This window comes from uncultured Helicobacter sp., from assembly GCF_910577135.1.
Taxonomy (GTDB): Bacteria; Campylobacterota; Campylobacteria; order Campylobacterales; family Helicobacteraceae; genus Helicobacter_C; species Helicobacter_C mastomyrinus.
The window spans coordinates 1-56108 of the sequence record NZ_CAJTLL010000014.1 but is presented as its reverse complement, the minus strand read 5'-3'; the positions used below and the strand labels follow the sequence as shown (position 1 = coordinate 56108).

General features: G+C 39.7%; 68 protein-coding genes (1 of these 68 running past the window's edge). 48 read left to right on the top strand and 20 right to left on the bottom strand.

What is annotated here, in order from left to right; genetic code table 11:
* The 10 genes from panD to QZ289_RS07955 form a co-directional block, all read left to right on the top strand.
* On the top strand, positions 1 to 215 hold the 3' portion of the coding sequence (panD, locus tag QZ289_RS08000; protein WP_295701378.1) for an aspartate 1-decarboxylase. It extends 148 nt beyond the left edge of the window; only the last 215 of its 363 coding nucleotides appear in the window; its start codon lies beyond the left edge, outside the window; the stop codon is at positions 213 to 215.
* Between the two features lie 2 nt (positions 216 to 217).
* On the top strand, positions 218 to 541 hold the full coding sequence (locus QZ289_RS07995; protein ID WP_295701377.1) for a YbaB/EbfC family nucleoid-associated protein: 324 nt from the start codon (positions 218 to 220) through the stop codon (positions 539 to 541).
* Positions 534 to 1604 (top strand): PDZ domain-containing protein, encoded by a 1071-nt coding sequence (locus tag QZ289_RS07990; RefSeq protein WP_295701376.1) that lies wholly within the window; start codon positions 534 to 536, stop codon positions 1602 to 1604. Before QZ289_RS07995 ends, QZ289_RS07990 begins: the two co-directional genes overlap by 8 nt.
* A 9-nt stretch (positions 1605 to 1613) precedes the next feature.
* Entirely contained in the window at positions 1614 to 2486 is an 873-nt protein-coding gene (locus QZ289_RS07985) for a polyprenyl synthetase family protein (protein ID WP_295701374.1), read from the top strand.
* On the top strand, positions 2483 to 3280 hold the full coding sequence (gene surE, locus QZ289_RS07980; protein ID WP_295701372.1) for a 5'/3'-nucleotidase SurE: 798 nt from the start codon (positions 2483 to 2485) through the stop codon (positions 3278 to 3280). Before QZ289_RS07985 ends, surE begins: the two co-directional genes overlap by 4 nt.
* Positions 3281 to 3347: 67 nt before the next feature.
* The gene (locus tag QZ289_RS07975) at positions 3348 to 3932 is read left to right on the top strand and encodes a ThiF family adenylyltransferase (RefSeq protein ID WP_295701370.1); all 585 of its coding nucleotides are present in this window, start codon (positions 3348 to 3350) and stop codon (positions 3930 to 3932) included.
* A gap of 12 nt (positions 3933 to 3944) precedes the next feature.
* Complete coding sequence (locus tag QZ289_RS07970) at positions 3945 to 4094, top strand: hypothetical protein (RefSeq protein ID WP_295701368.1); 150 nt, start codon at positions 3945 to 3947, stop codon at positions 4092 to 4094.
* Between the two features lie 8 nt (positions 4095 to 4102).
* Positions 4103 to 5008, top strand: coding sequence for a carbon-nitrogen hydrolase (locus QZ289_RS07965; protein ID WP_295701366.1), 906 nt, complete (start codon positions 4103 to 4105; stop codon positions 5006 to 5008).
* Positions 5009 to 5139: 131 nt separating this feature from the next.
* Complete coding sequence (locus QZ289_RS07960; protein ID WP_295701364.1) at positions 5140 to 5577, top strand: DUF3015 family protein; 438 nt, start codon at positions 5140 to 5142, stop codon at positions 5575 to 5577.
* A gap of 75 nt (positions 5578 to 5652) precedes the next feature.
* The gene (locus tag QZ289_RS07955; RefSeq protein WP_295701362.1) at positions 5653 to 7635 is read left to right on the top strand and encodes a DUF4105 domain-containing protein; all 1983 of its coding nucleotides are present in this window, start codon (positions 5653 to 5655) and stop codon (positions 7633 to 7635) included.
* 169 nt (positions 7636 to 7804) lie between these two features.
* Here QZ289_RS07955 and QZ289_RS07950 read toward each other — a convergent pair whose 3' ends face one another.
* The 3 genes from QZ289_RS07950 to lolA all read right to left on the bottom strand — a co-directional run bounded on the left by QZ289_RS07950 (position 7805) and on the right by lolA (position 11563).
* Complete coding sequence (locus QZ289_RS07950; RefSeq protein ID WP_295701360.1) at positions 7805 to 9412, bottom strand: bifunctional anthranilate synthase component II/anthranilate phosphoribosyltransferase; 1608 nt, start codon at positions 9410 to 9412, stop codon at positions 7805 to 7807.
* Entirely contained in the window at positions 9409 to 10917 is a 1509-nt protein-coding gene (locus QZ289_RS07945; RefSeq protein WP_295701359.1) for an anthranilate synthase component I family protein, read from the bottom strand. The genes QZ289_RS07950 and QZ289_RS07945 overlap by 4 nt, the downstream gene beginning before the upstream one ends.
* Before the next feature lie 106 nt (positions 10918 to 11023).
* Positions 11024 to 11563: a LolA-like outer membrane lipoprotein chaperone gene (gene lolA, locus QZ289_RS07940; protein WP_295701357.1), complete on the bottom strand. Its 540-nt coding sequence runs from the start codon at positions 11561 to 11563 to the stop codon at positions 11024 to 11026.
* A 101-nt stretch (positions 11564 to 11664) separates the two neighbouring features.
* Here lolA and secA point away from each other — a divergent pair, with 101 nt between their 5' ends.
* The 3 genes from secA (at position 11665) to QZ289_RS07925 (ending at position 15846) form a co-directional block, all read left to right on the top strand.
* Positions 11665 to 14214, top strand: coding sequence for a preprotein translocase subunit SecA (secA, locus tag QZ289_RS07935; RefSeq protein WP_295701355.1), 2550 nt, complete (start codon positions 11665 to 11667; stop codon positions 14212 to 14214).
* Positions 14214 to 15497, top strand: coding sequence for an ABC transporter permease (locus QZ289_RS07930; protein WP_295701353.1), 1284 nt, complete (start codon positions 14214 to 14216; stop codon positions 15495 to 15497). Before secA ends, QZ289_RS07930 begins: the two co-directional genes overlap by 1 nt.
* A 103-nt stretch (positions 15498 to 15600) precedes the next feature.
* A complete protein-coding gene (locus QZ289_RS07925; RefSeq protein ID WP_295701351.1) occupies positions 15601 to 15846 on the top strand; it encodes an RNA-binding protein in 246 nt (81 codons plus the stop codon).
* Positions 15847 to 16120: 274 nt separating this feature from the next.
* On the opposite strand, the gene QZ289_RS07920 is transcribed toward QZ289_RS07925, so the two are convergent.
* Positions 16121 to 16789, bottom strand: a complete 669-nt coding sequence (locus tag QZ289_RS07920; RefSeq protein ID WP_295701350.1) for a LexA family transcriptional regulator — start codon at positions 16787 to 16789, stop codon at positions 16121 to 16123.
* A gap of 297 nt (positions 16790 to 17086) precedes the next feature.
* Here QZ289_RS07920 and QZ289_RS07915 point away from each other — a divergent pair, with 297 nt between their 5' ends.
* The 14 genes from QZ289_RS07915 to QZ289_RS07850 all read left to right on the top strand — a co-directional run bounded on the left by QZ289_RS07915 (position 17087) and on the right by QZ289_RS07850 (position 25635).
* Entirely contained in the window at positions 17087 to 17275 is a 189-nt protein-coding gene (locus tag QZ289_RS07915; protein WP_295701347.1) for a hypothetical protein, read from the top strand.
* Positions 17276 to 17289: 14 nt separating this feature from the next.
* Positions 17290 to 19464: a transposase family protein gene (locus QZ289_RS07910; RefSeq protein WP_295701345.1), complete on the top strand. Its 2175-nt coding sequence runs from the start codon at positions 17290 to 17292 to the stop codon at positions 19462 to 19464.
* Between the two features lie 342 nt (positions 19465 to 19806).
* On the top strand, positions 19807 to 20685 hold the full coding sequence (locus QZ289_RS07905; protein WP_295701342.1) for an AAA family ATPase: 879 nt from the start codon (positions 19807 to 19809) through the stop codon (positions 20683 to 20685).
* Between the two features lie 9 nt (positions 20686 to 20694).
* Positions 20695 to 20901 carry a hypothetical protein gene (locus QZ289_RS07900; protein ID WP_295701339.1) on the top strand — a complete coding sequence of 69 codons (207 nt, stop codon included), beginning with the start codon at positions 20695 to 20697 and terminating at the stop codon, positions 20899 to 20901.
* On the top strand, positions 20888 to 21049 hold the full coding sequence (locus QZ289_RS07895) for a hypothetical protein (RefSeq protein ID WP_295701337.1): 162 nt from the start codon (positions 20888 to 20890) through the stop codon (positions 21047 to 21049). Before QZ289_RS07900 ends, QZ289_RS07895 begins: the two co-directional genes overlap by 14 nt.
* Positions 21049 to 21384 (top strand): DUF4406 domain-containing protein, encoded by a 336-nt coding sequence (locus tag QZ289_RS07890; protein ID WP_295701335.1) that lies wholly within the window; start codon positions 21049 to 21051, stop codon positions 21382 to 21384. Before QZ289_RS07895 ends, QZ289_RS07890 begins: the two co-directional genes overlap by 1 nt.
* Positions 21385 to 21502: 118 nt before the next feature.
* Positions 21503 to 21988, top strand: a complete 486-nt coding sequence (locus tag QZ289_RS07885) for a host-nuclease inhibitor Gam family protein (RefSeq protein ID WP_295701333.1) — start codon at positions 21503 to 21505, stop codon at positions 21986 to 21988.
* A 70-nt stretch (positions 21989 to 22058) separates the two neighbouring features.
* Complete coding sequence (locus QZ289_RS07880) at positions 22059 to 22544, top strand: hypothetical protein (protein ID WP_295701331.1); 486 nt, start codon at positions 22059 to 22061, stop codon at positions 22542 to 22544.
* Positions 22544 to 23530 carry an AAA family ATPase gene (locus tag QZ289_RS07875; protein ID WP_295701329.1) on the top strand — a complete coding sequence of 329 codons (987 nt, stop codon included), beginning with the start codon at positions 22544 to 22546 and terminating at the stop codon, positions 23528 to 23530. Before QZ289_RS07880 ends, QZ289_RS07875 begins: the two co-directional genes overlap by 1 nt.
* The gene (locus QZ289_RS07870; protein ID WP_295701326.1) at positions 23517 to 23924 is read left to right on the top strand and encodes a phage protein GemA/Gp16 family protein; all 408 of its coding nucleotides are present in this window, start codon (positions 23517 to 23519) and stop codon (positions 23922 to 23924) included. The genes QZ289_RS07875 and QZ289_RS07870 overlap by 14 nt, the downstream gene beginning before the upstream one ends.
* A complete protein-coding gene (locus QZ289_RS07865) occupies positions 23924 to 24175 on the top strand; it encodes a Mor transcription activator family protein (protein WP_295701324.1) in 252 nt (83 codons plus the stop codon). Before QZ289_RS07870 ends, QZ289_RS07865 begins: the two co-directional genes overlap by 1 nt.
* A gap of 47 nt (positions 24176 to 24222) precedes the next feature.
* A complete protein-coding gene (locus QZ289_RS07860) occupies positions 24223 to 24915 on the top strand; it encodes a hypothetical protein (RefSeq protein WP_295701321.1) in 693 nt (230 codons plus the stop codon).
* The gene (locus QZ289_RS07855; protein WP_290456756.1) at positions 24912 to 25283 is read left to right on the top strand and encodes a hypothetical protein; all 372 of its coding nucleotides are present in this window, start codon (positions 24912 to 24914) and stop codon (positions 25281 to 25283) included. Before QZ289_RS07860 ends, QZ289_RS07855 begins: the two co-directional genes overlap by 4 nt.
* The gene (locus tag QZ289_RS07850) at positions 25261 to 25635 is read left to right on the top strand and encodes an ASCH domain-containing protein (RefSeq protein WP_290456755.1); all 375 of its coding nucleotides are present in this window, start codon (positions 25261 to 25263) and stop codon (positions 25633 to 25635) included. Before QZ289_RS07855 ends, QZ289_RS07850 begins: the two co-directional genes overlap by 23 nt.
* Before the next feature lie 469 nt (positions 25636 to 26104).
* On the opposite strand, the gene QZ289_RS07845 is transcribed toward QZ289_RS07850, so the two are convergent.
* From QZ289_RS07845 to QZ289_RS07835, 3 genes are all read right to left on the bottom strand, one after another.
* Positions 26105 to 26482 (bottom strand): hypothetical protein, encoded by a 378-nt coding sequence (locus tag QZ289_RS07845; RefSeq protein WP_295701319.1) that lies wholly within the window; start codon positions 26480 to 26482, stop codon positions 26105 to 26107.
* Between the two features lie 205 nt (positions 26483 to 26687).
* Positions 26688 to 26909 (bottom strand): hypothetical protein, encoded by a 222-nt coding sequence (locus tag QZ289_RS07840; protein ID WP_295701317.1) that lies wholly within the window; start codon positions 26907 to 26909, stop codon positions 26688 to 26690.
* Entirely contained in the window at positions 26896 to 27528 is a 633-nt protein-coding gene (locus QZ289_RS07835) for a BRO family protein (protein ID WP_295701314.1), read from the bottom strand. Before QZ289_RS07835 ends, QZ289_RS07840 begins: the two co-directional genes overlap by 14 nt.
* A gap of 373 nt (positions 27529 to 27901) precedes the next feature.
* Between QZ289_RS07835 and QZ289_RS07830 the strand changes: the two genes are divergently transcribed.
* Positions 27902 to 28120 (top strand): hypothetical protein, encoded by a 219-nt coding sequence (locus QZ289_RS07830; protein WP_295701311.1) that lies wholly within the window; start codon positions 27902 to 27904, stop codon positions 28118 to 28120.
* A gap of 25 nt (positions 28121 to 28145) precedes the next feature.
* On the opposite strand, the gene QZ289_RS07825 is transcribed toward QZ289_RS07830, so the two are convergent.
* The 5 genes from QZ289_RS07825 to QZ289_RS07805 all read right to left on the bottom strand — a co-directional run bounded on the left by QZ289_RS07825 (position 28146) and on the right by QZ289_RS07805 (position 33357).
* Positions 28146 to 28700, bottom strand: a complete 555-nt coding sequence (locus tag QZ289_RS07825; protein WP_295701308.1) for a hypothetical protein — start codon at positions 28698 to 28700, stop codon at positions 28146 to 28148.
* A 9-nt stretch (positions 28701 to 28709) separates the two neighbouring features.
* Positions 28710 to 30185 (bottom strand): hypothetical protein, encoded by a 1476-nt coding sequence (locus tag QZ289_RS07820; RefSeq protein WP_295701305.1) that lies wholly within the window; start codon positions 30183 to 30185, stop codon positions 28710 to 28712.
* Between the two features lie 18 nt (positions 30186 to 30203).
* On the bottom strand, positions 30204 to 31124 hold the full coding sequence (locus QZ289_RS07815; RefSeq protein WP_295701303.1) for a hypothetical protein: 921 nt from the start codon (positions 31122 to 31124) through the stop codon (positions 30204 to 30206).
* Entirely contained in the window at positions 31125 to 32789 is a 1665-nt protein-coding gene (locus QZ289_RS07810) for a hypothetical protein (RefSeq protein WP_295701301.1), read from the bottom strand.
* 79 nt (positions 32790 to 32868) lie between these two features.
* Complete coding sequence (locus QZ289_RS07805) at positions 32869 to 33357, bottom strand: DUF1804 family protein (RefSeq protein WP_295701297.1); 489 nt, start codon at positions 33355 to 33357, stop codon at positions 32869 to 32871.
* A 208-nt stretch (positions 33358 to 33565) separates the two neighbouring features.
* Between QZ289_RS07805 and QZ289_RS07800 the strand changes: the two genes are divergently transcribed.
* The 20 genes from QZ289_RS07800 (at position 33566) to QZ289_RS07705 (ending at position 46271) form a co-directional block, all read left to right on the top strand.
* Positions 33566 to 34360, top strand: a complete 795-nt coding sequence (locus QZ289_RS07800) for a phage protease (protein WP_295701293.1) — start codon at positions 33566 to 33568, stop codon at positions 34358 to 34360.
* Between the two features lie 14 nt (positions 34361 to 34374).
* On the top strand, positions 34375 to 35250 hold the full coding sequence (locus QZ289_RS07795) for a Mu-like prophage major head subunit gpT family protein (protein WP_295701291.1): 876 nt from the start codon (positions 34375 to 34377) through the stop codon (positions 35248 to 35250).
* A 14-nt stretch (positions 35251 to 35264) separates the two neighbouring features.
* Positions 35265 to 35462, top strand: coding sequence for a hypothetical protein (locus QZ289_RS07790; RefSeq protein WP_295701288.1), 198 nt, complete (start codon positions 35265 to 35267; stop codon positions 35460 to 35462).
* Positions 35462 to 35782: a hypothetical protein gene (locus tag QZ289_RS07785; RefSeq protein ID WP_295701286.1), complete on the top strand. Its 321-nt coding sequence runs from the start codon at positions 35462 to 35464 to the stop codon at positions 35780 to 35782. The genes QZ289_RS07790 and QZ289_RS07785 overlap by 1 nt, the downstream gene beginning before the upstream one ends.
* The gene (locus QZ289_RS07780; protein ID WP_295701283.1) at positions 35776 to 36144 is read left to right on the top strand and encodes a hypothetical protein; all 369 of its coding nucleotides are present in this window, start codon (positions 35776 to 35778) and stop codon (positions 36142 to 36144) included. The genes QZ289_RS07785 and QZ289_RS07780 overlap by 7 nt, the downstream gene beginning before the upstream one ends.
* Complete coding sequence (locus QZ289_RS07775; RefSeq protein ID WP_295701280.1) at positions 36141 to 36479, top strand: hypothetical protein; 339 nt, start codon at positions 36141 to 36143, stop codon at positions 36477 to 36479. Before QZ289_RS07780 ends, QZ289_RS07775 begins: the two co-directional genes overlap by 4 nt.
* Positions 36445 to 36669: a hypothetical protein gene (locus QZ289_RS07770; protein ID WP_295701277.1), complete on the top strand. Its 225-nt coding sequence runs from the start codon at positions 36445 to 36447 to the stop codon at positions 36667 to 36669. The genes QZ289_RS07775 and QZ289_RS07770 overlap by 35 nt, the downstream gene beginning before the upstream one ends.
* On the top strand, positions 36666 to 36872 hold the full coding sequence (locus tag QZ289_RS07765; RefSeq protein WP_295701275.1) for a hypothetical protein: 207 nt from the start codon (positions 36666 to 36668) through the stop codon (positions 36870 to 36872). Before QZ289_RS07770 ends, QZ289_RS07765 begins: the two co-directional genes overlap by 4 nt.
* Entirely contained in the window at positions 36869 to 37204 is a 336-nt protein-coding gene (locus tag QZ289_RS07760) for a phage holin family protein (RefSeq protein ID WP_295701273.1), read from the top strand. Before QZ289_RS07765 ends, QZ289_RS07760 begins: the two co-directional genes overlap by 4 nt.
* Positions 37197 to 37334: a hypothetical protein gene (locus tag QZ289_RS07755; protein WP_295701271.1), complete on the top strand. Its 138-nt coding sequence runs from the start codon at positions 37197 to 37199 to the stop codon at positions 37332 to 37334. The genes QZ289_RS07760 and QZ289_RS07755 overlap by 8 nt, the downstream gene beginning before the upstream one ends.
* Positions 37335 to 37925: a DUF5675 family protein gene (locus tag QZ289_RS07750; RefSeq protein ID WP_295701268.1), complete on the top strand. Its 591-nt coding sequence runs from the start codon at positions 37335 to 37337 to the stop codon at positions 37923 to 37925.
* Between the two features lie 14 nt (positions 37926 to 37939).
* Positions 37940 to 38599 carry a hypothetical protein gene (locus tag QZ289_RS07745; RefSeq protein ID WP_295701267.1) on the top strand — a complete coding sequence of 220 codons (660 nt, stop codon included), beginning with the start codon at positions 37940 to 37942 and terminating at the stop codon, positions 38597 to 38599.
* A gap of 10 nt (positions 38600 to 38609) precedes the next feature.
* A complete protein-coding gene (locus QZ289_RS07740; RefSeq protein ID WP_289686058.1) occupies positions 38610 to 38915 on the top strand; it encodes a hypothetical protein in 306 nt (101 codons plus the stop codon).
* A gap of 47 nt (positions 38916 to 38962) precedes the next feature.
* Positions 38963 to 39169, top strand: a complete 207-nt coding sequence (locus tag QZ289_RS07735; protein WP_295701263.1) for a hypothetical protein — start codon at positions 38963 to 38965, stop codon at positions 39167 to 39169.
* Positions 39169 to 40140 carry a hypothetical protein gene (locus QZ289_RS07730; protein ID WP_295701261.1) on the top strand — a complete coding sequence of 324 codons (972 nt, stop codon included), beginning with the start codon at positions 39169 to 39171 and terminating at the stop codon, positions 40138 to 40140. Before QZ289_RS07735 ends, QZ289_RS07730 begins: the two co-directional genes overlap by 1 nt.
* 106 nt (positions 40141 to 40246) lie before the next feature.
* Positions 40247 to 42289 carry a hypothetical protein gene (locus QZ289_RS07725; protein ID WP_295701259.1) on the top strand — a complete coding sequence of 681 codons (2043 nt, stop codon included), beginning with the start codon at positions 40247 to 40249 and terminating at the stop codon, positions 42287 to 42289.
* Complete coding sequence (locus tag QZ289_RS07720; RefSeq protein ID WP_295701258.1) at positions 42286 to 43158, top strand: hypothetical protein; 873 nt, start codon at positions 42286 to 42288, stop codon at positions 43156 to 43158. Before QZ289_RS07725 ends, QZ289_RS07720 begins: the two co-directional genes overlap by 4 nt.
* Before the next feature lie 10 nt (positions 43159 to 43168).
* Entirely contained in the window at positions 43169 to 44590 is a 1422-nt protein-coding gene (locus QZ289_RS07715; protein ID WP_295701256.1) for a DUF935 family protein, read from the top strand.
* Positions 44553 to 45656 (top strand): phage minor head protein, encoded by a 1104-nt coding sequence (locus QZ289_RS07710; protein WP_295701253.1) that lies wholly within the window; start codon positions 44553 to 44555, stop codon positions 45654 to 45656. Before QZ289_RS07715 ends, QZ289_RS07710 begins: the two co-directional genes overlap by 38 nt.
* A 156-nt stretch (positions 45657 to 45812) precedes the next feature.
* A complete protein-coding gene (locus QZ289_RS07705; protein WP_295701250.1) occupies positions 45813 to 46271 on the top strand; it encodes a phage virion morphogenesis protein in 459 nt (152 codons plus the stop codon).
* Between the two features lie 42 nt (positions 46272 to 46313).
* Here the strand turns inward: QZ289_RS07705 and QZ289_RS07700 are convergent, their stop codons facing one another.
* From QZ289_RS07700 to hypF, 8 genes are all read right to left on the bottom strand, one after another.
* Entirely contained in the window at positions 46314 to 46955 is a 642-nt protein-coding gene (locus QZ289_RS07700) for a S24 family peptidase (protein WP_295701247.1), read from the bottom strand.
* A gap of 710 nt (positions 46956 to 47665) precedes the next feature.
* Complete coding sequence (hypE, locus tag QZ289_RS07695) at positions 47666 to 48682, bottom strand: hydrogenase expression/formation protein HypE (protein WP_295701244.1); 1017 nt, start codon at positions 48680 to 48682, stop codon at positions 47666 to 47668.
* Positions 48683 to 48691: 9 nt separating this feature from the next.
* Positions 48692 to 50398, bottom strand: coding sequence for an AAA domain-containing protein (locus QZ289_RS07690; protein ID WP_295701241.1), 1707 nt, complete (start codon positions 50396 to 50398; stop codon positions 48692 to 48694).
* Positions 50395 to 51522 carry a hydrogenase formation protein HypD gene (gene hypD, locus QZ289_RS07685; RefSeq protein ID WP_295701238.1) on the bottom strand — a complete coding sequence of 376 codons (1128 nt, stop codon included), beginning with the start codon at positions 51520 to 51522 and terminating at the stop codon, positions 50395 to 50397. The genes QZ289_RS07690 and hypD overlap by 4 nt, the downstream gene beginning before the upstream one ends.
* Positions 51509 to 52285 carry a glycosyltransferase family 25 protein gene (locus QZ289_RS07680; protein ID WP_295701235.1) on the bottom strand — a complete coding sequence of 259 codons (777 nt, stop codon included), beginning with the start codon at positions 52283 to 52285 and terminating at the stop codon, positions 51509 to 51511. The genes hypD and QZ289_RS07680 overlap by 14 nt, the downstream gene beginning before the upstream one ends.
* On the bottom strand, positions 52282 to 52542 hold the full coding sequence (locus QZ289_RS07675; protein ID WP_295701233.1) for a HypC/HybG/HupF family hydrogenase formation chaperone: 261 nt from the start codon (positions 52540 to 52542) through the stop codon (positions 52282 to 52284). The genes QZ289_RS07680 and QZ289_RS07675 overlap by 4 nt, the downstream gene beginning before the upstream one ends.
* Before the next feature lie 26 nt (positions 52543 to 52568).
* Positions 52569 to 53297, bottom strand: coding sequence for a hydrogenase nickel incorporation protein HypB (gene hypB / locus QZ289_RS07670; protein ID WP_295701379.1), 729 nt, complete (start codon positions 53295 to 53297; stop codon positions 52569 to 52571).
* Positions 53298 to 53319: 22 nt separating this feature from the next.
* Positions 53320 to 55647, bottom strand: coding sequence for a carbamoyltransferase HypF (gene hypF, locus QZ289_RS07665; protein WP_295701231.1), 2328 nt, complete (start codon positions 55645 to 55647; stop codon positions 53320 to 53322).
* Positions 55648 to 56108 lie beyond the last annotated feature (461 nt).

Genomic DNA, 56108 nt, shown 5'->3' with positions numbered 1-56108 from the left:
ACAACGGAGAGCGATTTAGCACCTATGTGATTTATGGCGATAAACAAGGAGAAATCTGCCTCAATGGCGCAGCTGCACGAAAAGCACAAGTGGGGGATACTATCATCATCGTTGCTTATGCGACCTATACACAAGAGGAGCTAAAATACTACAAGCCTACAATCGTGCAAGTCAATGAAAACAATCATATTCTATCTATTATAAATGAGGTGTAGTGATGTTTGACCCAAATCAATTTGGAGCGATGCTCGGCTCAATGCAAGATTCAATAAAAGAACTAGAAGAGCAAAATAAGCAGACAATCCTCACGGCTAAAAGTGGCGGTGGGCTTGTGAGTATCAGCTGCAATGGAAGCGGTGAAGTGATAGATATGAGCATTGATGATAGCTTATTGGAAGATAAAGAATCTTTGCAAATTTTGCTCATCAGCGCCTTTAATGACCTCCGCAAAAGTGTAGAGGATAATCGCCAATCAACTGCTATGAATCTCCTTAGCGGACTTGGAGGATTTAATATCTTTGGTGGCAAACCAAATGGCTAAATCACTCTTTTCAAGGCATTTATTTTTGAGAATCTTTATCGCACTTTTATGTGCTACATCTGTGTGGGCTTATGACTACTCGCATTGTATAAAGTATTTCAACGCAGCAAGCACCCCTGTGGGTTCAACATACGCCATAAGCCTTAAAAATGGCACAGGGCAGCACCATCTCCTCTACTCCCCTACTCCACCTCGTAATGTAAAGCTTCTCAAAGCTGACCCTTTCATCGGGCTATATCTCATTTCTGCTTCAAAAACTAAGCAAAGCTATGAATTGCTCCCCCTTGATGCTCGCACACTAAAAGATAAGAATCTTGCTTTTATCAGCGCTAATGCGAAAGTACATACCGGGCATATTACCAAAAGGCAGACAAACTTCCTTAACTATGCGCGATTTTCCGCCCACGCGTCAGCCAATAGTGTGTTGGGCAATATTTGCTATCAAATCTATGGCATAAGTGTAGGCAATAATCAATTTATTGAAAAAAAATATATTGATAGATTTCTCTCTCAAAAATCCCCATATTATGGTGATTTGGGCGTTCGTTTTAATTCCCCTAAAGCCATTGTAGATATGATTGACCCCTTTATTGATTCTACTTTTAGATTAAATGATGAGATTCTCTCTATCAATGGCACAAAAGTCAGCTCAAGTGATGAAGCAGAATGGCTAATCAGCAATCTTAAAAAAGATTCTCTAGCAAAAATTCTCATCAAACGCAATGGCAAAAATATGACTATTAATGTTAAAGTCGATCAACGCTATGGAGGCTTTTTGCTGAGGGAAACATTCTTAGAACGTTTTGGCATACAACTTGATGAATATATGACTATTATTTCTATCAACCCATCTCTTGCAGGGCGATTCTCACAGCTACGTGCAGGGGATAGAATTTTGTGGATTAATAAAGAGCCTATTATTACAGCAAGCACAGACAATGCTCACAAACGTTTTGAGAGGCTAAAGTTTCTCCTTTCGCAAACACGATTTGATACGCGATTTGACGATAAAATACAGCTTCTCATCGTCCGTAATGACCTTGAGATTTTTCTTAAAATGTAGGGAGATACAATGCGACAAAATATCACAGAGATTCTAAACGATTTTGAATCCTTTCTTATCGAGCAAGCGCCTAAGATTCCAAGCTTTCACACACATTATGAATCCGCTATATGGGAGATGATGAAAAATGGTGGTAAACGTTTCCGCCCTGCGCTGCTTTTTTGTATCGTTAATGCCCTCTCTCCGCAAATGATCAAAAATGCCTTTTTACCAGCCTTAAGCATTGAGTGCATTCATACTTATTCCCTTATCCACGATGATTTGCCTTGTATAGATAATGCTGCATTACGGCGGGGACACGCGACTTTACATACTAAATATGGAGAAACTCTCGCCCTGCTTGTAGGAGATGGGCTCAATACTTATGCCTTTTGGCTACTCTCTCAAGCGCGACTAGATTCCCAAATATGCTTAAAACTCATTGAATCTCTTGCAGCAAATGCCGGTATTGGCGGTATGGTGCTAGGACAAGTGCTTGATTGCGCCTTTGAAAACACAACACTTTCTCTAGGGCAGCTTAAAACTATCCATTTAAACAAAACCGCTAAACTTATCGCCACTTCATTACAATGCGGGGCGATTATCGCTAATGCCTCATTGGAGCTTACTTCATCACTCTATGATTTTGGCTTAGAACTTGGAGTGTATTTTCAGCTACGTGATGATATTATCGATACCTGCCTTAATGCGGAACAAGCAGGGAAAACAACGCAAAATGACGCACATAAAAACAGCTATGTGAATCTACTTGGCTTAGATGAGGCAAAGGCAGAGTTTCATCGTCAAAAAACGCAGATTCAACACAAACTCAAAGACTTTGGAAATGCTATTGAATACGAACTCAACACACTTTTGCAAAATTATTTTAAGGAGATTGAATGAAAAAAATCCTACTAACCAATGATGATGGGTTTAATTCAAGTGGCTTACTCGCACTCAAAGACGCATTAAGAAACCTCGCTCATATTATGGTAGTCGCCCCTGCGAGCGAAAAATCAGCCTGTGGGCACGGGCTTACACTCACGCGTCCGCTTAGCTTTGTCCGTCTTGATGATGATTTTTACAAACTTGAAGATGGTACACCTAGCGATTGCGTGTATCTCGCCCTTAATACCCTCTACAAAGAGGATTGTAAACCTGATTTAGTGATTTCTGGCATTAACCTTGGCTCGAATATGGGAGAGGACATTACCTATTCAGGCACGATTGCAGGGGCGATGGAGGCTTGTATTCAAGGTGTGCCTGCTATTGCCATATCGCAAGTTATGCCCGATATGAACCGCTCTAAACACTTTGATTTCTCCCTTGCAAAAAAATCTATCGTGGATATAGTAAAAATGATTTTTGACAAAGGTTTCCCGCTGCAAGAGCGAAAGTTTCTTAATGTCAATATCCCCTATATTCAACACGCAGAATGCAAGGGTTACAAAATCACTCAAATGGGTTATAGAATCTACGCCGATGAGGCTCATCTCCACCGCAATCCACGCGGACAGGAATATTATTGGCTAGGCTTACACCCTTTGCAATGGGAGGAGCGCAAAGATACGGATTATCCTAATGGCTCGGATTTTAAAGCAGTGTATGAAAATTATGTATCTATTAGCCCTATCAAGCTCGATATGACAAGCTATGAGGATACTCAAATACTCTCAAAATGGATTAACAATGACTGAATTATTGATAGATATACACGCTCACGTATGCTTTTGACAATGATTTTGAACGCATACGGAGTAAAAAGTGTTGATTTTTAATGTAGATGATGTAGGAGGATTCACATTGGATTGCCTCTATCGTAGTAGTTTGAAGCATATTACCATCATAGATAAAAATTGCTTTGATACAACAAATCAAAATCGCCAAATCTGTACAAAGCGGCTCAATGAGCCAAAAGTCGCCGTTTTAGCCCAAATGTATCCAAGCATTACCCCTATGCAAGAGCAAATAGATAGTGTATTTTTAAAGCGATTTAATATAATAGCATTTGGTTATATTGTCGATGCCATTGATGATATTTATGGAAAAGTCGATATTACTAGAACCACCTTACACAAACTTTTAGAGAAATTTATCGTCTCCACAGGCAGCGCGAAAAAGCTTAATCCTCTGCATATCCGCCTAGATAATATTTGGAAAACACACGGCGATAAATTTGCTCGAAAACTACTCGAATATCTTAAAAAAGCGGGTATCCGCAGGTCGTTTAAGGCAGCATTCAGCCCTGAAGTGCCAAAATGCAAAGCGTTATGGAGCTGCATATGCTGTAACAATGAGTTTTGGACTATAGCATTAGTATCAAATCATACAAAATATAAAATATATTAAAGGAGAAAAGTTATGCGAGATGAATATGATGATTATAAAGATGAAGAATACAACCAAGATGATGAGTTTGAATACTATGATGATGAGGACGAGGATAGCCTGTATAGCGGCTATGACGATGATGACTATGAGAATCCTGATAGTGAATACGATGAGGAATAGCAGTTCCTATGAAAGCTAAAGATACCGCACAAAGCATTAAACTAGCGCTTTTGCAGCAATCCTACACAGGCGATAGAGATTCAATGATACAAGCTACAAGCGCAATGATTGCAGAGGCAGCCCATAATGGTGCACAGCTTGTCGCTTTGCAAGAGCTTCACACACGAGAATACTTTTGCCAAAGTGAGAATCCTGCGTTTTTTGACTATGCAGCGGATTTTGACAAAGACATTGCTCATTTCAGTGCCTTAGCAAAACAACATCATATTGTTTTAATCACCTCCCTCTTTGAGAGACGCACAGCAGGGCTATACCACAATACCGCTATAGTTTTTGAGAACAATGGTAAAATCGCAGGAAAATACCGCAAAATGCATATTCCCGATGATCCACAATTCTATGAGAAATTTTACTTCACGCCCGGCGATATAGGTTTTGAGCCTATACACACGAGCTTAGGGACACTTGGTGTGCTTATCTGCTGGGACCAATGGTATCCCGAAGCCGCACGTATTATGGCGCTTAAAGGCGCACAAATACTTATCTATCCTACCGCTATTGGCTGGTTTGATGAGGATAATAAAGAGGAGAAAAAGCGGCAAAAAGACGCGTGGATAGCTGTGCAGAGAGGGCATAGCGTGGCTAATGGACTGCCGACATTGGCGATTAACCGCGTGGGATTTGAGAAAGATAAAAGCGGTGTGGGTAATGGCATACGCTTTTGGGGCAGTAGCTTTATCTTTGGCGCGCAAGGAGAGCTTATCGCACAGGCAAGTGAGGATAAAGAAGAGATTATATATGCGGATATTAATTTAACTAAAAGTGAGGAAGTGCGCCGTATGTGGCCATTCCTACGCGATAGGCGAATAGAATCTTATAGCGAACTACTCAAACGTTTTTGTGATACATTCTAGAGAAAAATAAAAACTTACAATAAATCCCACAAGCCATACAAATCAGCAATAAATTTAAAAAGTATTTAACGTTTTTTAAGATACAATAGCGCGTTTCACAAAGGAACAAATATCTTTTCAAAGGACAAACGATGAAAAAAATTCTTGTTAGTTTAGTACTTAGCACAGGTTTAGTAAGCGGTGCATTAGCTGCAGCAAATACAAATACAGGTTGCGGACTTGGTTCGCTCATTATTGATAAAAAAGGGATTTTATGGAACGTCCTACAAGCAACTACTAACGCTACATTTTTTAATCAAACTTTTGGTATCACTTCTGGAACTTCTGGCTGTAAAAGTGGAAAAGTCGCTATGGATAGCCGCACAGAAGAATTTGTAGCTGCGAATATGGACGCACTTTCTCAAGAAATCGCACAAGGGCGAGGCGAACACCTTGACACACTTGTAGAGCTCCTCAATGTAAGCGACAAAGAAGCTTTCAAAGTAGCACTTCAAGAAAATTATCATAAACTCTACACAAGCAAAGATGCGCAAAGTGCCGATGTGCTTGATGGAGCAGCAAATCTCTAATCTTTTTTTGCATATATGAATCTTTCATATATGCGCCTCTTTCTGCTTAAACTGCTTTGATTTTAAGGTTGTATTTTGGATTTTCACACATATATTTTCCGCCCCATTATGATGTTTTTTATACTTTGTGCTTATCTCTATGCACAAGATTCCCACAGCGCACATATTAATGAACTTATCGCTCAAGCTAAAGCTCTAAAGCTTGCCGATTCTAAGGAATGGAAAACGCTTTTGCATATCAATAAGCACAAAAGTGAGATTATCTCACCCTACTTTTTTCTCACACCTAATTTCAAATCCTCGCGCAATCTCGCACAAGATGAACTAGAAGCGACTATTATCGCTTTCTATCAAGCTCTCTCGCAAGTGGCTGTGCCTGAAGCTATCAAAGAGCGACGTATGAAGCAGATTGTAGAATTTAAAGAAAATAATATCAATCTCCCTACACGTTCTATTGAAGCAGCAGACTATCACGCTATTTGTCGCTTTCCTGCCCGTCTTGCATTCCTTTCATCGCATTTAGATTTTAAAAATCTCCCTCAACTTGAATGTGCGGAATTTAAGGCAATGTATGACTATATTGCCCCCACAAAGGCAAGTATCGTCTTTCCCACAGCACATATCAACTCTCCCGCCTCGATGTTTGGACATACATTCTTACTACTTGATTCTGTGTTTGAATCCCGTCTGCTTGCCTTTGCTATCAATTACCAAGCCGATGCCGACCCTAACCAAGTTGATGCCATTAGTTTCGCCTTTAAAGGACTTTTTGGATTCTACACGGGGAGCTACTCTATCCTGCCCTATTATGATAAAATCGAAGAATATTCCAATGTAGAAACCCGTGATATGTGGGAATATGAGCTAAATTTTACACCTGAAGAAATAAAGCGATTATACAATCACATTTGGGAGTTAAGCGATGCCTTTAGTTACTATTACTTCTTTCATCGTAACTGTTCTTATAATATCTTGTGGCTACTTGAAGTTGCGCGAAAAAGCCTCAATCTACGCAAAGAATTTATCTATCAAGTCAATCCTCCAGAGACACTTTTTGCTTTTCAAAAAGCAGGGCTTATTAACGATATAGCCTATCGCCCTAGCAAACGTAGCAAACTCCTCTCTTATGAAAAAGTGATGGATTCTCATTCTATCTCACTTGCCAAATCGCTTTCACGTGGGAAAGCCACCCCCCAAAGTGTGCTTGATGATAGCAAACTCTCCCTTCAAGATAAGCAATACACACTAGAATCTGCCCTTGAACTAAGCGAGTATTACTACCTCAATGGCAAACTAAAACACGAAGATTACACACAAATCGCCTACGACCTTGCCTCCACACGCTCAAAACTTGGTGCAAATACACCCCCTGCGCTTAATATCCATGCCAATCCACTAGAGGCAAATCAAGGCTTACGCATTACGCCACTAATCCTTGCAAACACACAAGGCATTCACCCTGCCATTGATTTTAGAATCGCCTACCACGATATTACCGATAATGACAAAGGCTATCTCAAAGGCGCACAAATCGAGTTTATGCGGATTCTAGGCTATTATGATACGAGCAAAACGCCTAAAGTTGCCTTTAGTCTCTATGAACTTAATATCCTCTCTGTCGCCTCTATCGCGCCTAGAGGTAAATTCTTTAAACCCTTTTCTTATCGGCTTGAAACAGGCTTTAATCGTAGCTTTTATGATGAGCATTTGCACTATTTTGCCGCATTTGGTGGGGGCTTGAGCCATCAAATAGGTGATGTCGCTTATACATACTATTTCCTTGAGCCGACCTTCTTTATCGATAGCTTCCGCAGGGCAGATTTCGCGCTTAATGCCGTGCTAGGCATTGTCCTGCAGGATAATAACCGCCTCAAAGCCACATTAGAATACAAGCTTAAAACATACAGCCCCACGCATTTTAGCCACCTGTTCGATACCACTTTTAGTATAAATCTCAAGCACAATCTCGCGCTTATCGCACGTATGCAAATGCTAAAAAATGACACACAGAACTTGACACAGCCTACATCAATGCTAGGCGTAAGGCTGTATTTTTAGGATTTACTCTACCTTTGCTATTAAGCTAAAACTCCGTAATGGTTTCACGCACTTAAAATAAAGCCTCTCGTGTGCGCCTATTGGTTGTAAGTATGTTCTTAAAGCGTAAAGTTTCTATTATAACTTACTGATACAATTCAAAATTAATTTGTTAGAAATTAAGAATAGCTTATTTATCTCTCTTATGGCTTAATCTCACAAATTTCTCTAGCACCTCAAAAACTCGCTTAGATGCGATAATCTCTTGTGCTAAGAAATATCCCTCTTTTATATCCTTTGCCTTCCCAGCAAGATAGAGTGCTGCGCCAGTATTGAGTGCGACAAGCTGTGTCTTAGGAGAATTAGGCGCGGTGGCATTAAAAATATCAAGGCTGATACACTTATTCTCTGCTACATCTCCACCCTTTAGCTCCGCAAAAGAAGCAAAATCTAGCCCCACCTCATTAGGATTAAACACATATGTGTGTATATTACCCCTATCAAGCTCGGTAATCTGCGTAGGCGCACAGAGTGAAATCTCATCATAGCAATCAAATCCACTTACCACCATCGCCCTTTGAATCCCCAAAATATCAAGCGCTTGTGCCATAATCTCCGTGTAAGATTTGTCAAAAACGCCAATAAATTGATGGGTAACACTCGCCGGATTTGAAAGAGGACCAATAAGATTAAATATCGTTCTAAAGCCTAGAGACGCTCTAGCCGGAGCAGCAAATCGCATAGCAGCGTGAAACTTCTGCGCAAATAAAAAAGTAATGCCTATATTATCATACACATATTTGCAAGTTTGCGCGTCCATATCGACATTCACGCCCAATGCCTGAAGTAAATCCGCCGAACCGGACTTTGATGTAACAGCTCTATTGCCGTGTTTAATAACTTTTACTCCCGCTGTGGCTAAAAGTAATGCGCTTGTGGTAGAGACATTAAAGGTTTTATTAGGACTGCTGCCCGTGCCTACCATATCTAGCCGCACTTCATCGCTTAGCGGGAGAGGAAAGGCTATCGCCTTTTTTTTGAGCACACTTGCAAACCCGGCCAATTCCTCCGCATTCACACCCTTAATCTCAAGACTTGTGAGAATGCTCCCTATCTGTGCATCGCTCATATTACCCTCTGTAATCTCATCCATCACATCACAGGCTTGTTTAAAGTTAAGATTCTCTCCCTGCATAGTGCTTTTAAGATATTGCTTTATAGGGATAATCTCACGTGTGTAATGCAAAAAGTTTAAAAGCATTTTCTCGCCCTCTATTGTGCCAATCGATTCAGGGTGAAACTGCACTCCCATAAGCTGATAGCTCTTATGCTCAATCGCCATAATCTCGCCATCTTCACTCCACGCGCTTACTTCAAAGCATTCAGGTAGCTGATGAACCTCTCCTACCAAAGAATGGTAGCGCACAATAGGTGTGAGTGGCTTAATATGACGGAAAAGCCCTTTTTGATTATGATGTAAAGGTTCGACCTTACCGTGCACGATATGCTTTGCATTAACAATATCCATACCAAAAGCCGCCATAATCGCCTGATGCCCCAAACAGATTCCCAAAATAGGATACACACCTTGCAATTCCTGCACGATTTGGATAGAAATCCCCGCTTCTTGTGGCGTTTTGGGACCAGGACCAATGATGATGTATTGCGGAGAAAGGGCACGTATCTCTTCAATGCTAATCTTATCACTCCTTACGACATTAATAGGAAATCCAAAGCGATAAAATGCCTGATAAATATTGTAGGTAAAAGAATCATAATTATCTATAAGCAAAATCATTTGTTATCCTTTGTAAGCATACTGATTTGTGAGCGGACTTTGCTTTGTGTCTCCATATACTCCGTGCTAGGGATAGAATCTTGCACAATGCCCGCGCCAGAGCGCAAATAATATATGCCATTTTGATACACTGCTGTGCGAATAGCAATGGCAAAATCCATATCCTCATCATAAGTAAAATACCCTATCGCACCACCATATATGCCACGCGAATGGCTTTCTAAAGATTCGATAGTTTTAATGGCTTGAATCTTAGGTGCTCCTGATAGTGTCCCTGCAGGAAATGCCGCCTTGAGCGCATCGCGTTTGCTAAATCGCTCTGTATCTAGCTCTCCCTGCACTGCTGAAACAATATGCATTACGTGAGAGTATCGTTCAATCTTATTTCTTGCCATTACCTCCACGCCCCCTCCTATGCTGACTTTTCCAGCGTCATTCCGCGCTAAATCAAGTAGCATTAAATGCTCTGCATTCTCTTTTTCATCATTTAAAAGCTCTTTTTCAAGCTCTAAATCCCGCGCTACGCTCTCTCCTCTAGGACGAGTGCCAGCAATAGGGCGGATAGCAAAAAGTGCGCGTCCCTCTTGAGTTTTAAGCCGTATCATAATTTCCGGACTAGCCCCCAAAACGACAAAATTTTCAAATTGATAATAAAACATATATGGGCTAGGATTGAGATGGCGGAGGTGGCGATACGCCTCTAATGGAGGCAAAGCAGAGGCGACATTCATATATTGGCTTGGCACACATTGGAGCAAATCGCCTCGATAAATCGCCTCTTTAATCGCTACAACCATTGCTTCATACTCGCTTCGTGTAGTAGCATTTTGTATCGTGTAATCCCCTGAAAATGCGCTACTATCAAATGATGTTGGAGATGGTGATAGAGATCGCAAAGTAGTAATAATCTTTTCTACCCTCTGCATAGGCTCTATCTTTTCGCACTCATTAGCATAGCCCACACTCACAATATGTAGCCTATCAAAAAGATGATCAAAAATCAAAAAATCCCGCCCAAATATAAAGGCACATTCAGGTGCTTCATAAAGCGGGGGATTGTGAAAGCTGACTTCCTCGATTTCAGCAAAAAACTCATATCCTATATACCCTGCTCCACCAAGTGGCAAGGGCAAATCGTGCGGGGTTATCCCTTGTGGATTGGGAGCTAGAGTGCGCACAAGAGCAAGAGATTCCAAAAAACCATCTTGCTTAAAGGGATTATCTGCGCTTTTATCGGGGATTTTCACCTCATATCCTGCTAGAGCCTCGCTTAAGAGCATTTTTTGATTGTTGCATACAAGTATGTATGCTCCATTTTCCTTATAAACGCAAAAAGCCTCACATAAAATCATAATGGAATATCTATCCTTGCCTGTTTCATTATAGGCAGATTCTAAAAGCATTTTTGCATTTAACGCCCCTAGCACCGCTAAAGGCGTGAGATTGTCGCACAACATTTCTTTATGTGCTATCACCGCCTTATTGGCATTTTTAAAATCAAACATCTTCACTCCTTATATTTTTATTATACCTTTGTTGTGGTGGCTTATTAAGCCGCCATATTTGCGCGAAGTGTTTGAGGATATACCCCCTTTATAGAGATTTATATCGCTAACGCATTTTAAGCTCAACAACCTCCACACCCTCTGGCGTAACAAAATCAAATACCTTATCATTTATTATAGTATTAAGCTTCACGTTGCTTAATTTCAATGTGCTTTTTGCCCCCATAGAATCTACAAAGTTAATACGTTCTGGCTTGTCATTTTTATCCACAAACAGCACATACTCCACGCCATCAACCTGCGTGTGATAGCTCCCATCATCTTGCTTTTTAGCCGATTTGATAATCGATATAAAATCACTATTTGTCCTTAAAGTCGAGTGGCTTACCTGCTCCAAACTCGGCTCATAAATAATCACCTTATTATCATTCATATAAATTTCTTTTTTAAAGGGCATTTGATAATCCCATTTTACTTTATTAGGAGATTTGCCTAGAATCTTGCCTTTATAATACACGCTCGTGCCATCATCATTTTCAATATATTGCTCAAAATCTGCCTCTATGCTTTTGAGATTCTCTCCCCACGCAAAGAGCGTCCCGCAGTAGCCTAGTAGCATTATCACACTTATGATTAATACACGCATTTACACAATCCTTCACCCTTAAATTAAAATGTGAGATTCTACCAAAGTATATTAAAGTATGTTAGAATTACGCCCAATTTCTTACCAAAAAGGCTTCATTTATGCTAAAAACACTTGTATCAACTTTTTTAGGTTCTCGTAACAATAAACTTATTAAACAATATCGCAAAGAAGTCCAAAAAATTAATGCCTTAGAATCCACTTATGAAAGCTTAAGCGATGAGGCACTCCAAAATGCGTTTAGCGAATTAAAAGAGCGGGTGCAAAATGGTGAGGATTCTTTGCAAGGAGTGCTTCACAAAAGCTTTGCCATCACACGTGAGGCAAGTAAGCGGACATTAGGTATGCGTCATTTTGATGTGCAGCTTATCGGTGGTATGGTGCTAAATAACGGACACATTGCAGAAATGAAAACGGGTGAAGGAAAAACGCTTGTAGCCACACTCGCAGTCTGTCTCAATGCCCTTTGTGGCAGGGGTGTGCATGTCGTTACCGTTAATGACTATCTCGCTCAACGCGATGCAAAGGAGCTAGAGCCCCTTTATAACTTTCTAGGATTTTCTGTTGGCATTATCACTAGCGATATCCACGATGATAACCAACGTTTGCAAGCCTATGCCTGTGATGTCGTGTATGGCACAAATAATGAATTTGGCTTTGACTATTTGCGGGATAATATGAAATATGACCTTACACAAAAAGTGCAAAGAGAGCATTATTTTGTCATCATTGATGAAGTGGATTCTATCCTTATTGATGAGGCACGCACACCGCTTATTATCTCTGGACCTGTAAATCGCACTCTAGAGCATTATCAACTTGCTAATAGTGTAGCTCAAAAGCTTCAAAATGAAGTGGATTTTAACATTGATGAAAAAAATCGTGTCATTTTGCTTAATGAGGAGGGTATCAAAAAAGCTGAATCGCTTTTCAAAGTTGATAATCTCTATAGTATCGAAAATGCCACGCTCTCTCATCATTTAGACCAAGCCCTAAAGGCAAATTATCTCTTTATCAAAGACAAAGATTATGTCGTGCAGGATAATGAGGTGGTTATCGTTGATGAATTTACCGGGCGTTTGAGTGAAGGCAGACGCTTTAGCGAGGGGCTACACCAAGCCATTGAGGCAAAAGAAAAGGTAGATATTAAAGAGGAGAGCCAAACTTTAGCTGATATTACATTTCAAAACTACTTCCGCCTTTATGAAAAATTATCGGGTATGACAGGCACAGCGCAAACAGAGGCGAGTGAATTTCTACAAATCTATAATCTTGAGGTGGTGAGTATCCCTACCAATATTCCCGTGCAACGCAAAGATTTAAATGACCTTATCTATAAAAGTGAGAGAGAGAAGTTTAATGCCCTAATTACTAAGATTACTGAGCTTCACAAAAAGGGACAGCCTGTGCTTGTAGGGACAGCAAGTATTGAAAAAAGTGAGGTGCTTCACGAACTCCTTAAAAAACAGAGAATCCCCCATACCGTCCTAAATGCCAAGCAGCATAGCAAAGAAGCAGAAATCATTAAAGATGCAGGGATGAAAGGGGCGGTTACGATTGCTACGAATATGGCTGGACGTGGCGTGGATATTAAAATCAATGATGAAATACGCGAATTGGGGGGATTATACATCATCGGCACAGAAAGGCACGAGAGCAGACGTATCGACAATCAATTACGCGGGAGAGCCGGGAGACAAGGCGACCCAGGAGTTAGTCAATTTTACCTAAGTCTTGAAGATTCTTTGCTTAGAATCTTTGGAAGCGATAAGATTAAGGGCATTATGGAGCGGCTTGGACTGAAAGATGGTGAACATATAGAATCTAGCCTTGTTACTCGCTCTGTTGAGAGCGCACAAAAAAAGGTAGAAAATCTCCATTTTGAATCACGCAAACATCTGCTTGAATATGATGATGTCGCTAATGAGCAGCGCAAGGCAGTGTATAAGCTCCGGAATGAATTGCTTGACGAAAACTATTCTTTGAATGAGCGTATCATTACCAATCGCGACATCACTGCGCAATCCCTGCTTTATAAGGCACAGATTCTGCCCGGTGATGATAGCAGTAATTTCAATATCTCATCGCTTAAGGCTCAAGTGAGTGAGGACTTAGGGCTTGATTTGGGAGATTGTGAGGACTTAGAATATGATGAATTACTCCAAAAGCTTATCACGCAAATGAGTGAAAGCTATGAAGGTAAAATGTCAAAGCTCGATAGCACACATAGGGCTCAGATTGAGCGCATTATCTATTTGCAGGTGCTTGATAGCTCGTGGAGAGAACATCTCTATACAATGGATAATCTCAAAACAGGCATAGGTTTGCGCGGATATAATCAAAAAGACCCATTGATTGAATACAAAAAAGAAAGCTACAATCTGTTTTTAGAGTTTGTAGAGAATCTTAAAATTGAAACGACTAAAATGCTGCACATTATCCAACTAAGAGAGCAGGAGGAAAGCGCGGCAGATAAAATGCTAAAAAATATGCAAGAGGAGCTAGAGGAGGATTTGCAAGATTTTAATTCAAATGCCTCTACCACCTCAAAAGTAAAAATCTCGCGCAATGAGCTTTGTCCTTGCGGAAGTGGTAAGAAATATAAGCTCTGCCACGGCAAAAGCGGACCTAAAAAGGGATTATTAGCTTAATGAAAACGCTTACTCTCTATCTTTTGCCCCGCTATTTGCGATTTGATAAGACACAGCCCTTTATCTCTATCACTGCTTTGCTTGCATTTTTTGGCGTGGGTGTAGGCGTGATGGTGCTATGTATAGCAATGGCAATTATGAATGGCATGTCAAAGGAGTTTGAGCGCAAACTTTTTGTGATGAATTATCCTCTAAGTATATACTCTACGACGTATACGGGGCTTGATGATGAGATACTACACGCCTTGCAAAATCACTTCCCGCAATTTCTTTTCAGCCCATATTTGCGCTATCAAGCCGTAGGGAAGGTGGGTAACACAATGAATGCGGCAATGGTTTTTGGCGTGGATATGTATGCAGAATCTCAAATCAATGAGGTGGTGCGCAAAGCCTTTGAATCACAGAGTAATCACCCGAGTGATACCCTCTCAAGTGAAGAGTTAATCAAACAAAGAGAGCAACATATCACCGCCTTTAAAGAAAAGACATTTTCTATCCTCGTAGGCAAGGGCTTTGAAGAACATTTTGGCTTAGAAGTGGATGATAAGCTCGATTTATTTTTCACACAGCTTGAGCCTTCAGGCTTTAGCTACACGCCTATTAATAAACGTTTCACTATCGCAGGATTCTTTGAATCTGGCTTGAGAGCGTATGATGAGGCTTATACCTATACGAATTTAGAAGCATTGCAGAAAATCCGCCGTGTGCCGCAGGGCGTATATGATGGTATACACGTCTATACACAAAATCCTATGCAGGATATTAAGCTTATTAATGATTTTTTAATCACGGAATTTCCTGCTCGTGCGGGGATTGAGGGCTGGTGGCAACAAAATGGCAATTTCTTTTCAGCCCTAGAGCTTGAAAAACGCGCTCTCTTTATTGTGCTTATGCTTATTATCGTTATGGCAAGTCTTAATATCATTAGCTCCTTGCTTATGGTGGTAATGAATCGCCGTAAAGAAATCGCTCTGCTCCTCTCACTTGGAGCAAGTAAAGCAGAAATCAAAAAAATATTTTTTTGGGTAGGTAATGTAATCGGGCTAGGGGGTATTGCTTTTGGCATTATTCTTACAGGCATTGCCATGTATGTGCTTGATACCTTTCCTATCATCTCGCTTCCTGCTGATGTATATGGTAGCTCAAAGCTACCCCTTGACTTATCCTTACTTGATTTTTGCCTCACTATCATAGGTGCGGTAATCATCGTATGCCTTTCATCGTATTATCCTGCAAGGAGAGCATCATTAGTAGATACTTTGCAAGTTTTACGCAACGAATAGTAAAAACAAGCCTATTTTAAGAATCTTGTAAGTAAATAAATCATAGCATACAAAGGACACCTTTAAAAAATGGGGGAGTTGATATTTTACTTTAGGAGTGCCTTTGAAAACACTTTATGTAGGAAACTTAGTATATGCGGTTACTCGTGATGAGTTAAAGGAGCTATTTGCTCCATTTGGGGAAGTTTTTTCTGTCAAACTTATTAATGATAGAGAGAGTGGCAAACCCAAGGGATTTGGATTTGTAGAAATGAATGATGAGGACGCGCTCAAAGCCATTGACGCGCTGAATGAAAAGGACTTCCGCGGACGCAATCTCCGCGTGAATGAAGCCCGCCCACGACAATAAGCCTTTTGGGCTATTATTACTACACTGTTGTGGCTATCGCCACCGCGTAGTTGTATAGTTTTGTCAGGAATCAAAGTGAGAGAGAAAATAATCAAATAAAGCAAAGTGCGAGAATATGAGGGATATTTGAAAAATCAAAGTGCGCTCAAATACTTTACAAAACTTGACAAAATACTCAACAAAACTTTACATTTACTTTACAAAAACTATACATCTACTTTACATTTACTTGACACACCTTTTACAATGCGATTAAATGCGCTTTTAAACGCCCTTAAATCATTCGTTTAAAAAACCCCACAACCACACCGACAATGTCATATTCTCGCCCCTCTAGCTCTATATTTTCATAGCTCTTGTTATCACTTATAAGGCGGTATTTGGGGAGCTTTTGTAAGCGTTTAACATAGAGCTCATCATCAATACGCACTACACATATCTGCCCCTCTTTAGGCACACTCTTTTGGACTAGGAGTTGGCAATTCTCTGGGATTGTAGGAGACATAGAATCGCCTTTAGCAGTGATAATAGAAAGCCCAAGAAATGAGCTAAGCCCAAAGTGTGTGCGCAAAAAGCCTTTGTCTATGCCTACGCTTTGTGCGGGATACTCATCGTTTATCACGCCACCTCCTGCACTTGCGACTACATCATCATAAATAGGGATTTGAACTATATCAGTATTGATTTGAGCGGTAGGTTTGGGACTTATGGACAACTTATGGACACCATCATTAAGACTTATGGACTTTGACTTATGGACAAAATATTCATAATCAAGCCCTAAAATATCACTCAACTTTTCCAAAAAGTCAAGTGTAACTGCTTGTTTATTTGTTTCATAATTATATATAGTTTTTTCTGCAACAGACATCATATCCCCTAAATCTTTTCTTGTCAGCGATTTTGCGATTCGTGCCTCTCGAATTCTGTCTCCAACCAACATTTTTTCTCCTTTTATGTAATAAATTACTTGACAAAAGGTAAAATTTTACATATAATTCTATATATTTATTTAGAAATATTATCCAACAAAGGATAAGAAATAAATAAATCGGTTGGGTGGGCGGGTAGAATACCACTTTAGGAGCTTTAAGATGAAAGTCAAGAAGTTCAAAAAGTTGGTTGTAACCCTTAAGGTTTGGGGGCTAGAAATAGCCCTTAGCCTTAAGCTATAACCGAACTTACCCTCTGCTTTGCAGGGGGTTGGTCGGCATTATAACATAAACAAAGAGGCAAAGCAATGAAAAAACAAAGTTTGAGTGCAGTAATGGCAGCAAAAGGTATGAAATTACGCACTTGGGCAAAGTCTAAGGGTTTAAGCGAAAAGGACATAGGGCTTTTAAATCAAATTTCTTATGGACTTACAAAAGGTAAGCGTGGGAGAGCTAAGGAGCTGAAAGAAATGCTTGAGGCTGATGGATTTAAATAGCATAGGTGGTATAAATGGGACAATGGGTAAGTAGCAGGGAGTTTGCCACTCTACATAAATTCAATATTGAAGGTATATTAAAGGCGGCAAAGAGGGCAGATTCTTTATCTAAAAAATTTTGCTTATATAAAGGTAAATTTTTACCTTTTAGTTATGGAAATGGTATAGGTCGTGGGGGTAAAGTCCTCCGCATTTGGAGTGAGCCTTTTGCTACACAAGCAGAGGCAGAGGCGTTTGTGGAATCTTATATAAAAGCACAAGAGGCTTCTTTGCAAAAGATTACAACACCTACAACACTGACAACACAGCATAAAATAGGCACTTCTAGCGTTTTAGCACAAGAGCAGGCAAAAGCCTTGAGCTGTCCATCACACTTTATACAAAGCGCACAATCTAAGACTATGTTTGATAATAAAGATGATGATGGGCAGTTGAGGGCTTTAGATGCTTTTAGCAAAGCTTCACAAAAAGATAAGAATCTCGCTTTGGAGAAAAAATCCATTATCAAAGAATGGGAAGTATATAAGACAAAAGGTGTGAATGCAAAAGATTTTATCGCGCTGCTGAATGCAGGTGGGCAATACTCCATAGCTTTAAGCGAAAATAAGCTCTATGCGTGGCAGAGGGCATATAAGAGAGGCGGACTTGAGCTATTGCTTGATGAGCGAGGTAAAAATAGAAAAGAGCAAAGCAAGATTAAAGAGCTTGGATTAGAGGAGCTCACAAACAAGCTTATTTTGGCAAGTCGTGGGAGGGTAAATATCTCCTCACTGCATAGAATGCTGCATATCCACCTTGATAGTGTGGGCAAGGCGGATTTGGCGGATTTTTTAGCCAAAAGGAGCGAGGTAATAAGCTATTGTGTGCTTGAGCGATATGTCAAGGCTTACTTAAAAGCCCACCCCATAGAAGCAAAAATTATTTATCGTGGCGAAGATGCGGCAGTGGGGAATTTCCTCCCTGCACTTGGGCAAAGCAACTATGCAGTGGATTCTATTAATCAAATTGTAGAGATTGATGCCACAAGCATTGATGCGATTATTGATACAAGCGAGATAGCGCGCGCTCTAGGGCTTGAGGTAGAGAACATAGAATCTTGGCAAAAGCGATTTGTGCTTATTTCACTCATTGATACTTATAGTGGCGTGTGTAGCTTCCATATAAGCGATACCGAAAATGCGCTCGGTGTCTCTCGCGCCATTGCAAAATACATCACTACCTATGGCAAACCAAAGTGCATTAAAAGCGACAACGGCAGCGCATTTGTGAGTAAGTATATCAAAGAAGTGCTCTCCCGCCTTGATATAGAGCATATACGCTCTAAGGCGTATGCTGGGTGGTGTAAGCCCTATGTGGAGCGCAACTTTGCGCGTTTGCAAAATCACCTTATGGAATGGATTAAAGGCTATATCGGGCATAGTGTGAGCCAAAGACAAGCCATTGAGTTTTTCTTCTCTCGCGCACAGAGGCGACTGAAAAGAGGGCAAAAAAGCAATCAAACCAATCTTCACACGCTTAAAGAGCTAGGGCAGATGATAGATGCCTACACGCATTCTTTGATGAATAATGCGTATTTGCAGAGATTAGATTCTACACCCGCAGAGGCATATAACGCGCGTGTAAATGAGGCAGTGAGAATCCACGAATATGAGCTTTGCTCTAAGCTTTCTCCGCTTGAGAGGCGCACTGTGAATAAAAAAGGTATCGCTTATGGTGGGCTGTGGTATCAAAGTGCTGCTATGTTCGCGCATACAAGTGTATTTGTGGCAGCAAATATCAATAACACCAAAGAGCTTTTTATGTATGACGAGCAGCACCGCTTCATCGGCGTAGCGTCAAATCTTGATAGCGAGGAGATGAGTGCGGAAATGGCGCGGAATGCGCAAAAAATCTTTTATAAAGAGCTTAAAGCGCGCAAGGGCAAAATGCAAGAGGCACGCGCAGAAGTCGAGGCACAATTCCCACAAATGCTTTTACAAGCGCACAAGAAAATGCCAAAAACGCATATGCCCACACTCAAAGCCATTAATGATAGCAATCTCTATCAAGCAAAGCTCTTAGATGAGGCGCGTAAAAATGCGGTGGGCGCTGAAATTTTAGATACCACAAAGGAGGTAAAAAATGAAACACAAACAAAAAATATAAAAGATGTGAGCTGGGAAGCAGCGGTATTGAAAAAGGCAAAATAAAAGCGTTGGCTTTTTTGCAGGTGTTGCAAGTGTGGATTAGCACTTCCTAATAAGCCCTAACCTTAGAAAACGAGTTGATGAATGCGAAGCAGTCATAACTCAAGCTTTAGGCGCAAAAGGTGGCTTTGCTACCTTTTGTAAGATTTTTACAAGTATGGATTAGCACTTCGTGCAAATCACTTGCTACAAAGCAAGAGAGAACCTTAAGAACTCGCTTGCAAGTGTGGATAAGCACAAGTGCGTATGACAACCAAGCATAGCGCGGTTGTAAGCGTATCCTTTACGATACTTTGGGCTTCGCTCAAAGTATCAAGACATTAAATGAATGAAAAGGAAAATTATATGAAAAATGTAGATTTAAATCAAGTGTGTGAGGAGCTAGAGATATTTTTAAAAGTGCAAAATATCTCTCAAGCGGCTTTGGGTAGAGCTATTGGCGTAAGTAGCGCGAGTATCTCTACCTTTCGCAAGGGCGAGTATAAGGGCAATAATAAAGAGCTAGGGCGCAAAATCAAGCTCTACCTTGATGATTATGCAAACAAAAACAAAGGAGGCGCAAGAAAAGAAAATGTGCAAGTCTATGAAAGCCACGATAAGCAAATGGCTGATTTTGTCATCAATGAGGCGGTGAGAGATAAAGAGATTGCCATTATCGTAGGCTGTGCAGGGAGCGGAAAAAGCACGATTGCTAAAGACTATGCGTGCTTGCACCCCAATGCGATTCTCATTGAAGCTACACTCCATAGCACTGCTAGAGTGATTTTAGATGAGCTATGCGAGCGCACACATATTAGCGGCGGGAGAAATCTGCACGAAAAAGTGCTCCTTATAGCCAAAGAGCTTAAAAGGCGCGATGTGGTGATTTTCATTGATGAGGCGGAACATTTGAGTGTGAGGGCGTTAGAGGATTTACGCAGGATTTGGGATTTTAGCTCCTGCCCTCTTATCCTCTTTGGCACGGAGATTCTCTTAAAGAATCTCATAGGTAAAAATGGTGAATTGCGACAGCTCTACTCACGCATAGGTGGCAAATGGCATTTGAAAGGGCTTAGCGAAGCGGAGACAAATGAGGTTTTTATAAAAGGCATACACGCCTATACAAAGGGCAATTTTCGCTCAAGCGTAAAGCTTTATAAAAGAGCGTGCAGACTTGCAGAACTTCATAATGTCAAACTTGATAAAGACATTATCGCTCAAGCGGTAAGTATGATTATTCTGTAAGGAGATGAAATGAAAGATAACAGAGCAAGATGTGGCTGCTTTGATGCTGTGGGGATAGAATTTAGAGATGGCGACAAGGTAAAAGGGCTGTATGGCGAAGGCGTAGTGAAACACATTCCACAAGAATATGACTACCGCATAGAGTGCAATGGAGTATTGTATTTCCTTGATAGCTCGTGGCAGATTCTAAAGGAGGTGCAAAATGAGCAAGGTTGAATTGTTTAAGCCCTTTTATATTTATGGGCGCAAGGCAAGGTATTTAAGCACACATTACTTTGTGAATAATGAGTATATATTTCTCAAAGGAGGCGTGAATGAGGCGATAAATGGTTATAAATGCGTTGATGTGGTAAAGGAGCGGTAATGATGATTTTTGTAAGTAGCCCTTATGCGGCAGTGTTATCTAGTATAAAAGATGAGGCAGAAGCTTTCAGCACGATTACCTCTCTTGCGCTTAATGGCTGCAAGGCAGTAGTAGATATGGGATATATCCCTCTCTCCCCTGTGCTTGTGTTTGAAGGCGTATATGATGAGCGCACACAAAGGGATTATGCGATAGGAGCGAGTTTAGAGATGCTTAAAAAGTGTGATGCAATCTATATCGTGAGAAGCCCATACAATGAGTATTCTCAAGGAATGATACTTGAAAAAGAGTTAGCTACAAGGCTTAATATGATTATATATGAAGGAGCAAGGTAAAACCTTGTGAAACTCACTTGATGAGTTGCGTTAGCAAATCATCAAGTGCGTCCTTTAGGCGTGAAGCAGGAATTTACTTCCTGCGAAGCAAGACATTAAACCAATTAAGGAGTAAAAAATGGCAATACAAGATTATGAGAGTGTAGATAAGGCACTTAAAAGACTATGTGAATTAGAGGTGAAAATCACTCATATTGAGGGCGAGGTAACGCTTGCTTGCAATAAGATTAAAGAAGAGTATAAGCCCAAAGTAGAATCTTTAAGCAATGAGGCAAACTTTATCCGCGCAGAGATAGAATGCTTTTGTGAGAGCCATAAGGCGGACTTTGCAGACAAAAGAAGCAAAGAGCTAGTCTTTGGCACGATTGGTTATCGCTTAAGTAAGTCGGTAAATGTCCCACGCGTGAAGTCAAAGGTAGAATCTTTAATTGCAGCGATTAAGAGCTTTGGGCTAAGGGATTGCCTCATTTATGAGGAGAAGCCAAATAAAGAGGCTTTGGCAGAGCTAGATGAAGGCTCATTAGTCAAGCTTGGATTGAAGCGCGTAGTGAAAGATAATTTCCGCATTGAGCCTAAGATTGAGGCATTAAATAATAATAAATGAGGATTTAACCCCTTTTTAAAGGGGGTTTGAAAACAAAGTTTCTTTAGCAAAATGGTTTAAAAGGATTTGAATGTTAAAAATAAAATATGGTATGTCGTGTGAAAGTATGATATTTTGGAATAAGCTATTTTCGTGGCAGCTCACACAAAAGATGGCAAAGTATGCCATTGCACCCTACCACCTAGATAAGCAGTTTAAATATGCGGTTGTGAGGGGAGATAAGCTCATATTTTATTTTTCACATTCAAGCGCGAAACAAGAGTTTGCCTTTCAATTTGAAAACATCAAGCAACGCTTACGAGAGAGCTTTAAAGAGCATAGGCAGCAGTGTAAAGAAGCGGGCATTACCTTTAGAGATATTACTGCGCTCTTAAGCCTACAGCAAGAAAATAGCTTTAAAGAGCCACAAAGGGTAGCGCAAATTTATAAGGAACGCTCCACAGGAGATTTTACCTATAACAGAGATTCTATTTTTGCAAAGCAGTTTGAGAATCTCGCACAGGCTATCAAGAGGCGTATAGCACAAGAGAAATCACAAAATTTTAAGGAGGCGTGATGAGCTTAGAATTAATATATAATCTTAGCCTTAAGGGCGAAAATCTACACGAGAAACTTGAGTTTTTAATCCCGCACTTTTTGCCTAAAAAGATGATTACTACCATTTATGCCGATGGTGGCAATGGTAAAAGCTATTTGAGTGCGGCAATTTGCAAGAAGCTCTGTAAGAGTGAGAGCGTGAGACATATCGTGTATGTGGATTTAGATAATCCCATCTCTATGCTTGTGGATAGGGGCTATGATACTTTGCTTTTAAATGAGCCTAAAATCGCTTATATTCATCGCTGTAAGCTTAATATTAAGCCCTTTGAGCTTTTATGTGCGCTTGAGGAGCAGGCACTGGGAAGCAAATATGAGGGGTATGTGTTTATATTTGATTCATTGCGTAATTTTGTGGATATTGATAATGACAAAAGCGCAATGGCACTCTTTGATGTGGCGATGAATTTGCGTGAGGCTGGAGCTACTATCATAGCCTTGCACCATTCTAACAAAGATGGAAAGAATTTCAAGGGCAGCTCACATATACGCAATTCTACCGATGTGATGTATCGCTTGGAGAGATTGGAGGGTGAATCACAAAAGGTATGCGTAAAGCTCATTGCGCAAAAAGAGAGAGCGGGTATTAGAGATATGAGCTTTGGCATTGATGTGCGGGATTTGAGCTTAAATGAGGTAGATTCTAAAATCGCTAATATGAACGAGAAGCAAAAAGACTTTGTTTTAAAAGCAAAGGCGGTGCTAGAGCATTCTAGTCCTAATAAAACGCAGCTCCTCCTTGCCTGTGGCTATGAAAAGGGCGATAAATGGGCACGAGAGACACTGCAACACTTTGAGGGCTTATTTTGGGAAAGTCTGCCAAAAGGGAAAAATAATGCCCTTACTTATCATCTGATTACAACACCTACAACACTTACAACACCGCGTGAAATAGGGGCTTGTGATGTTAAGGATAATAGAGGAGCAGAATATGAAAACAATTAAGGCTAATCGTAAAAGCTTACTTTGCATTATCCACACCCACCCGCAATATAAGACTATCAAAGAAAATAATGCGTGGGAATCTTGGCTACTTGTGCGCTATGGCGTAGAGAGCTGTAAGGCTCTTTGTGATGAGGAGCTAAGGGAGGTAATTGGGATTTTTAATGGGCATATAAGCGATAGGGATTTTGTAAAAAGAGAGCATAGGGGTGAAATGATAAGTGGCTCACAGGAGCGAAAAATAGCCGCATTACTTGCCCTCTTAGGCTGGGGTGATGGGGCTTATTGTAAGTTTGTCAAACGACAAATTGGCGATTTGAAGCTCCCACATACGCTTTCAAAGAGTGAAGCTACTTGTGTTATCACAGGCTTACAAAAGATAGTAGGAGAGCGATAATGAAAGATAATTTGCTTGAAAACATTTGTGAAAGCTATAAAAATGGTATGAGTTGGGAAAAAATCTATAAAAAGTATGGGGGTGTGAGTATCTATATCCCCAAAGTCTCCCCGAGTGCGAGAGAAGGTATCATCAAAGAGTGTAATGGCTATAACTTTGCCTTTTTAACGCATAAATATAACCTAAGTGAAAGAAAGGTGCGTGAGATTGTGCGGGAGGGCAAAAAAGAAAAAGGAGACAGTAAGGAATGATTAAAAAACATCATTGTATAATTCCACATAACTCAAACGGAGTAAAAATGGCAAATATTCAATATGAATCCTTTAGTAAAGTTAATTTGCAAGATACTTTTTTTGATTCTTTGAGGCAAGATTATCAAGGCTTTGATAATTGGTATAATAAAAAAGCCTCGCAAGGTGAAAAAGCCTATATTCTTTACGAAAAAAATGAGTTAGTTTGTTTTTTATATCTTAAAGAGGAAAATCCCGTTGATAACACAGGCATCACACCGCCTTTAGATTTAGCTAAATCTTGGATAAAAGTTGGGACTTTTAAAGTTGTCCCACACAAGACAAAACTTGGCGAGCGTCTCATTAAGAGAATGTTTGACTTTGCCATATCCAGAAATATCTTTAACCTCTATTTAACCGCCTTTTCAAAACACAAAGCATTAATCAGTCTACTAGAGCAATATGGGTTTAAGCAATGGGGCAATAAAGGTGATGAACTCGTCTTGATAAAAAACATTGCAACAACTTCAAAAGAGATACAACGAGATATATGTCTTGATTTCTCCTCAATAAATACTAAAAATGTCAGTAAATATATTTTAGGTATTTACCGCAGTATCATACAGGAATGTTTTCAGATTCAATGCTTAAAACTGAAAATTTTAATATACTTCAAGATTCTTCAGAGGCTAATAGTATCCACAAAGTTTATATTACAAAAATACAAGGAATTGAGAATCTCAAAAAAGGCGATTTATTGATTATCTACCGCACAAAAGACGAAAAAGCTTCTAATGCTAATTATTCCTCTGTTGCTACTTCTTTATGTGTAGTAGAAGAGTATAGGCATATTAGTAGTTTCACAGAGGAGGAGTTTATCAAATATTGTAAGCCTCACAATATTTTTACTGAAGATGAATTAAAACAATATTATAAAAGTAGGAAATATCCAAAAATTATCAAAATGACTTATAATATTTCCTTTAAAAAGAGAGTTATATTGGATACATTAAGAGGAATTGTCAAAAGAGAAAGTGAGCCTTATTGGGGATTTGTATCTCTAAATGATGATGAATTCCAACAAATTCTAAAGGCTGGAGAAGTAAATGAAAGCATTATTATCCATTAAGCCTGAATTTGCCGAAGCTATTTTCAATGGCAAGAAAAGATTTGAATATCGCAAGGTTATATTCAAAGAAAAAGTTAAATGCATACAAGTTTATGTTACAAAGCCTGTGGGGAAAATCATTGGGGAGTTTGAAATAGGAGAAATTGTCAAAGACAATCCTGCAAAAGTTTGGGAAAAGACAAGGAGACACTCAGGCGTTAAAAAATCTTTTTATATGCAATATTTTCAAGATAGGCAAGTAGCCTATGCGATAAAAATCAAAAATATCAATAAATACAAAGAGCCCCTATGCCCTTATAATGAATATACCAATTTTACAGCCCCGCAATCTTTTAGGTATTTAAAAGATTAAAAACAGATCTCTTAAACTAAAAAATGGGGCGAATAATAGGTATTATATTATTTAGAATGGCGGTATATCCTTGTATAAAATTACATCGTTGGCAATATGCGCACCCTTGACAAAATTCACACTCTTGACAATAAGAACACCTATCGCAGTTCTTACAACCTTTACAATAATTACTATTTTTGCAAAACTCCGAATCTGTGCAATAAAAACACCAACTGCAATAGCGACAATTTTCACAACTTGCACAATCAATGTAACCAAAGCAGTTTCTTAAAGTTTTAGCCATTTGCTCGGGATTTACACGATAATGGATTTGTGTAGTTGGGCTATAAGTAATGGAGTTAATATTGATAGTGAGGGATTTAGTTTCTTTGCGTTTTCTTGTAAGGTTTTAGTGGATAAATTGCGAGGTATTGATGAGTTTCTTAAGGACACCAATGCCTAAAATAGGCTAGGTGAGGGTAAAATACTAAAATTTTAAAATGTAATCTCTAGGGTCAATCTCTTCAAAAAATATGGGGGAAATCGTTGATTTGCCTTTCACAATACTTTTGATTTTATCAGTTGTCTCTTGTCTTTGTATATTTCGCTCAAGATAATTAATGTTTTCATTCAAAGGATAACCGATAACAACGCATGTGCTAATGCTTGCCATATCTTCTTTGGATTTATACTTAACCATATCATCTTCGTATTCTTCACAATAATCTTTTACCATTTTTTCAATTTCACTCATTATCTCATCTCTTTCTTCAAGATTTTTACTATCAAATTCTAATACAAAAGCACTCATTTTATTCTTGTTTTTTAGTTTTATATATCTTTTATTTTTTTGAACTAATTGCATATTTGTTCCTTTTTTTAATTTTACCCTCAAAGCTTAAGGCTATTGCTAAAAGCATTGAGGGCAAGGGAGTAATATCGTCTTATTTGTATTTTTCTTTAATAATTCACCACAATAACCTCCCTTGTTTTCTTTCTCACTTTGACATTCAGCGAGTATCGCACTTCTTTACTCTCTATGATTCTAAAGTCCTTATAGAGTTCTCTTACTAAGGTGCAATCGTTTTCAGATATTGTTCCACTTGAGTAAGTTTATCTACCAAAACATTTAGGCTATTGCTAAGAAAATAAAACTGCTCTTGGCACATACCTACTCCACCATATTGGCAAGAATGCGCACACATATCCATCACCGCAGCAATCCCTTTAAGTTCTTGATGCACATCACAAAGTCTGTCTCGCACATCAGTTTTGTTTTTAATTTCTTGCATTGTTCCCTCCTATCACACTACGCACAGCATATTCAGAGCGTTTGAGAATCTTTTGGATTTGAGAGACACTCTTGCCAGAGGCAAAAAGCTCTAAAATCTTACTTTTTTCTTCGCTATTAAGCCAAGTATTATAATGCTTAGGCACTTCTCGCTCTTTGCTTTCATAGAACACTATAATCTTGTTTTGTAAGGCGATGATTTCATCTTTTAAGCATTCATTTTCTTTTAATGCCCTATCCTTTGAAAGATTAGAATCTCGCAATTCATTGATAAGAGCATTTGAATGCTCATAATACCCTTGCTTTCTAATACTAGGGAGGACAACACTTACTACCCATTGGCGAAATGGCTTTGCTTTTGGTTTATCACTACGCATTAGCACGAAGTAGAGTTGAGGCTCGGTAATGAAGGTGGCTTGTTGGATTCCACCATTGGTTTGAAGGGGGTAACTTTGAGTTACCCCCTTTCCAAACTCTGCATTTATGGCTTCTAACATTCTTGAAGAATTAGTGTGTTCTAATACCTCGCAAATGTCCCTAAGGCAAAACAAAGGATTTTCATTATTGCCTAACACTCGCACTTGTCCTAAGTTTTCATTTTTAAACATTTGTAATTGCATAGCTTACTCCTTTCTTTGCTTTGTAACCATAATGGCAATGTATGCCAACAATACCACTTCCAAAACCTCTAAAACTTCACTCATTTTTACTCCTTTTATGGTAGAATAGCATCAAGATGAAAACTAGGGGGCTTTTGCCCCTCTCTTAGGTTATCCAAGTTTGGATTATTTTAGAGATGATGTAGATTAAAACTGCGAGCTTAATCATAAAATCTAAAGTTTTCATCTTTGCTCCTTTCTTTTGGATTTAAAACAAACTATTGATTTGTTTTATGTCATAATTATAACATTATTTATTTGATAAGTCAAGTTTTTATAAATATTTTATTTATTTTTATCTATAATTCACAAATAAATTATTTAAAGGAATAAAATGACTTATGATGAGTTTGATAAAGCATTAGAGAATCTGGGCTTAAATAAAAAAGATTTTGCCAATGCGGTAAATATGAGCTACACAAGCGTTACAAATTGGAAACAAAACAATGAAGTAGCGGGTTGGGTAGATTCGTGGCTAGAAAATTACGCTAAAGCCAAAACCTTAGACGATGTCGCCAAAGCTTTAAAACCTTATTTAAAAAATGAAAAATAACTCTAAAGAACATTCAAACAAAGATTCACTCCTCACTTTGCTCCATTTGTGCTTTGATACGCTCATAATCCTCCCATTGTAATGCCTTTATTTGCTCTATATCTTCCAAAGTTAAGAGATATGCTTTAAGCACCCCACAAGCATAGATAGTATCGCTCTTATATTTTATGCCATCAGCATAGACTTTTTTAAGCTGTGCAGAAGTATGCGGGATATTTGCCTTTGGCTCTCCTACTTTATGACACCTAAAATATGAATCTGCCTTTGATGTGGCAAGAGCCATAAGGTTAAGCTGGTCTTCTACACTCATATCATATATGTAGCTCTCCCCTAGTGCGTTGCTAGTAAAGCTCTTAAGGAGTTCATCACATTTTGCATTAAGCTCCTTTTCCTTCTCTTTACGTGCAGCTTCAAGCTCTGCATTAAGCATATCTTGTAAGGATTGCAGTAAAGATGAAGAGATAAAGGGCTCACTTAAATTTTCACCCTTTACATAGAGTTTGCCATCAATCTCACCGATATAAACAAAGCTCCCGCTCACTTGTAAAACCTTGTCCTTGCTTAATTCATAAATTTGCATAGAATCCTCCTATTGTTTTTGTAGTGTAGGTGTGGTGTATTTAATAGAGCCATTGCTCGCAGTGCCACAGGCATAGAGTTTATTTTTTGCTATCATCACCAAATGCCCGCCTGCACCAAATCCTATAAAGGCAAACTCGCTCACATTGCTTGGGACATATACGGGAGTGAATATGTTAGAGTTTGCATTTGTGCCAATGCCTAAACTCCCATCGGTATTAAAACCAAAGCCCAAGAAACTATCACTACTTTTAAGCTTAACAATAATGCGTGTATTTGCTCTATCCCAATGCACGAGAGATTCTACATTTTCTAAGACTTTTTGGGCAATGAGATTATTCCCTCCTATATCATTGCCATAGCCATAGCTTCCTTTACCCCATACATAGAGATTCCCGCTTTCATCAAGCGCACACGCAGTTCCATAAATACTTGCTGGAAACACTTTGATGATATGACTTAAGATTTCGCCTTGATTGTTAGTCAAGGAGATAAAAATATTGCTATTACCAGTGGCAGCTTGTGAGAGATTATTATCTCCTCCATACCCTGCTCCACGCACACTCCCGTCCTCAAAGATAAGTAAGCAAGTGCTATAATCTACATTTGAGTATCTATTAATACTCGCTCTTGCGTATTTCACTTTTTGGTTAAAGCTAATCTTAAAGGGGATAGTGATATGTGTGTTATTGCCATTACCACACGCACCTTGTGTATTATGTCCGCATACCCACAAAGCCCCCTCACTATCAATGCACTGCATTATCCCCGCATAGCCATTACTCGCAAATGAAATATCCTCAATATTTGATAGATAGGGATTTTGTGTGAAAGTAGAGAGTGGAAGCGTATTACCTGTGCCAAGCTCTCCTATGGAATTACTCCCGCTCACATATACTAGCCCATTTTCAAGCAGTGCTACCGCACTTTGTTTGCTATCTACCTCGCTAGTCCCACAGCAAATTTTTACCACACGCGCAGGCATTTCTACCCTCACAGGCATAGGAATCACTTGAGTATGTCCTGCTCCAGCACAACCCTCCACATTTGCACCCCACACATAGAGGAAGTTCCCCTCTTTTGGCAAAGCATAAAAGGTTGTATGTCCGCCAAATACTTCTACAAACTCTATATCACTAGGCAAAGCCACGCGTGTAAAAGAGCCAAGATGTGTCCTACCGCTTCCTGTGTTATTTTGAGAAAGTCCTTGCATATACACATCGCCATAGGATACTATTTTGCCATCTTTATCTACATATACCTCTTGATACATTAGAGCTTGTTTTAAATGCACTTGTAAAAGTCGTTTCTCTTTTATAAGATTCTCTTTTTTTGCCTCTTTTGCAATGTTATTAAGCTCTTGTGCGAGATTTTGGCTCAAAGTGTTTAAAGCTCTAACCTCTGCATCAAAGCCAGAAACTTGCCTTATTTCCCTCACTTCTTCTTGTATCTCTTGTAAGAGTGTTATTTCTTCTATATTTCCCATTTTTACTCCTTTGAATTTTTATCCTTCACCCACGCACTCAAAACCTATGAATTGCCCTCGCTTTGTGTCTCGGGGGGGGGGGGGTGGAATCCTCTGCCCTACATAAAACCCCTCTAAGAGGAGATTATGATTAACCTCCACAGAATTTGTGCGCCCATAGATAGCAGAGCAACGCGAGGCATTGAAATTAAATGCTGCTGCGTTGCTCCAATCAACTGATTTTGGCGTGCCACCCGAGTTATGACCACCTTCTTTAGCAAATGCCCCACTTGTCCAGCCATAATCGTGAAAAGTCTCGGCAATGCGATATACTCCTCCTGTGATATTTGGTAAGCCCTCTCTCTCAAAAGCTCCTACAAGGGAGGGATTGTTTGTAGCCTTAGCATAGATATTTGGCTTAGGTAGTCTAAAATAGCCTTTAGGGCAATTCTCTTGTAAGCCTTTACTCGTGCTTTTAAAATACAGATAAGCTAAGGGATACTCGTCTATTTTTAATATACTCCCCGCTGCCACATAACCTTGTGGCAAAGAGGAGCGAAAAAAGAGTGTGTATTGCCCGATTCTATTTTGCCATTCTTGCTTTCTTTGCCTTTTGTGTTTTATCTCTCTTAGGGTAAAGAGAATATGATGAGCTATATTTATGAATTGGTCGCTTTGCAATGCGGTCTGTGCTAATATCTCTTTTATCGCATTCTTTTTTTCATTCTCTACTTCTGTTTTAAAGCCTTGCCTATCTTGTTTTAGGTTCTCTTTTAGTTCAAGTTCTAGCTCTCTAAGGGATTGCTCTACGCTTGTGCCGAGCTCATTTATTTGTAAAGCAAAGCTATTAAGCTCTTCGCCAAATTGTGGCAATGCTTCTACAAAAGCATCAGCCCTTATATCAAAGCTTTGTGTATCGTGTGTGGTGGGCGGGGTGGGTAATGGTGTAATTTTTTGCATTTAAAAAATCTCCCTTGCGTGTTGAAATAGGCTCTTGTATTCTTTTTGTGCCTTGTTTATGGCTTTGTAATTTGTCTTTACGCCTTTATTAAAGGCTTGAAGCGCAATATCTATGCTATCAAGCAAGTCATCGTGTGCGCATTTGGGGTAAGTATCAAGCTCCTCTCTTAGAAGCAGTGCGTTTGTATCAATACGCATATCCTCTTGAGAAAGTAGTGGAGATAGGGCATCAAGGCGCACATTTTTATGCGCGGCATTGCGAATCCCAATAATTGGCACAAATTGCCTGAGTGAGCGCATTCTCTCTTTAAGTGTGTTTTTAAAAAACTCTTGGAAAGCTATTTCTTCACACGCGATTGTGATAGTGGGCGTAATTTTGCTAAGTTTTAAATAGTAAGCGATAATCTTATCTATCATCTTATCGGGTGTGATTTTATAGCCATTTGCTGTGGCATAAAGCTTCTTTTGGCTCTTTACATAAAATATCGCGCCAAGCCCAAAGTAATCTCCTCTTGCCTTACCCATACTTGGGTCTATGCCTATGGTTATAGAATCTATGCCTTGAGGTAGCACATCATAGGTGCTATAAGTGCTAAGAGGCGCATTCTCCTTATCAAGCGGGAGATTTTGAAACTCGGAGTAAAAGCTTGAGCAATCTTGCAAGTAGTCACTTAGAATCTCTGTGATATTTGCGCGCTTATCATCAAGCTTGTAGCCTTTGGGTTTAAAGCTGCTAAGATTTTCGCGTGTAAGCTCCTCAAGGTTGCTTGGCATTTTGATTAAAAGCGGGAAGTTAAAGCTCTTAAAATCATCGCGCTTTTGCATTCTTTGCAATAGGCTATCATAGTGCAAGGTCGTGCCTACAAGTAGGATTTGATAACTTGCGTTTGTGCGTGAGGGAAGCTTTAAAATCGCTTTATTAAACCAACTATAGAGCTTATCACGCTGGGTCTTACTCTGTATGTTCTCATCATTTTCAATATCATCACATACGATAAGGTCAGGGCGTATGCTTAAAAAATTTGTCCCGCGTATCTTTTTACCCGCACCAAAGCTCTTAATCTTGCAAGGCAATGTATTGACTTCAAAGCTTATCTCTTCCGCGCTCCATACATTAAAAGGTGTGATGTTAAAGTCGCATTTGAGATTAGCATTATCTTCTAGCTCGGTTTTTATAAGGTCTATACCTTCTTTGGCTAAATCTAGTGTGGAGCTAATGATAATGGCATATCGTTTGTTTCCTCCTAAAATCTGCCATAGCACAAAAAGCCGAGAGATAAGCGTAGTTTTGGCTGCGCCACGATAGGCTTTGATGATAAGTTTATTATCCTTGATATGTGGTAGCTCCTCATATACCCAATTTCTAAAGACTGAAGTCTCATTTGTTTTAATCTCGCTTCGGGCAAGTGAATTGCCCTTGCTCCTAAAGCCCTGCGGGGGGCACTCATTTATTTTAACCTCACTCGTGGGAGTAAATCCCACTTCGTGCAAATGCCCGTGCTTTGGACACTCGTTTTGAAGTCCAATGTGATGTCCCAAATAAGTATGCACGAAGTAAGTAAAATCACTCTTTGCGCGCGCTATTCGTTTATTACGTTCCTTATCATTAAGGATAGGTAGATACTGCAGGAAGCTTTTAAGTTCTTTTATAGCTAAATCATTCATCACATAATACCTTTTAAATTGCGTTTAAATGCGTTTAAAATCGTTTTAAAGCTTAAAGGGTATTGGTAGATATTACTTTTCAATTTTTATCCTTAAAAACCTTATTTATAATCGTATCTGCATTTTTTGCTAAAAAATCCGCCACAATCTCATTATTTTCTTTGAGGGCGATATTTGCGATTTCATTAATCGTATCGCGCGCAGTGGCAATGAGTTTAGATTTGAGTGAAAATTCATCATTCTTTGGGGCTTTGAGCCTCCAATAAGTCTGCGCGTATTGATGAAGCTTATCGAGTGCCTCAGGGCTTAATCCATTCTCTTTGCTTTTTTGCATAAATTCTTCAAAGCTCGCAATAAGCGTGGCGATAAACACCGCCTCTTTGTCTCTTATGGAACTAATATCTCGCTTAGATTCTAAAAGGAGATTATCCCAATTAATGCCTTTTTTTAAATCCGCGTTTTTGTGGTAGTAGAATCCTGCGCGGGTGATGTTAAGGCTCGTGCAAATATCTACAATATCCATACCTTGAATGTATCGCTCTTTTATTTGTTCTCTTATGTTCTTCACTCTTAAAATCCTTTTTTTACTTAAGCCTTTTTGGGTTAGCATTAAACCAAGCCTACGTGCATTGTTTTTGTGAAAACTTCACCAAAACAATGCGTGAAAGAACTCTAGAATGCCAACACTCAAACAAATGAGTGCCCCCGCAGGGTTTTAGGAACGAAGCGGGATTTACTCACGCGAGTGAGGTTAAAACAAGTGAGGAGAGTGGAGAATGAAAGATGTAGTGTTTTTGGAGCTTCAAAGCGCACAAGCACAAAAGGACACAAAAGAGAAAGTGAAAATCTCGCCTTGTGGCTCTTTTAGTGGCATTGATGGGAGAGAGTTTAGCCTCAATGCTGCGCTTGTGCTAGAGAGACTAAAGCTTAAGGGTTGCGACATTATGCTTGATAAAGACCATCAAGATAAAGAAGCACTCGGCTGGTTTCCCCTAGATTCTTTTGAAGCAAGAGAAGATGGAATCTATGCGGATTTAGAGCTAAACTCCATAGGCAAGTCTCTTGTAGAAGACAAAGTCTATCGCTATATCTCCCCTGCGTATTTAAAAAACGCACAAGGAGAGGTTGTAGATATTGTCTCTATTGGGCTTGTCAATCGCCCTAATCTTTCTTCGCTCACTGCCTTAAATAATGAGCAAACCCTACAAGGAGAGAGAATGAATGAGCAAGCAAAAGCCTTGCAAGATGAGCTTGCAAAGGCAAAGGAAGAAAATAAGGCACTAGAGGCGCGAATCAAAGCACTAGAAGCACAGATACAAGAGGCACAAGAACAAAAAAGCAAAGAGGAACAAGAGCAAAAAGAAAAGCTTATCAATGAAGCGATTAAAAACTCCTCTATGCTCCCTGCGCGTAAAGAAGCTGCACTTGCGATGAATAAAGAAAATTTAGGTGCTTTCTTAGAAGTATGCAAGGCTGAATGTGAGAGCGTTTTGAAAAACAAGAGCGTAGATTTTGATGAGAAAAAAGGCTTAGATATTGATGAGCATATCAAAGCCCAACTTGATTTGTAATTAAAGGAGAAAAAATGCCAAAACTAGATACTGCATATATGGAGCAAGTCTCAAAAGGACTAAGCAAGGTTTTCAACGATGCTTTAAAAAGCGAAAATGAGGATTATAAGAAAATTGCCACAGAAGTAAAAGCAAACACTATTAGCGTTGATTATGCGTGGATTGGTGATTTTCCAAATATGATTGAATGGACGGGTGAGCGCACACTTAAAGACCTTAAGGCAAATACCTACACCATTACGCGTAAGAAATGGGAGAGCACTATTGAAGTGAGCCGAGATGTGATTGAGTATGATAGTTTAGGCATTGTCAAGCCTCGCGTGCAAGCAATGGCTGAATCTGTGCGTGAACATTATGACGAAATCGTCTTTGGGCTTTTAGAGGCAAATAGCGCGTGTTATGATGGCAGACCTTTCTTTGCAACAGACCACGAAGTAGGCAGTCAAACCTTTAGTAATTCCCTATCTCTTGCACTTAATCAAGCAAATTTCTTAAGTGCAAGGCAGGAAATGCGAGGGGTGAGTAATGAATATGGCAATCCTTTGAGAATCCGCCCTAGCTTACTTGTAGTCCCACCAGAGCTTGAAGTAGAAGCGATTAAGATTCTTAAAGCACAAACTTTGAGTAATGGCTCTTCAAACATCACTTATGGAATGTGCGACTACATCGTGTGTGATAGGCTTACTGACGCAAGTGCGTGGTATCTCTTTGACACAACACGAGTCCTAAAGCCCCTCGTGCTACAAATCAATAGAAGTGTGGAGTTTGCAGGGCTTGATAAACCCACAGATGAAAATGTCTTTATGCGAGATAGCTTCTTATATGGAATCCGCACAGAGGATAATGCAGGGTATGGAATGTGGCAACTCGCTCTCAAATCTAAACACTAAAAGGAGGCGCACAAATGGGAAATAGAGAAAATGCAAAAGCCTTGCGTGAAGCGCAAGGTGGGCTCAATACACAAATTGATGAGAGGCTAAGTGCTTTTGAAAAGAGAATTGAAACCTTAGAGCTTCAAGTATCCTCTTTACTTTCTGTGGAGGAAGAGCAAGAGAGTGAGCGTGATGATTTAGTAGAGCAAAAAAAGTCAAAGGGAAAGTAATGGAGCTTTTAGCACATCTTAAATTTCGCGCGACACAAAGCCTTGATAATCCTAGCGAGATTACAGGGCAAGTGTTAGAAATCGCACTAGCTCAAAGCGATGAGATTTGCAAAAACAAAGATGTGCCTACTTTTGCGCGTATTGATATAGCCTATATTCGCCTTAAAATCTATCTCAAGATAGAGCTCAATGGCGAAGATGAGCTTTTACTCAAAAACGCACTAGAAGTCGTAAAAAACGTGCCCTTTATTGATGAAAAGGGGGCAAAAAGCCCAAGTGCTTGTTATGCGGCACAAAGCAGGGAGAGTGAATTTTGTTAAAAACGCTATTAAACGAGGTTTTAACACTTTTTAAAAGCTGCAATCTCTTGCTTTTAAGCGAAGATAGAATCACACAAGAGGGTAACTATCTGCTTTTTAGCTCTATGAGGAGCAAAGAGGAGAGCTACCGCGAGTATGAGCTTAAAATCTATGTGGCAGGAAACTCTCTTAACAAAGATGGCTCTAGCATTTTTTTACGCATAGAAGAGATTTTAGAGCTTTGCTCTAAGCACAGGGCAAATGCACTAAGCTGTGTTAATGCTTCGCTTATGAGCTGGGAGAAAGTGGGGCTTTTCACGCAAACAAATGGGCTTTTTGTGTATGAAATCACACTCAATCTTAAAACAAGGAGGAAGCAATGAATAAAATGATTATCTTAGCTTTAGCCTTTGTGGGCATTTGCTTTATGGGCTTTAAGAGTTATAGCTTTATCGTGGATTTGCAAGTAGAGAATGCCGCGCTTTCAAGCTCATTGCAAAAGCAAAATGAAGCACTCAAAGCTCTAAGCCTACAAAAAGAAGTTATAGAGGTGTATAACGCAAAATCTCTAAGCTTACAAGAGGATTTTTTAAAGGCTTATGAGAAAGCTACGCCTGATACTGCTTTTGTGAGTAATCTCAAGCCTGATGAAAATTCTCATATTACATTACAGGAGATAGAAAATGCGATTACTATTTTTTACTCTTCCTCTCCTTAGCCTCATACTTTTTAGTGGCTGTGGCTTAAAACACAGAGGAACAACAGAGGTGTTAATCCCAACACAATGCGGAGTAGCAAAAAGAGAGCGACCAAAGCGCAGTGGCAAGGTAAATAAAGATGTGATTGCTATATTTGCCTACACTCAAGCTTTGGAACAGGATTTAAAAATGTGCAGAGGTGAAAAATGACAAAACGAAGTTTCTTTAGAAAATGTAAAAACAAGCTTAAAGAGCTGTGGTTTTATTTTCGCTGGTTTTTGATTGGCAAGTATCACTGCGATATTTCGCCTTCATACAAGCGATTTTGGTTTGTCGTGCATAAGAGCCTATGGGCGATGATTATCGTCTCTGTGGCACTTAGTGTAGCGCGTGTAGTGGAGGTAATACTATGATTGAAGCAGGACATTATTTAGAGCTTTTACCCATTGCTATTGTTGGTATCTTAGCGGGGATTGTGAGCTTTTTTAACGAGGAACAAAGAGAAGATACATCAAATGATATGCGCTACTTGCTTAAGGTTGCTTTGAAAAGTGTAGTTACTTCATCATTTTTGTGTGCGATTGTCTATGCCACTCTAAGTGCTACTGATTTGCCTTACCTTGCGCGAGTAGGTATTGCTGCTGCACTTGGATTTTTAGGAATTGAAAAGGCACTTAATCTTGCAAAAGAGCTACTTGCTTTTAAAAATGGCAATAAAGAGAGCAAAGGAGGCAAAAATGAATAGCACCGCATATAAACTTGTCCGCTTTATTGTTTTGGTCGCCTTTGTCGTATCTTTAAGCGGGAATATCGCTCAATACTATTCTTACAAAGATGCTGTTGAGAGTTTAGAAATCTTATCACAAGGAGAATAAATGAAATACAAAATTATACTTCAGCGACTAAGCGAACACAAAGATGTGAAAAAGCCAAATGTCGCAAAAATCGAGGATTCTACATTAGGTAAATTTAGTGTGAATGAAATTCAAGAGAATGACACTTTAAAAGAGATATGGAGTTGCTTTACTTGTGAGAATATCGGTGAATCTACTGATACACCAAAACAAGATAAGCGTATTATGCCACGCACATATCAATTAGAGTGGGCGCAGATAGGCAAAAATGCTTCACTTGCAAAAAATCATAAAGATTACATGCTTGAGAATTTCAAAAAGACAGGACTATATTATCGTAAGGTGCAAACTCCAAATGGAGAACAAACACACCCTTACATTGCGATTTTGCTTACTTGCGATAAAGAATTACCTAGCTTTAGGAATCGTAGCATTCTTATTCACATAGGCAATTACCCACAGGATACAGAAGGCTGCATTTTGCTAGGTAAGAGTAAAAATGATAGCACAGGCACAATCGGTGGTAGCACACAAGCAATTTTGGAGTTTTTTAATCTCTGTAAAAAAATCGGCTTAGAAAATTGTGAGCTTGAAGCAAAAGAAATTGCATAATAAAGGAGTAAAAAATGCCAATAAACAACACACAAAAGGACAATTTATTTTTGAGCGGGGGCGTGATGTATATAGAGCCCTACAACACAGATGGAAGTTTAAGCGGGGAAAAGTTTGATATGGGTGCGACAGAGATTACCCTCACGCGTGATACGACAACCGCGACTGCTTTTACACGAAGTGGAGGACTAAAGCAAAAAATCGCAGAAGTGGTAACTGAAGAGAGTTATACACTTAAGATAAAGTGCAATAGTTTCTCTCCTGCTAACCTCGCTGCAGCTTTGGGCTCTAAGATAAAAGAGGTAGCTTTTAAGAAAGGTGAGATTTTACCAAGTGGAGCGGTAGCAGATTGTGCTTGTATCTTTGTCAAAATTGACGCAGGGAGTAATCCGCTGCTTAAAGCAAAGCTTACTTTTGTCGGCACACCCGTGCAAGCAAAGCAGGTTGTGGGCGTGATTTATGAGGCAAATATCAAGATGAGCGGAGATTTGCCCTTGATGAGCGAAGAGTTTGCAACTATGGATTTTGAAGGCAGTGCGAATAAAACCGATGAGGGCTACTATACGCACTACATTCAACAATCAAAAGAGGAAGCCCAAGAGGAGATAGTGGGTGAGGAAAATCTACAAACAGATGAGCCACAAGAGGTTGTGAATGAGACAGAATCTAATTAAGGAGTAGAAAATGAATAAAAGTTTTGTATTTAAGGTAGAACGTCCAAGTATCAATATTCAAGCACAGCTTAGTAATGGAGAGAGTATAGAACTTGAGATTTTAGAGAGTAATGCCAACCAACTCGCCGAGCTTGAATCCCAAAAAGACACACTCAAAGGCTTTGAGCTTACTAAAAAGCATTTAAGCGAGAATATCAAGGGTGAGAAAAAAGATGAGTTTATCGTAGATTTGCTTGAGAATGGCTCATTAGCAGACTTTTACACCGCGATAAACGAACAATTTAGAGCCATTAAAGGCGCAAAAAGAAAAAACTAATCCGCTGGGCAAAGGAAAAAGCATTTTTAAGCAAGGATAGTAAAAGTGTGCCTTTGCCCATAGAGCTAGAGGACTTAGAAGAGCAGCTGCTCGCCTTTGGGTTTAACCTCGCACTAGAGTTTAATATAGGGGGCTTTGAGCTAATAAAGAGCATTAACTATGCCATACTCAAAGACTTTGCGCTTAAATATCAACTCGATGCGCTAGAGATTCTAAGCCTTTATAAAGAAATGATTGCGGAGATGGAAACATAATGTCAAAAGTCATTGCAGAGATTATCTTTAATGTCAAAAAGGGTGAGCTAACAAGCGCGAATAAAGAGCTTAAAAGCACGCAGGAAAATCTCGCCCACGCAAACAAAGAGAGCAAATCCTTTGGCTCTAGCATTGGCAAGACGACTTTGGGCTTAGGTGCTTTAGGGCTTGCTGCACAAGGCTTAAGTATCCTCAAAGATGTGTTTGTTACACCCATTAAAGAAGCTATTGCACTTAATGCTCAATATGAACAGCTAAATAATTCCATCGCCTCACTTATTTCTATTAACCACGAAAATGCTACAACCACAGGCAAGATGCTAAATGCCCAAGAAAAATGGCAGATTGCCCTCAAACAATCAAAACAGGTTGTTGATGATTTAAAGATTTCAGGGCTAGAGCTTGGCTACTCTGTGAGCGATATGAGCGATATGTTTAAGGGATTTTATTCTACTGCAGGTAGCTCTATGAGTTTAGAGCAAGCAAAAAATGCAATGAAAGCTATTGCCGCAGCAGCTAATGTCAGCGGTGTGAGTGTGGATTCTCTAAAGGTAACACTAGATTCTTTAGGAAGTGGCATAGCAAACACTGCCACAGATTTTGGGCGATTTGTGAGTGCTATGGGGCTTAGCACAGAGGAGATGAGTAAAGCAAAACAAGAGGGCAAACTCTATGAACTCATTATGGAGAAGTTAGGACCGCTTAGTGAAAGTGCTGCATTTAGTGCTAATAGCTATGCTGTAAGTATGGCAAAGCTTAATTCCACCTTTGATGATATTAAGCAAAGTGCTATTGCGCCATTTTTTGATTCTATGAAGCAATCTCTTGCCTCACTCACGCAGTTTTTAAGCACACATAAAGACACGATTGTTAGCGTGTTTCAAGGCATACTTGATATTATAAGCACACTTGTAAGTGCTGTTTTTGAGGCTGGAATGATGGTAAAGAGATACTATTGTAGCAGCCATTAATGACTTAGCAGAGGCTTTTGGATATAGCGCGAGTGAAGGTGATATACTCTTAGGCGTAATAAAGAGCTTTCAAAGTGCTGCAGCAATGCTAAGCTCGGCTTTTAAGATGCTGCAAAACACTCTATCCTTACTTATCAACTCTTTGCGATTACTTATCAATAGCGCACAGGTTGCCTATCACGCAATGGCACGTGTGTTTAGCTTTGGTGAGGACGATAAGCATCATAAATCGCAAATAGAGCGACTAAATAATAAAGATAAAGAGCTAAAAGCTGCTATGATGAGCAATATTAAAGGCTATGGCGATATTTTTGGCGAGGGCATTGAGAAAATCCAAGATATTTGGAAAGACAAAGCCAAAGAGGGTTTAGAATCTGAAAAAACTACTCAAATGCTTAAAGGCAAAATCGGTGCGAATGCGAATAAGAAGCAAGGCAGCGGCACAAAAGATGGGGATTTGCTAAGAAACTATTTTGATAATGAATTTGCCATAAGAGAAAAGAATATCTCTTTGATGAAAGAGGGCAAACAAAAGGAGCTAGAATTAGAATCCTTACGCTATGAGCGCACAATCACGCATTTAAACTTAGAGCTAAGACAAAAGATAAAATCAGGGCAAATCTCCATAGAGCAAGCCAATAGACTCTATGAAGTGGAACTAAAACTCCACGAGCAAAAAATGCGCCATATACAAGAGTATTCAAAAACCTATGAGGATTTAAAGAGCAACATTAACTCTGCGCTTGATGAGAATATCAATAATGCGCTTAATGGCAAATTTGTCAGCTTATCAAACTTTGGCGAGGATTTGTTTAGCTCTATGCAAACTTCTATTACAAAGGGCTTTGCAACTTCCATCTCTGCTGCCTTTATGGAATCCTCTGTTATAGAATCTATGAATAAATCCCTCGCCTCCGCCATTGATGGCTTAGGCAGTGATGGCGCAGTCGGCGGGATTATAGGGAAAGCAACAGGTTTGCAAATTGGAGAATCTACACTAGGAGAAGTCGCAGGGGATAGCCTTGCAGGATTTGGCATTGCAAGTGCGGCTGGGGGCTTAGTAGGTAACTTCATAAGCGATAAGGAGAATGCCGCCAAGACACAAAAATACGGCCAAAGTGGTGCAGCGGGAGCGGCTATTGGTAGTTTTGTGCCTGTGATAGGCACAGCTGTTGGTGCGCTTGTAGGCGGACTTGTCGGTAGTATTGGTGGAGCACTGATAGGAAGCTTTAGCTCAAGCAAGCTTACTACCAAAGCAAAGGGAGTGGAGCTTATCTCAAAGGCTACAAAAGACAATGTGAGTGCGCGAGAATTTGCAGATATGCAAAAAGATAGTAAAAAGTATTGGGGGCTTAAAAAATCCTCGAAGAGCTGGACTGAATATTGCTCTGCCTCAAATATCGCACTAAGAAACATAAGAGAGGGCATAAGGGGATATGAGTATCTACTAGAAGACATAGGCGGTGGTGTAAAAGAGATTGTCGTTCGTGCTGGGAGATACAAAGACTATGATGAGATTCTTAATGCAGGTGCAAAGGAGCTTATCAAAAGCTTTTTTGAAGCACCAAGCAAAGCATTAAAAAGCACAGCTCCCACTCCAAATACCGATGCGATTTATAAGGTATGGGAAGAGTATGCAAAAAGCGTGAATAAAAAAGTGAGCGAGGCTCTAAGTGAGAGCTTGAATACTTTTATCACCACGGGGCAAAGCTTTCAAACTTGGCTTTATACCTACAAAGGAGAGGACGCAAAAGCGGCGCGTTATGGTGCGGAACTCGCACAAATGAGCCTTGAGCGTTTGCAAGAGGCACTGGGCGCAGCTGATGTGAATATCGATAATTATCTTAGCTATCGAGAGGAAGCATTAAGGGAGAATTTCGACCCACACACAATCGAGCGCATTAACGCACTAGGCGAGGCATTAATACAAAGTGCTGATGCGAGTAAAAAGTATGAGGAAGCCCTAAAGGGTGAGAACAAAACAAAGCTCAATATGATTGACCCCTACCTTGAAAAGGCTAAAAAGATAGCAGAGATTGATGAACGCTCAAAAGACACAAGTGAGAAGATTCAAGTGGCAATGTTAAGTACACTCAAACAAATGCTCCGCGTATCTCAAGAAAGTTTAGAAGCAGGAGCGCAAAAGTGAAAGTTTTAACGCGTAGTGAAGTTGTGATTATTGATTCTAATCTCCTAGAATCGACCCCCACCTTTGAATTAGGTAGAGAGTATCACAAAGATGACAAGGTGCATAGTGATAAATATGTCTATGTCGCCCTAAGTGATAATGTAAATAAGCCACTGACTGATGTTTTGAGTTGGAAAAAAGTAGGAACTAGCAATCAATGGGCGTGTTTTGATTATTATCTCAATACCTCTTGTATCGCGGAAGATGAATTAGATATAAGTTTTTCTTGCTTTGGTGCAAAGGGCATTTATATAAGCAACATTGAGGCGAAGTTTTTGAGTATTGAAGTCATAGATGTGCGTAACGCACAAGTGATTGAAGAGCGGACATACAAACTTTATGGGCAAAATATTTCAAGCTGGAGTGAATATTTCTTTGGAAATTGGGGTAAAAAATATAGACATCATATTTATTATGAGCGCAACACTTTCACGCGCAATATTATCTTTAGGGTAAGGGCTTGGGGCATTAGAGATATTAAGATTGGCTCTATTATTTGTGGGGATTTAATTGAACTTGGAATCTCGCTCTATGCGGATAATTCTATCTCTATGCTTGATTTTTCTAAAGTGCTTACAGATGAGGAAGGTAATACTTCTTTAACAAAGGGCAATTTCAAGCGCACAAATGCCTTTAATGTGCTAGTGAGTGATGATGAAATGGATAAGGTAAGCTATGAATTAGCCGAGTTAAGAGGGCAAGCAGTGGTGTTTATCATCGCAAACAACTATGAATGCCTTATGAGCTTTGGTTTTTTGAAAAACCACGAGATTCTTTTAAGCAAGGTGGGTGCGAGTATTGTAAGCATAGAAATCGAGGGATTAATATAAAGGAGCGCAAATGAATATCAAAAACCTTTTTAAAAAGCCTTTAAAAGGGCTTAAAACACCGCATATAAACTTAGAGCCAAGCTATCAAAACTATGTGCCAAATGCGATAAGTTTTTCACAAGTTAAATCCGCACTCAATGCGGAGAGTTTAAGTGAAGTGATTTCGTGTTTTGATCATTTTAAACGCTTTGATACGCAAATTGCAAGTGAGCTTAATAAACGTAGGAGTAATCTCATCGGTAAGCCTATTGTGGTGCAAAGCGATGATAAAGCCCAAGATATATTTCTTCAAGAGCTAAGTAAAAGTCGCAATTTTAGAAAGTTTCTTTATGAGTGCAGCTCTGCCATTGCTTATGGCTTTGCGAGTTTTATTATCAATTATAGACAAGAAAATAGTAGAATCTACCCTCAATTTGAGTTTATCTCACCTCGCTATTTTGAATGCGACAACAATTACAAGCCCTATGTCTCTCAAGGCGGGAATAAGATATATCTTAAGGACAATACAGGTATATGGACGCATTATCACCCCACAGACACAGGCAATATCATCGAGCAATCTTTAATTTATAAAATCATCTCCATTGCATCATTAAAGCATATTTCTCTTATGAAATATATGACTTACCTTGATAGCTATGCGATTCCACCCATTATCATTAAAAGTGATATGGCAGATAGCAGAGAAAATGCAGCAGAAATTCTAAAATCAGCTCTTGCGCTAAGAAGCAATAGTGTGGGGCTTTTTGGGGTAAATGATATAGTAGAAGTGGTCAATGGCAATGTAGATAAAGGCACATTTTTAGAATTTGTGCGCTATTGTGATGAGAGTATTTCTAAGCTCATCACAGGGCAAGTTTTGAGCTCTAACTCTACACAAAATGGCACGCAGGCACTCGGCAATATCCATAATGAAATGCAAAAAAATGCCACAGAGTTTGATGCACTCTTATTAGGTGAGAGTTTGCATTCATTACTCAAGCAAGTGCTTGCACTGAATTTTGCTACTCCTGCACCCTTTAGCTTTGAAATTGACACCAATACAGAAAAAGATGAGAAACTTCAAGCCGATACTTATTTAATCCTCTCTCAAATGGGTGTGAAAATCCCCATAGAACATTTAGAGAAAACCTTTAAAATCTCGCATTTGAGCTATGCAGATTCTACGCAAACTTCTCACAATTTATCATTCAACAAAGCTCAAGACTTACTCACAGGGCAAGAACTAGAGATTGATAAAGCCTTGCAAGATGTGAATCCTAAGAGCGAGTTTGATTTGGGAGCATTTTTAAAAGATTGCAAGAGTTATGAGCAGGCAGCACAAAAGATTGCTTTGAGTTTTGAGGGGGAGGATTTGCTTTTAAAAGAGCAAGAGCTAATGCGACTTTTTCTTAATGGCGCACTCTTTGGGGCAGATGATGTTACACTTTGATTTCAATCTACCACCAAGCGAGGCTATCGCTTATTTGCAAAGCAAAAAGCCTGAAGTGCTTAATGAGCTTTCCACCCTAAAACATAATATTTATAATCGTGTTTTTACTATTAAAGGCATTGCCAATGTAGATTTATTAAGCGATATGCAAAAATCTTTAAGCTTAGCATTGCTTCAGGGACGGGAGTTTAAAGAGTGGAAGCAAAACGTGCAAAGTTTGCTTACCCAAAGTAATACCCCCCTTAACCCAAAAAGACTAAAGCAAATTTATCATCAAAATATCCTTAACTCTTATAATCAAGGGCGTAAAATGACACAAGATAATCTCAAAGGTGAGATATATTATCGCTATGTAGCTATAAATGATTCGCGCACGAGGCTTTCACATAAGCTTTTGCATAATACTATCTTGCCCCGTGAGCATAGCTTTTGGGAGAAGCATTATCCTGGGGCTGATTTTGGGTGTAGATGCAGAGTAGAAGCTTATACTAAAGAGCAGCTTGATAGATTTGGCTTAAAGGTAAGTAATATAAGTGATATGCCAAATGTGCAAGAAGCAACATTTGATATAAGTGATAATAATGCGGCTCTTGCTCACATTCTTAATCAAAAACTTAAAATCCACGCGAATAATCCAAATGCTATCACAAGGCTAAAAGCCATAGCAGCATTTATACAGCAAAGAAATGTAAGGTTTAAGGAGATAAATGAGCTATGGCAAGTATCTGCAATTAAGCAAGAGAGAAGCGTAGATTCTAAGAATATTATTATTGCTAAAGCCACAGCAAAGCTACAAGGGGAGTTAGCCACAAAGGCAGAGCATATACTCTTAAGTGGTTGGACACTAAGGACACACACTCATCATAACAATGTCGATAGCTTTGATTATTCGTTAGTGGAAGAGATGTTAGGGAGTGAGTATAGGGTGAGGCATAGTAGAGAAAGGCATATTGTGTATTTTTCTAAGTTAGGGCATTACTATAAGGCTGTGTTTAAAGTAACTGAAAATAAAAAAGAGATTTTTTTAGTAAGTTTAAGTAAAAGTAGCGAGAATATAAAATATTAGGGCTGCCCTTAACCCTTAGAGAGGTGATAAAGTCCTGCGGCAATATCGTTACTTTTTCCCATTAGCTCATCGGGCATTAATGAGGGGTGGGTTATACACCACGACAGGTAAAACCTCTAAAACATATTATACCACATTTCACACAAAGGAGTAAATATGCCAAAAATTGCGCTTGATGATTTTATCAAAGAAATGAATGACTTAGAATCTGCCCTCAAAGATACAGAGCCTTTAATGGCACACATTGCTAATACTCTAGCCCTTTTTACCTCACAATCTTTTGAAAAAGAGACCTCACCCTTTGGTGAAAAGTGGAAGCCTTTATCATCTGCTACGCTTAAAAAGAGCAAGGGCTTAAAGAAAAAGCTTGTAGATAAAGGAAAGCTAGTAAATTCTATTTCCACTTCACATACTGCCAAGAGTGCAAGTATAGGCACAAATGTAGTGTATGCGAGGATTCATCAATATGGTGGTAAAGCAGGGAGAAATCATAAAACTATCATTCCTGCTCGGGCATTTCTACCTATCAATGATAAGGGTAATGTCCCTCAATCTTTGCAAGATGAATTGCAAGGGCTTGTGCAGGAGTATATTTTAGGAGAGATTGGCGAATAAAATTGCTTTGTAAAAACCAATCTCACCCAAAAGCTAACACCTTTACACAGGAGCAATCACCCCTCGTATCCGTCCTATAACTTCTACCTCATTAAGACTATAACTTATTGGCTCATAGTTAAGATTTGCAGAGATAAGCTCTAGTCTTTTATCTTTAATAAAACAATGCTTGATAAAAAGCCCATCATTTGTCTGCACCGCATAAATCTTGCCATTTTTTATACTGCCCTCCTTGCGATTTACAAGGCACAAGCTCCTATCGGTGATGATATGCTCCATACTCTCGCCAAGTGCGAGTATAAGCTCACAATCTCTCACTTTTAAATGTGCTAAAATCCGCTCATCAAAGACAATCTCTTGTGTGCTAATATGTTCATTGATACAGCCTCCACCCAAAGAGGCATTAGCACTATAAAGTTTTAAAATCTTGTAATGCTCGAAAGTATGAACACTCTCTTTTGGTGCACTCCCATAGAAAAAGGTATTGATACAGATATGCTTAGATTCTAAAAAATCCATAATGGCTTTATAAGGGATAGAGTTTTTAAACTTTGCTTGTGCAAGGGTATTTGGCGACATATTAAGAGCTTTTGCCACATCGATGTCTTTAGGCTTTAGGATAGAATCTGTGGCAAGTATGTCTTTAATGCGCTCTATGATTTCTCTAAAGGTGAGCTGTGGCATTGTGAATCTTTATAATAAATAAGTGATTGTAACAAATGCGAGAGTGAGAGTAGCACAAAGATGAGAAAAAGTAATGAAATGTGAGGGAATGAACATAAAGGCTTTAAAAAGCTTTTAATGTGTTATAATTTAAATGCGTATGGTGGGTGTTTAAAAGATTTAATGGTTTTTTGAATGAGTAGTATATGATGGGGCTAATGGCTGGGAGATAAGATAAGGCAAGAGAACTTAAGAGAGATTATAGAGCTTTTTTAAAGGTTGGGGATAAGAGGCTTAAAGGGCTAGTTTTACTGCTGGGGATTATTAAATTTACTTAAATTTAATGTTTGAAATCAAAGTAAAATCCCTCACTTTGATTTCAAACGCAAAATGACTTTGATTTTACGCGAGGGGTTACAGTAGTCTTGTTTTACGTAAAGTCAAATCCACAATTCACACTATCTAATCCCATATACACGAAGTGTTCGAGGATATGCCTCTCGCCTTTCTGCAATGGAAAGGATAAGGGATGAGTTACATTCCATTAGAAGAGAGGAGAAAGAAACATATCTGCATAAGTGAGAGGGAAACAAAAAGCCTTGCTATCAATAAAAGAGGCAAGTTGTATAGCCCCTCCCCTTGACAGAAGGGGGGGGGGGGGATGAAAGATAAATATCTCTCTGCTAAGTAAGAAGGTGGTAGTGTAGTTATTGCACTTATCTATATAGAATCTAGCAGATTCTAGGGAGCAATTCTCCTTGCGGATATTCCACATAGCATTTTCCGCCCCACGCATTTGTTGCAATCACACGTGCTTCTTGTATATGTGCTACCTTACGCGATACCCTACCAATGATACAAGCTTGTTTACCTAAAGTATGAGAGCGCAAAGATTCTAGAATTGCTTTGCTTTTATGCGGTGATACTGCCATTAATAGCACTCCCTCATTAGCGAGATTGAGCGCTTCTAAGCCAAGTATCTCACACACGCCGCGCACTTGCTGCAAAATAGGGATTTTCCCTCCTTGTATATTTATTTCCACACACGCTCCCCTACTCCATTCATTTAGCACCGCTGCTACACCCCCTCGTGTCGCATCGCGCACAGCGTGTATAGCATTACCATATTGATGGGTAGATTCTATAAGCGGATAAAGCTGCGCACAATCGCTCTGTAAGTCATTTTGCAATGCCATCTCATTCCTAGCACAAAAGATTACCGCCCCGTGTGTCCCCACAGGCGCACTAAGGATAATATCATCACCCTCTTGTATATTCCCCACACGCCAATCCACATCCTTTATCTCCCCAATAGCCGTGGTATTGATATAAATCTTATCCGCATTGCCCTTTGGGACGACTTTTGTATCGCCGGTGATGATACGTAATCCCCCTTGAATCGCCTCTCTCTTGATAGAATGCAAAATCTGCTCTAGCTCCTCCATAGTAAAGCCCTCTTCTAATATCAAGCCCAAAGTCAAATATCGCGGTGTCGCCCCTCGCACACTCACATCATTACTTGAGCCGCACACGCAGAGTTTGCCAATATCGCCTCCGGGGAAAAAAATAGGGCTTACCACATAGCTATCTGTACTGATAGCATATCCCTTCACACCGCTAAAGACCCCCGCATCCTCTCCATACTCGCACATCACCTCACCTAGAATCTTATGTATCACACCATCAACAAGTGCATTAGATTCCACGCCTCCACTTCCGTGTGAAAGGCTAATATGTGTATTTTTCATTCTTACTCCTTAAGTTAAAACAAATGGCTTAGATTCTTGCAGAATCGCCCAGATTAATTGCCCCTTTTGCCTACTCCAAAAAGCATAATCACACACGATAAACAATCGCTTTTTCGTGCGTGAAATAGCCACATTAAGCGCATAAAGCGCGTGTGCTTGAGTAGAATTTGTCAAATGATAATGCAAACTCACAGGAGAGAAAATCACATTATCAAACTCCTGCCCCTGTGAGCCATGAATGGTAAAAACTCTATCACGTTTGATTTGCTCCACAAGTCGCTGTCTCTGCTTGACAAAGGGCGTGATAACCGCGTATTCCTCATTTGCGATTTTCTCACACAAACGTGCACACATTTGTGCCTCATTTTCACTTATTTGCTTATCTGACTCACTTTTTGCGCCGCTATCGACTACAAAAAGTTCCATTTGCATCTCTGTGCCTCTTAAACCTATATGATAAACATAATTATCAAGCAAACGCGCGAGATTGTCTCCATAGCGATGTGTCTTGCTTAATGTGCTTAGAATCGTGTCTTGCAAGGGCGGCATGGAATAACCTTGCTCGTTCATATTGGCAAGTTGCGCTGGGCTTTCTCCTTTGCAAAAAGCTTCTAGAAAAAGGGCAGAGAGATTCCACACAAATGCATTATCATTCTCTGCTTCTGTAAGTTTATTTGGGGGCATTTCACACACAGGAGAAAGCTGCTTATGGTCGCCAAAAAGCGCTAGGGGTGTATTATCGACACATAAAGCACAGGTTTTAATCAATGAAGCATACGCGCATTCATCTAAAAAAATATGTGAAAAATGCAAATCTAATTTGTCATAACGGGAGATAAAGCCATCGAGCGTTACTCCCACTACAAAGGCATTTTTGAGGCGTATTTTGATATTATCTTGTGTGCTTTCTTGGAAGCTAAATAAATCGAGTTTTTTACGCTTTTGCAAAAGGCTTGGGTCGCAAGTCTGGGGATATTCACTCATATATTGCAATGTAGGCATACCCAAACGCAATATCATATCCCTTGCTAAGCCTAGATTGTCAAATTGCTTAATGAGAGCTTTTAGCACTTGCTCTAGGGCATTATTTGTCGTAGCGACAACGCCCACTCTCTTCCCCTGCTTGATATAATACAAAAGGGCTTCAAAAAGCACAGCTTGTGTTTTTCCTGTGCCCGGCGGTCCCCATACATAGCTTAAAGGTGAGTTTAGCACCTTGGATAAAGCGATATTTTGCTCCTCACTTAAGCGGGGAATATGCGGGGTAGGATTATGCACTATAGAGCTTGGCAAACGCAGCTTCTCGCCATATTTATCAAAAAAATCAGCCACATTTTGCACTAAAAACTTCAAATCACTAAAAAGCTTTAATGGGATCTTCGCCTTTTGCGCCTTTTCTAACATCTTTGCCATCGCTTCACTGACATTAAGAAAAAGTGTCCTTTGCTTCTCATCATAAAAATGCAGCATTACCTCACTCTCCTTTGGAGAATCTGCCTCAGCAATGCTATAAAGCCTATCTCCCACTTGCAAAAGCAACGCCCCGCCTAGCTTTAAATCCATATCACCTACACTATATTTCAACGCAAGTATCAGCTCATCATCTCTACATTCAAACTGCTTGATAGCAATCTCGTTTAAACCTAAATTATTATCACTTAGATATTGGTAATAAATATGTGCTGCTGAGAGAAGAATCTGCTTTAAATCATTCATCGATGTAATGCACCGCCATATTTATAATATGCCGCACAAGCCCCCTCACTGCTTACCATACAACTTCCTAGAGGATTGCTTGGGGTGCAGGATTTGCCAAAGACTTTGCAATCAAAGGGCTTAGCCACGCCGCGCAAAATATCCCCACAGCGACAAGCCTTATTATCCGGCACATATTCTTTGCTTAAAATATCATCAAATACCACTTCCGCATCCAAATGGCTATATGCACCCCTAAGTTTTAAGGCAGAATGCGCTATCTCCCCTAGCCCACGCCATTCAAAAGATTCTCTTTCTTCAAAATAGTGTTCTATTAGCTCTTGTGCCTTTGTATTACCCTCCATATTCACAACACGCTTGTATTGAATCTCAAGCTCTGCTCTCCCCTCTATACTTTGCTTTACAAGCTGATAAATGCTCTCCATCATATCCACAGGCTCAAAGCCGCTCACCACCACAGGTAAAGCATAATCACGCACAATATCTGCATAAATCTTTGCCCCGCTTATCACGCTTACGTGGGAAGGTGCAATCAAAGCATTGACACGACATTGCTTAGAATCAAAAATTGCGCGTAAAGGCGGGGGGACAAGCACGTGATTAATATGAAAGAGCACATTATTAATATTAGATTCTATAACTCTCTCAAGCAATGCGGCACTCATAGGCGTAGTGGTCTCAAACCCAATGGCAAAAAACACCACACGCTTATGCGAATTATCCTTTGCCACCTCAAGCACCTGCATAGGAGAATACACAAAGCGCACATCAGCCCCCCTCGCCCTTGCATCTGCTAGGCTTCCTTGTGAACCCGGAATCTTTATCATATCTCCCAATGTAAGCAAAATCACATCTTTTTGCATAGCGATTTCATAGGCTTGATTAATGCGATTTTTAGGCATTATACACACAGGGCAGCCCGGTCCGTGGATAAAGTCAATATCCTTATGAAGCAAATCCTGCAACCCATAGCGCATAATCGTATGTGTATGTCCGCCGCACACTTCCATAATATGAAGCGGGGATTTAAGCCTAGAAGAGAGCTTTTCTATCTTTTTAGCATAGGCGAGCATCACATCTTTATCACGGAAATTTTCAATCAAATCTATATTAGAACCTTGCACGCTTTACTCCTATCTGCAGAGATTGCAAAGCATTTTTTGGCAGCAAAAGACTTTTTTTACTGCACCCTAAAAAAAACATTTTTTTACATTCAAAATATGCCCTTGTTATCTCTCTTATAATTTTCACATACCATTTTATCTTGCTCTCTCGCCCATCTATCGTGGTTTCAATAGATAATTCCCTTAAGATAGGTGTAACGCACACAGCAGGGATATGATGTATATAAAACATATCCATATAGTCATCTACTGGGCGATACCATATCCTAGCAGATTCTATAAAAGTTCTTGCAGCTAATGGTGTAAGATAATAGCCCTGTGTCCCTGCAGCGCTATCAAAACTCACATAAAAATCATCAGGCAATGTATAAAAATATGCATTTTCTTTCAAATACATCAATCGCACATACACATATTCACTTGTCGCGATATGCGCTATCTTATTCCAAAAATCCCCTATCATTTCCACATCATCTTCAAGCACTATGATAGGCTCATTCAGTTCTACACACTTTTGCCACAGACTATAATGACTTGCAAAGCACGCCCTCTCTCCATCACTCATTTCTTTCCCGCGAAACAAAATACTTGCAATTTTAGAATACTGCTTAAAGGCAAGATGTTCTCCAGCCTTAGCGTCAATGGCTTCAAAAAAAATAATATTATATTGCTGCTTTTGAGTAGCACTCATCCTTTCAAACTGCTTTTGCATAAGAGCTTTACGCTCTTTAGCACGTTTGAGATTGACAATAAAAATATTCATACATTTGCCTTTATCAAGGCTTCTTCTTCCTCACGTATAGCTTCTAGAATCTGCTCATAAAGCCTCAAGCTCTCTCGCGCACTCTCCTCATCAATCTTACTTATCGCATAGCCGATATGTAAAAGCACCCAATCTCCTATACTTACCTCATCATTGAGTAAATCCAAGCTCACCTCACGTTTGACGCCCAGTGTATCCACCAGTGCCATATTCTGCTCTTTAAGTTCTACAACTTTAGAAGGTATAGCCAAACACATTTTTACTCCTTATTTCTTGCTACGTTTTAAAATTGATGAGTGCTACAATAACCCTGTGTGCGTCGCTCTGCGATAAAATCACACACTTTTATAACACTCTCACGCTCTTTACTGCTTACCGTAAATAGCGGCACATTCGCCTTTAATTGTGCTAAATCGCTTTTCACGCGCTCTAAGCGAAAATCAAAATACCCCATCATATCCGCCTTACTTACAATCACCGCATCAGCGCACATAAACATCGTAGGATATTTTAACACCTTATCATCGCCTTCAGGGATAGAGAGTAGCACGATATTTAGCCCCGCGCCCAAGTCATAACTCGCCGGACACACAAGATTCCCTACATTTTCGATAAACAAATATTCCATTTGTCGCATATCACATTGCTTTTGCAATGCCTCTAGGGCAGATTCTATCATCGCCGCTTCAAGATGGCACGCCTCGCCTGTGGTGATTTGATACGCACTCACGCCCTTTTCCTCTAAACGTAAAGCATCGCGATTAGTCTGCAAGTCCCCCTCTAGCACACAAAAACGCATATCTGTATAAGTGCTTAAAGATTCTAAAAAAGTCGTTTTTCCACTACCCGGAGAACTCATAAGATTAACCACATACAAGCCAAGTGAGCGATAAATCTCCCTTAGCTCCTGTGCTTTGAGGTCATTTTTAGAGAGAATCTTACTCACTATTTCAATAGATTTTGTATTTAAATTAGGATTGTTATTCAAACGCTCATCGCGATTTAAGGATATTTTTTGCATATTTACTCCATTTTTAAGATTGCAATATCCCAAATACCGCCTGTCCAAGGCTAATACTCGCGTCATTGCAAGGTAATTTTTGATGCATATAAAAAGGAATGTGATGTGTTGTAAATAAATCGTGAATTTTATCACAAAGAAACTTATTTTGAAATACACCGCCACTAAAATACACTTTAAAGGGTATTTTTTGAGTTTTTGCTAAAGTAAGGGCGATCTGAGCGAGTGTCTCTAAAAATCGCCTCGCACCCAAGCAGGGATTTGCCCTATCTGCTATCACGCTCTTAATCGCAGAATCGAGGCTAATTACATCATTTTCTATTACAAATTCATAGGGCACAACATTGCTTGAGCTATCCCTATATGCATAAGATTCTAGCAATGCCCCGCTCTGCCCCTCATAACTTTGAATCTGCACAATCCCTAGGATATAAGCCACTGCATCTATAATCCTCCCTACGGAGCTCGTGAGCGGATACATAGCCCTTTCATACCCATAGGCTAAAAGCTCTATCTCTTGAGACGTGAAATGCACTATCTCTGCAATATTTTCTATGTCATAATGCCACATTAGGCTTAGGGCGAGTTTGCCAATATCCTTTATGCTGCTCTCTCCGCCCAAAAGCACAAATTCATCAAAATGATAGATTCGCTCCATTGTATGAGAATCCCCACAGCCATTAGGTTGATACAAGAAGCATTCCCCACCCCAAATATGTCTATCCTCACCCAATCCCGTGCCATCCCATATAATGCCAATGCCCGCCTCCTCTAAAGCATTAGATTCAGCAAGAAGGGCATAAAAATGCGCCTTATGATGAGAGAGGGCATATTTCTTAACATCTCTACCATTACCATAAGCTAGAGCCTTTTGTGTGGAGGGGTATTGTGGGTGTAAATCATACACGAGTGCGCCAATATCCTGCTTATAGAGTGTGCTAAAAAATATAAAATCCTTCTCGTATCGCTTTATAGAATCTACGCTTTGTAAATCCCCTATATATGGGCTTATTAGCACTTGATTGCTATCAACAAAGCTTAGAGTAGATTTTTGCCCTGCTCCCATACCTACAATCGGCCCATCTGCTTGAAATCTTAATGGCAAAGAGAGATTACAAGGTGCATAGCCCCTGCCTAAGCGCAAAGGGCGCATATCCCCTGCCATTAGCCGCATAATGCTATCATCAGCCCCGTGCAGAATCTCCCTATCATAGTCTAACACCATATCAATAAGGGCATTTGCGCCACAAAATGTTTCTAGCAATGTATCAATATCCGTGATAATGGGCGAGGAGGCGAGATTCGCGCTTGTGAAAATAAGCGGCGTGTGGATATACCTAAAAAGCAAGTGCATAATGCCATTATAAGGCAAAATCGCGCCCAAAGTGCTAACATCAGGAGCGATAAGCGAGAGAGCTTCCTCACTTAGAATCCCGCCCTTTTGAAAATGCCTCCGTAAAAGCACAATAGGAGCTTGTGGAGAAAGCAAAGCCTCCCTCTCAAGTGGAGAGATAGCACTTAGGCTCTCTATTTGTGCTAAATCCTTAAACATCAGGGCAAAGGGCTTTTTAGGGCGATTTTTGCGCGTGCGTAAGGTGGCAATTGTCTCTACATTGCTCGCATTTGCTATGAGGTTAAACCCCCCTACGCCCTTTATAGCGAGAATCTTACCCACCTCAATAGCCTGTGCAACTTGCCTTATAAGCTTTATATCATCTCTAGCGTCCTTATATGTGTGAATCTTCCCATTTTTATCAATCAAGCGCATTCTAATCGCGCACATATTACACGAAATAGGCTGCGCGTGGAATCTACGATTAAACGCATTGCTATATTCACTGCTGCATTCCTCACACATAGGGAAATCGCACATAGAAGTGTGGATTCTATCATAAGGCAGGGCGTTTAGAATCGTATATCGCGCTCCGCAATGGGTGCAAGTGGTAAAAGCATAGTTCTTAAATCGCCCATTGGAACGCATATCAGCTAAACATTTCTCACACGGGCGCGTATCAAGTGGCAAAGAGCAAGGTGCATTTGATGGCATATTTTGAGAATCTCTAATTTCAAAGCCATTATGCGAGAAAGGAGAGAGTGTTAAAACATCGTTAATACGATAATGCGTAATATGCGCATTTTGTGGAGGCTGGTCTAAAAGTGAGGTAAGAAAATCATCTAAAATATGCCTATGGCTTGTCTCTATATAAATAAAAAGCCTATCATAGCGGTTTTGCACATAGCCCTTAAGATTCATACTTTGGGCTAAGCGATAGACAAAAGGACGAAACCCAACGCCCTGTATCACGCCAAAAAGTTCTATGGTATATGCTTGAGATTTCATTTTATAAGTATAGCAAATAAAATATATATTCTTTTAATAGTAATATTTTTGTGCTAGAATAGAGATTCTATGTATGCCTTTGATTGAGCTAAAATCCTCGCATTTGCACGGAGAGCCAACCTTAAAAAGCGGTGTATAGGATAGAATAGAGAATCTCTACCTTAAAAACTCACTTGATGAATAAGACAACGTCTTATTCATAAGCTTTAGCTACATACAACACGCAGTGTTTTTCCACACTTGCAAACAGCGTGGTAATATAAAATAGGCATTTTAGAGTTTTAAATACTTACTAAGGATTTTTATGCAAGATTCCACACATAAGCAATCTGTTATCTCCATAGCACTCCTTAATCAACACATTAATATAGATAGGCTTAGAGCCCTGGTTCGTGCGTTAAAAGCACATTTTACATATTTTGAGATACTGCTTATAAATCCCATAGGGGCAAAAAGTTGGG

What these genes read in the sequence shown, in the direction of transcription:
- QZ289_RS07995 (WP_295701377.1), top strand. Translation starts at nt 218, where the DNA reads ATGTTTGACCCAAATCAATTTGGAGCGATGCTCGGCTCAATGCAAGAT.
- QZ289_RS07990 (WP_295701376.1), top strand. Translation starts at nt 534, where the DNA reads ATGGCTAAATCACTCTTTTCAAGGCATTTATTTTTGAGAATCTTTATC.
- QZ289_RS07985 (WP_295701374.1), top strand. Translation starts at nt 1,614, where the DNA reads ATGCGACAAAATATCACAGAGATTCTAAACGATTTTGAATCCTTTCTT.
- surE (WP_295701372.1), top strand. Translation starts at nt 2,483, where the DNA reads ATGAAAAAAATCCTACTAACCAATGATGATGGGTTTAATTCAAGTGGC.
- QZ289_RS07970 (WP_295701368.1), top strand. Translation starts at nt 3,945, where the DNA reads ATGCGAGATGAATATGATGATTATAAAGATGAAGAATACAACCAAGAT.
- QZ289_RS07965 (WP_295701366.1), top strand. Translation starts at nt 4,103, where the DNA reads ATGAAAGCTAAAGATACCGCACAAAGCATTAAACTAGCGCTTTTGCAG.
- QZ289_RS07960 (WP_295701364.1), top strand. Translation starts at nt 5,140, where the DNA reads ATGAAAAAAATTCTTGTTAGTTTAGTACTTAGCACAGGTTTAGTAAGC.
- QZ289_RS07950 (WP_295701360.1), bottom strand. Translation starts at nt 9,412, where the DNA reads ATGATTTTGCTTATAGATAATTATGATTCTTTTACCTACAATATTTAT.
- QZ289_RS07945 (WP_295701359.1), bottom strand. Translation starts at nt 10,917, where the DNA reads ATGTTTGATTTTAAAAATGCCAATAAGGCGGTGATAGCACATAAAGAA.
- lolA (WP_295701357.1), bottom strand. Translation starts at nt 11,563, where the DNA reads ATGCGTGTATTAATCATAAGTGTGATAATGCTACTAGGCTACTGCGGG.
- secA (WP_295701355.1), top strand. Translation starts at nt 11,665, where the DNA reads ATGCTAAAAACACTTGTATCAACTTTTTTAGGTTCTCGTAACAATAAA.
- QZ289_RS07930 (WP_295701353.1), top strand. Translation starts at nt 14,214, where the DNA reads ATGAAAACGCTTACTCTCTATCTTTTGCCCCGCTATTTGCGATTTGAT.
- QZ289_RS07920 (WP_295701350.1), bottom strand. Translation starts at nt 16,789, where the DNA reads ATGTTGGTTGGAGACAGAATTCGAGAGGCACGAATCGCAAAATCGCTG.
- QZ289_RS07915 (WP_295701347.1), top strand. Translation starts at nt 17,087, where the DNA reads ATGAAAAAACAAAGTTTGAGTGCAGTAATGGCAGCAAAAGGTATGAAA.
- QZ289_RS07910 (WP_295701345.1), top strand. Translation starts at nt 17,290, where the DNA reads ATGGGACAATGGGTAAGTAGCAGGGAGTTTGCCACTCTACATAAATTC.
- QZ289_RS07905 (WP_295701342.1), top strand. Translation starts at nt 19,807, where the DNA reads ATGAAAAATGTAGATTTAAATCAAGTGTGTGAGGAGCTAGAGATATTT.
- QZ289_RS07900 (WP_295701339.1), top strand. Translation starts at nt 20,695, where the DNA reads ATGAAAGATAACAGAGCAAGATGTGGCTGCTTTGATGCTGTGGGGATA.
- QZ289_RS07895 (WP_295701337.1), top strand. Translation starts at nt 20,888, where the DNA reads ATGAGCAAGGTTGAATTGTTTAAGCCCTTTTATATTTATGGGCGCAAG.
- QZ289_RS07890 (WP_295701335.1), top strand. Translation starts at nt 21,049, where the DNA reads ATGATGATTTTTGTAAGTAGCCCTTATGCGGCAGTGTTATCTAGTATA.
- QZ289_RS07885 (WP_295701333.1), top strand. Translation starts at nt 21,503, where the DNA reads ATGGCAATACAAGATTATGAGAGTGTAGATAAGGCACTTAAAAGACTA.
- QZ289_RS07880 (WP_295701331.1), top strand. Translation starts at nt 22,059, where the DNA reads ATGTTAAAAATAAAATATGGTATGTCGTGTGAAAGTATGATATTTTGG.
- QZ289_RS07875 (WP_295701329.1), top strand. Translation starts at nt 22,544, where the DNA reads ATGAGCTTAGAATTAATATATAATCTTAGCCTTAAGGGCGAAAATCTA.
- QZ289_RS07870 (WP_295701326.1), top strand. Translation starts at nt 23,517, where the DNA reads ATGAAAACAATTAAGGCTAATCGTAAAAGCTTACTTTGCATTATCCAC.
- QZ289_RS07865 (WP_295701324.1), top strand. Translation starts at nt 23,924, where the DNA reads ATGAAAGATAATTTGCTTGAAAACATTTGTGAAAGCTATAAAAATGGT.
- QZ289_RS07860 (WP_295701321.1), top strand. Translation starts at nt 24,223, where the DNA reads ATGGCAAATATTCAATATGAATCCTTTAGTAAAGTTAATTTGCAAGAT.
- QZ289_RS07850 (WP_290456755.1), top strand. Translation starts at nt 25,261, where the DNA reads ATGAAAGCATTATTATCCATTAAGCCTGAATTTGCCGAAGCTATTTTC.
- QZ289_RS07845 (WP_295701319.1), bottom strand. Translation starts at nt 26,482, where the DNA reads ATGCAATTAGTTCAAAAAAATAAAAGATATATAAAACTAAAAAACAAG.
- QZ289_RS07840 (WP_295701317.1), bottom strand. Translation starts at nt 26,909, where the DNA reads ATGCAAGAAATTAAAAACAAAACTGATGTGCGAGACAGACTTTGTGAT.
- QZ289_RS07835 (WP_295701314.1), bottom strand. Translation starts at nt 27,528, where the DNA reads ATGCAATTACAAATGTTTAAAAATGAAAACTTAGGACAAGTGCGAGTG.
- QZ289_RS07830 (WP_295701311.1), top strand. Translation starts at nt 27,902, where the DNA reads ATGACTTATGATGAGTTTGATAAAGCATTAGAGAATCTGGGCTTAAAT.
- QZ289_RS07825 (WP_295701308.1), bottom strand. Translation starts at nt 28,700, where the DNA reads ATGCAAATTTATGAATTAAGCAAGGACAAGGTTTTACAAGTGAGCGGG.
- QZ289_RS07820 (WP_295701305.1), bottom strand. Translation starts at nt 30,185, where the DNA reads ATGGGAAATATAGAAGAAATAACACTCTTACAAGAGATACAAGAAGAA.
- QZ289_RS07815 (WP_295701303.1), bottom strand. Translation starts at nt 31,124, where the DNA reads ATGCAAAAAATTACACCATTACCCACCCCGCCCACCACACACGATACA.
- QZ289_RS07810 (WP_295701301.1), bottom strand. Translation starts at nt 32,789, where the DNA reads ATGAATGATTTAGCTATAAAAGAACTTAAAAGCTTCCTGCAGTATCTA.
- QZ289_RS07800 (WP_295701293.1), top strand. Translation starts at nt 33,566, where the DNA reads ATGAAAGATGTAGTGTTTTTGGAGCTTCAAAGCGCACAAGCACAAAAG.
- QZ289_RS07795 (WP_295701291.1), top strand. Translation starts at nt 34,375, where the DNA reads ATGCCAAAACTAGATACTGCATATATGGAGCAAGTCTCAAAAGGACTA.
- QZ289_RS07790 (WP_295701288.1), top strand. Translation starts at nt 35,265, where the DNA reads ATGGGAAATAGAGAAAATGCAAAAGCCTTGCGTGAAGCGCAAGGTGGG.
- QZ289_RS07785 (WP_295701286.1), top strand. Translation starts at nt 35,462, where the DNA reads ATGGAGCTTTTAGCACATCTTAAATTTCGCGCGACACAAAGCCTTGAT.
- QZ289_RS07775 (WP_295701280.1), top strand. Translation starts at nt 36,141, where the DNA reads ATGAATAAAATGATTATCTTAGCTTTAGCCTTTGTGGGCATTTGCTTT.
- QZ289_RS07770 (WP_295701277.1), top strand. Translation starts at nt 36,445, where the DNA reads ATGCGATTACTATTTTTTACTCTTCCTCTCCTTAGCCTCATACTTTTT.
- QZ289_RS07765 (WP_295701275.1), top strand. Translation starts at nt 36,666, where the DNA reads ATGACAAAACGAAGTTTCTTTAGAAAATGTAAAAACAAGCTTAAAGAG.
- QZ289_RS07760 (WP_295701273.1), top strand. Translation starts at nt 36,869, where the DNA reads ATGATTGAAGCAGGACATTATTTAGAGCTTTTACCCATTGCTATTGTT.
- QZ289_RS07755 (WP_295701271.1), top strand. Translation starts at nt 37,197, where the DNA reads ATGAATAGCACCGCATATAAACTTGTCCGCTTTATTGTTTTGGTCGCC.
- QZ289_RS07750 (WP_295701268.1), top strand. Translation starts at nt 37,335, where the DNA reads ATGAAATACAAAATTATACTTCAGCGACTAAGCGAACACAAAGATGTG.
- QZ289_RS07745 (WP_295701267.1), top strand. Translation starts at nt 37,940, where the DNA reads ATGCCAATAAACAACACACAAAAGGACAATTTATTTTTGAGCGGGGGC.
- QZ289_RS07740 (WP_289686058.1), top strand. Translation starts at nt 38,610, where the DNA reads ATGAATAAAAGTTTTGTATTTAAGGTAGAACGTCCAAGTATCAATATT.
- QZ289_RS07730 (WP_295701261.1), top strand. Translation starts at nt 39,169, where the DNA reads ATGTCAAAAGTCATTGCAGAGATTATCTTTAATGTCAAAAAGGGTGAG.
- QZ289_RS07725 (WP_295701259.1), top strand. Translation starts at nt 40,247, where the DNA reads ATGCTGCAAAACACTCTATCCTTACTTATCAACTCTTTGCGATTACTT.
- QZ289_RS07715 (WP_295701256.1), top strand. Translation starts at nt 43,169, where the DNA reads ATGAATATCAAAAACCTTTTTAAAAAGCCTTTAAAAGGGCTTAAAACA.
- QZ289_RS07710 (WP_295701253.1), top strand. Translation starts at nt 44,553, where the DNA reads ATGGCGCACTCTTTGGGGCAGATGATGTTACACTTTGATTTCAATCTA.
- QZ289_RS07705 (WP_295701250.1), top strand. Translation starts at nt 45,813, where the DNA reads ATGCCAAAAATTGCGCTTGATGATTTTATCAAAGAAATGAATGACTTA.
- QZ289_RS07700 (WP_295701247.1), bottom strand. Translation starts at nt 46,955, where the DNA reads ATGCCACAGCTCACCTTTAGAGAAATCATAGAGCGCATTAAAGACATA.
- hypE (WP_295701244.1), bottom strand. Translation starts at nt 48,682, where the DNA reads ATGAAAAATACACATATTAGCCTTTCACACGGAAGTGGAGGCGTGGAA.
- QZ289_RS07690 (WP_295701241.1), bottom strand. Translation starts at nt 50,398, where the DNA reads ATGAATGATTTAAAGCAGATTCTTCTCTCAGCAGCACATATTTATTAC.
- QZ289_RS07680 (WP_295701235.1), bottom strand. Translation starts at nt 52,285, where the DNA reads ATGAATATTTTTATTGTCAATCTCAAACGTGCTAAAGAGCGTAAAGCT.
- QZ289_RS07675 (WP_295701233.1), bottom strand. Translation starts at nt 52,542, where the DNA reads ATGTGTTTGGCTATACCTTCTAAAGTTGTAGAACTTAAAGAGCAGAAT.
- hypF (WP_295701231.1), bottom strand. Translation starts at nt 55,647, where the DNA reads ATGAAATCTCAAGCATATACCATAGAACTTTTTGGCGTGATACAGGGC.